Source organism: Mammaliicoccus sp. H-M34, assembly GCF_022386495.1.
Classification (GTDB): domain Bacteria; phylum Bacillota; class Bacilli; order Staphylococcales; family Staphylococcaceae; genus Mammaliicoccus; species Mammaliicoccus fleurettii.
This window is the reverse complement of the sequence record NZ_JAJNIK010000001.1, coordinates 114573-172243: the sequence shown is the minus strand read 5'-3', so window position 1 is coordinate 172243 and position 57671 is coordinate 114573. Positions and strand designations below refer to the sequence as shown.

At 31.2% G+C, this 57671-nt stretch carries 64 protein-coding genes (2 of these 64 cut by a window edge); 57 read left to right on the top strand and 7 right to left on the bottom strand.

The window, feature by feature from the left end; genetic code table 11:
* The 18 genes from pxpB to LQ608_RS00830 all read left to right on the top strand — a co-directional run.
* Nucleotides 1–106, top strand: partial view of a 5-oxoprolinase subunit PxpB gene (gene pxpB, locus LQ608_RS00915; protein ID WP_239734373.1) — the final stretch only. It extends 620 nt beyond the left edge of the window; 106 of the gene's 726 nt are visible here — the last part of the coding sequence; its start codon lies beyond the left edge, outside the window; its stop codon occupies nucleotides 104–106.
* A complete protein-coding gene (locus LQ608_RS00910) occupies nucleotides 103–1104 on the top strand; it encodes a 5-oxoprolinase subunit C family protein (RefSeq protein ID WP_239749203.1) in 1002 nt (333 codons plus the stop codon). The genes pxpB and LQ608_RS00910 overlap by 4 nt, the downstream gene beginning before the upstream one ends.
* Before the next feature lie 3 nt (nucleotides 1105–1107).
* A complete protein-coding gene (locus tag LQ608_RS00905; RefSeq protein ID WP_239749202.1) occupies nucleotides 1108–1533 on the top strand; it encodes an acetyl-CoA carboxylase biotin carboxyl carrier protein in 426 nt (141 codons plus the stop codon).
* 12 nt (nucleotides 1534–1545) lie between these two features.
* Complete coding sequence (locus tag LQ608_RS00900; protein ID WP_239749201.1) at nucleotides 1546–2886, top strand: acetyl-CoA carboxylase biotin carboxylase subunit; 1341 nt, start codon at nucleotides 1546–1548, stop codon at nucleotides 2884–2886.
* Between the two features lie 12 nt (nucleotides 2887–2898).
* Nucleotides 2899–3657, top strand: coding sequence for a 5-oxoprolinase subunit PxpA (gene pxpA, locus LQ608_RS00895; protein ID WP_239749200.1), 759 nt, complete (start codon nucleotides 2899–2901; stop codon nucleotides 3655–3657).
* A gap of 11 nt (nucleotides 3658–3668) precedes the next feature.
* Nucleotides 3669–4907, top strand: coding sequence for an NRAMP family divalent metal transporter (locus LQ608_RS00890; RefSeq protein WP_239749199.1), 1239 nt, complete (start codon nucleotides 3669–3671; stop codon nucleotides 4905–4907).
* A 66-nt stretch (nucleotides 4908–4973) separates the two neighbouring features.
* On the top strand, nucleotides 4974–5663 hold the full coding sequence (gene mtnN, locus LQ608_RS00885; RefSeq protein WP_078356491.1) for a 5'-methylthioadenosine/S-adenosylhomocysteine nucleosidase: 690 nt from the start codon (nucleotides 4974–4976) through the stop codon (nucleotides 5661–5663).
* Nucleotides 5664–5893: 230 nt separating this feature from the next.
* Nucleotides 5894–6418 carry a YqeG family HAD IIIA-type phosphatase gene (locus tag LQ608_RS00880; RefSeq protein WP_239749198.1) on the top strand — a complete coding sequence of 175 codons (525 nt, stop codon included), beginning with the start codon at nucleotides 5894–5896 and terminating at the stop codon, nucleotides 6416–6418.
* A 2-nt stretch (nucleotides 6419–6420) separates the two neighbouring features.
* The gene (gene yqeH / locus LQ608_RS00875) at nucleotides 6421–7521 is read left to right on the top strand and encodes a ribosome biogenesis GTPase YqeH (protein ID WP_078356493.1); all 1101 of its coding nucleotides are present in this window, start codon (nucleotides 6421–6423) and stop codon (nucleotides 7519–7521) included.
* Nucleotides 7522–7533: 12 nt separating this feature from the next.
* Entirely contained in the window at nucleotides 7534–8343 is an 810-nt protein-coding gene (gene aroE / locus LQ608_RS00870) for a shikimate dehydrogenase (RefSeq protein WP_239749197.1), read from the top strand.
* Between the two features lie 2 nt (nucleotides 8344–8345).
* A complete protein-coding gene (gene yhbY / locus LQ608_RS00865) occupies nucleotides 8346–8636 on the top strand; it encodes a ribosome assembly RNA-binding protein YhbY (protein WP_078356495.1) in 291 nt (96 codons plus the stop codon).
* Between the two features lie 5 nt (nucleotides 8637–8641).
* A complete protein-coding gene (nadD, locus tag LQ608_RS00860; RefSeq protein ID WP_239734376.1) occupies nucleotides 8642–9214 on the top strand; it encodes a nicotinate (nicotinamide) nucleotide adenylyltransferase in 573 nt (190 codons plus the stop codon).
* Nucleotides 9204–9776, top strand: a complete 573-nt coding sequence (gene yqeK / locus LQ608_RS00855; RefSeq protein ID WP_078356497.1) for a bis(5'-nucleosyl)-tetraphosphatase (symmetrical) YqeK — start codon at nucleotides 9204–9206, stop codon at nucleotides 9774–9776. Before nadD ends, yqeK begins: the two co-directional genes overlap by 11 nt.
* A 12-nt stretch (nucleotides 9777–9788) precedes the next feature.
* A complete protein-coding gene (rsfS, locus tag LQ608_RS00850) occupies nucleotides 9789–10145 on the top strand; it encodes a ribosome silencing factor (RefSeq protein ID WP_078356498.1) in 357 nt (118 codons plus the stop codon).
* Nucleotides 10145–10861, top strand: a complete 717-nt coding sequence (locus LQ608_RS00845) for a class I SAM-dependent DNA methyltransferase (protein WP_239749196.1) — start codon at nucleotides 10145–10147, stop codon at nucleotides 10859–10861. The genes rsfS and LQ608_RS00845 overlap by 1 nt, the downstream gene beginning before the upstream one ends.
* Before the next feature lie 46 nt (nucleotides 10862–10907).
* Nucleotides 10908–11555: a helix-hairpin-helix domain-containing protein gene (locus LQ608_RS00840; protein WP_239749195.1), complete on the top strand. Its 648-nt coding sequence runs from the start codon at nucleotides 10908–10910 to the stop codon at nucleotides 11553–11555.
* Between the two features lie 61 nt (nucleotides 11556–11616).
* Nucleotides 11617–12072 carry a ComE operon protein 2 gene (locus LQ608_RS00835; RefSeq protein ID WP_078356501.1) on the top strand — a complete coding sequence of 152 codons (456 nt, stop codon included), beginning with the start codon at nucleotides 11617–11619 and terminating at the stop codon, nucleotides 12070–12072.
* Between the two features lie 147 nt (nucleotides 12073–12219).
* Nucleotides 12220–14400, top strand: coding sequence for a DNA internalization-related competence protein ComEC/Rec2 (locus LQ608_RS00830; protein WP_239749194.1), 2181 nt, complete (start codon nucleotides 12220–12222; stop codon nucleotides 14398–14400).
* 41 nt (nucleotides 14401–14441) lie between these two features.
* On the opposite strand, the gene LQ608_RS00825 is transcribed toward LQ608_RS00830, so the two are convergent.
* On the bottom strand, nucleotides 14442–14579 hold the full coding sequence (locus LQ608_RS00825; RefSeq protein WP_078356503.1) for a YqzM family protein: 138 nt from the start codon (nucleotides 14577–14579) through the stop codon (nucleotides 14442–14444).
* Between the two features lie 91 nt (nucleotides 14580–14670).
* On the opposite strand from LQ608_RS00825, the gene holA reads away from it, so the two are divergent.
* The gene (gene holA / locus LQ608_RS00820) at nucleotides 14671–15645 is read left to right on the top strand and encodes a DNA polymerase III subunit delta (RefSeq protein WP_078356504.1); all 975 of its coding nucleotides are present in this window, start codon (nucleotides 14671–14673) and stop codon (nucleotides 15643–15645) included.
* A 38-nt stretch (nucleotides 15646–15683) separates the two neighbouring features.
* On the opposite strand, the gene rpsT is transcribed toward holA, so the two are convergent.
* The gene (rpsT, locus tag LQ608_RS00815) at nucleotides 15684–15935 is read right to left on the bottom strand and encodes a 30S ribosomal protein S20 (protein ID WP_078356505.1); all 252 of its coding nucleotides are present in this window, start codon (nucleotides 15933–15935) and stop codon (nucleotides 15684–15686) included.
* Between the two features lie 234 nt (nucleotides 15936–16169).
* On the opposite strand from rpsT, the gene lepA reads away from it, so the two are divergent.
* The 20 genes from lepA (at nucleotide 16170) to recO (ending at nucleotide 34531) form a co-directional block, all read left to right on the top strand.
* Nucleotides 16170–17993 carry a translation elongation factor 4 gene (lepA, locus tag LQ608_RS00810; protein ID WP_078356506.1) on the top strand — a complete coding sequence of 608 codons (1824 nt, stop codon included), beginning with the start codon at nucleotides 16170–16172 and terminating at the stop codon, nucleotides 17991–17993.
* A gap of 54 nt (nucleotides 17994–18047) precedes the next feature.
* Nucleotides 18048–19166 carry a radical SAM family heme chaperone HemW gene (gene hemW, locus LQ608_RS00805; protein ID WP_107509463.1) on the top strand — a complete coding sequence of 373 codons (1119 nt, stop codon included), beginning with the start codon at nucleotides 18048–18050 and terminating at the stop codon, nucleotides 19164–19166.
* Between the two features lie 116 nt (nucleotides 19167–19282).
* On the top strand, nucleotides 19283–20257 hold the full coding sequence (gene hrcA, locus LQ608_RS00800) for a heat-inducible transcriptional repressor HrcA (protein WP_239749193.1): 975 nt from the start codon (nucleotides 19283–19285) through the stop codon (nucleotides 20255–20257).
* 24 nt (nucleotides 20258–20281) lie between these two features.
* Nucleotides 20282–20875 (top strand): nucleotide exchange factor GrpE, encoded by a 594-nt coding sequence (gene grpE / locus LQ608_RS00795; protein ID WP_107509465.1) that lies wholly within the window; start codon nucleotides 20282–20284, stop codon nucleotides 20873–20875.
* A gap of 44 nt (nucleotides 20876–20919) precedes the next feature.
* Nucleotides 20920–22755 carry a molecular chaperone DnaK gene (gene dnaK, locus LQ608_RS00790; protein WP_239749192.1) on the top strand — a complete coding sequence of 612 codons (1836 nt, stop codon included), beginning with the start codon at nucleotides 20920–20922 and terminating at the stop codon, nucleotides 22753–22755.
* Between the two features lie 94 nt (nucleotides 22756–22849).
* Nucleotides 22850–23983: a molecular chaperone DnaJ gene (gene dnaJ, locus LQ608_RS00785; protein WP_239749191.1), complete on the top strand. Its 1134-nt coding sequence runs from the start codon at nucleotides 22850–22852 to the stop codon at nucleotides 23981–23983.
* Between the two features lie 3 nt (nucleotides 23984–23986).
* A complete protein-coding gene (gene prmA, locus LQ608_RS00780; protein ID WP_107509466.1) occupies nucleotides 23987–24919 on the top strand; it encodes a 50S ribosomal protein L11 methyltransferase in 933 nt (310 codons plus the stop codon).
* Nucleotides 24920–24927: 8 nt separating this feature from the next.
* Nucleotides 24928–25677 (top strand): 16S rRNA (uracil(1498)-N(3))-methyltransferase, encoded by a 750-nt coding sequence (locus LQ608_RS00775; protein ID WP_203153328.1) that lies wholly within the window; start codon nucleotides 24928–24930, stop codon nucleotides 25675–25677.
* Between the two features lie 6 nt (nucleotides 25678–25683).
* Complete coding sequence (gene mtaB / locus LQ608_RS00770; protein WP_239749190.1) at nucleotides 25684–27030, top strand: tRNA (N(6)-L-threonylcarbamoyladenosine(37)-C(2))-methylthiotransferase MtaB; 1347 nt, start codon at nucleotides 25684–25686, stop codon at nucleotides 27028–27030.
* Between the two features lie 126 nt (nucleotides 27031–27156).
* Nucleotides 27157–27333: a 30S ribosomal protein S21 gene (gene rpsU, locus LQ608_RS00765; RefSeq protein ID WP_016910862.1), complete on the top strand. Its 177-nt coding sequence runs from the start codon at nucleotides 27157–27159 to the stop codon at nucleotides 27331–27333.
* Nucleotides 27334–27543: 210 nt separating this feature from the next.
* Nucleotides 27544–28260 (top strand): NfeD family protein, encoded by a 717-nt coding sequence (locus LQ608_RS00760; RefSeq protein WP_404932018.1) that lies wholly within the window; start codon nucleotides 27544–27546, stop codon nucleotides 28258–28260.
* A gap of 23 nt (nucleotides 28261–28283) precedes the next feature.
* Entirely contained in the window at nucleotides 28284–29279 is a 996-nt protein-coding gene (gene floA, locus LQ608_RS00755; RefSeq protein ID WP_078356515.1) for a flotillin-like protein FloA, read from the top strand.
* Nucleotides 29280–29294: 15 nt separating this feature from the next.
* Entirely contained in the window at nucleotides 29295–29996 is a 702-nt protein-coding gene (locus tag LQ608_RS00750; RefSeq protein WP_239749189.1) for a hypothetical protein, read from the top strand.
* Between the two features lie 150 nt (nucleotides 29997–30146).
* Nucleotides 30147–30644: a PH domain-containing protein gene (locus tag LQ608_RS00745; RefSeq protein WP_345773092.1), complete on the top strand. Its 498-nt coding sequence runs from the start codon at nucleotides 30147–30149 to the stop codon at nucleotides 30642–30644.
* A gap of 35 nt (nucleotides 30645–30679) precedes the next feature.
* Nucleotides 30680–31627: a PhoH family protein gene (locus LQ608_RS00740; RefSeq protein ID WP_078356518.1), complete on the top strand. Its 948-nt coding sequence runs from the start codon at nucleotides 30680–30682 to the stop codon at nucleotides 31625–31627.
* Nucleotide 31628: 1 nt separating this feature from the next.
* Nucleotides 31629–32090, top strand: a complete 462-nt coding sequence (ybeY, locus tag LQ608_RS00735; protein WP_239749188.1) for an rRNA maturation RNase YbeY — start codon at nucleotides 31629–31631, stop codon at nucleotides 32088–32090.
* Complete coding sequence (locus LQ608_RS00730) at nucleotides 32083–32430, top strand: diacylglycerol kinase family protein (RefSeq protein ID WP_239749187.1); 348 nt, start codon at nucleotides 32083–32085, stop codon at nucleotides 32428–32430. The genes ybeY and LQ608_RS00730 overlap by 8 nt, the downstream gene beginning before the upstream one ends.
* Nucleotides 32431–32451: 21 nt before the next feature.
* On the top strand, nucleotides 32452–32856 hold the full coding sequence (cdd, locus tag LQ608_RS00725; protein ID WP_078356521.1) for a cytidine deaminase: 405 nt from the start codon (nucleotides 32452–32454) through the stop codon (nucleotides 32854–32856).
* On the top strand, nucleotides 32857–33753 hold the full coding sequence (era, locus tag LQ608_RS00720; RefSeq protein WP_078356522.1) for a GTPase Era: 897 nt from the start codon (nucleotides 32857–32859) through the stop codon (nucleotides 33751–33753).
* Between the two features lie 25 nt (nucleotides 33754–33778).
* Nucleotides 33779–34531, top strand: a complete 753-nt coding sequence (gene recO / locus LQ608_RS00715) for a DNA repair protein RecO (protein ID WP_239749186.1) — start codon at nucleotides 33779–33781, stop codon at nucleotides 34529–34531.
* A 45-nt stretch (nucleotides 34532–34576) separates the two neighbouring features.
* Here the strand turns inward: recO and LQ608_RS00710 are convergent, their stop codons facing one another.
* Nucleotides 34577–35965: a glycine--tRNA ligase gene (locus tag LQ608_RS00710; protein WP_239749185.1), complete on the bottom strand. Its 1389-nt coding sequence runs from the start codon at nucleotides 35963–35965 to the stop codon at nucleotides 34577–34579.
* Nucleotides 35966–36262: 297 nt separating this feature from the next.
* On the opposite strand from LQ608_RS00710, the gene ccpN reads away from it, so the two are divergent.
* From ccpN to LQ608_RS00675, 7 genes are all read left to right on the top strand, one after another.
* The gene (gene ccpN, locus LQ608_RS00705; RefSeq protein WP_078356525.1) at nucleotides 36263–36898 is read left to right on the top strand and encodes a transcriptional regulator CcpN; all 636 of its coding nucleotides are present in this window, start codon (nucleotides 36263–36265) and stop codon (nucleotides 36896–36898) included.
* A 15-nt stretch (nucleotides 36899–36913) separates the two neighbouring features.
* Entirely contained in the window at nucleotides 36914–37729 is an 816-nt protein-coding gene (locus LQ608_RS00700; protein ID WP_239749184.1) for a pyruvate, water dikinase regulatory protein, read from the top strand.
* An 11-nt stretch (nucleotides 37730–37740) separates the two neighbouring features.
* Nucleotides 37741–39513, top strand: coding sequence for a DNA primase (dnaG, locus tag LQ608_RS00695; protein WP_239749372.1), 1773 nt, complete (start codon nucleotides 37741–37743; stop codon nucleotides 39511–39513).
* Between the two features lie 26 nt (nucleotides 39514–39539).
* The gene (gene rpoD / locus LQ608_RS00690; protein ID WP_078356528.1) at nucleotides 39540–40649 is read left to right on the top strand and encodes an RNA polymerase sigma factor RpoD; all 1110 of its coding nucleotides are present in this window, start codon (nucleotides 39540–39542) and stop codon (nucleotides 40647–40649) included.
* 100 nt (nucleotides 40650–40749) lie between these two features.
* Entirely contained in the window at nucleotides 40750–41103 is a 354-nt protein-coding gene (locus LQ608_RS00685; RefSeq protein WP_078356529.1) for a c-type cytochrome, read from the top strand.
* A 54-nt stretch (nucleotides 41104–41157) separates the two neighbouring features.
* A complete protein-coding gene (locus tag LQ608_RS00680) occupies nucleotides 41158–41826 on the top strand; it encodes a tRNA (adenine(22)-N(1))-methyltransferase (protein WP_239749371.1) in 669 nt (222 codons plus the stop codon).
* Entirely contained in the window at nucleotides 41823–42914 is a 1092-nt protein-coding gene (locus tag LQ608_RS00675; protein ID WP_239749183.1) for a Nif3-like dinuclear metal center hexameric protein, read from the top strand. Before LQ608_RS00680 ends, LQ608_RS00675 begins: the two co-directional genes overlap by 4 nt.
* Before the next feature lie 28 nt (nucleotides 42915–42942).
* Here the strand turns inward: LQ608_RS00675 and LQ608_RS00670 are convergent, their stop codons facing one another.
* Entirely contained in the window at nucleotides 42943–43911 is a 969-nt protein-coding gene (locus LQ608_RS00670) for a 4-hydroxy-3-methylbut-2-enyl diphosphate reductase (protein WP_107509475.1), read from the bottom strand.
* A 148-nt stretch (nucleotides 43912–44059) separates the two neighbouring features.
* Between LQ608_RS00670 and LQ608_RS00665 the strand changes: the two genes are divergently transcribed.
* The 5 genes from LQ608_RS00665 (at nucleotide 44060) to LQ608_RS00645 (ending at nucleotide 48575) form a co-directional block, all read left to right on the top strand.
* Nucleotides 44060–45394, top strand: a complete 1335-nt coding sequence (locus LQ608_RS00665; RefSeq protein WP_078356533.1) for a DEAD/DEAH box helicase — start codon at nucleotides 44060–44062, stop codon at nucleotides 45392–45394.
* Between the two features lie 9 nt (nucleotides 45395–45403).
* Nucleotides 45404–46294 (top strand): deoxyribonuclease IV, encoded by an 891-nt coding sequence (locus LQ608_RS00660; protein ID WP_239749182.1) that lies wholly within the window; start codon nucleotides 45404–45406, stop codon nucleotides 46292–46294.
* A 111-nt stretch (nucleotides 46295–46405) separates the two neighbouring features.
* Nucleotides 46406–47209, top strand: a complete 804-nt coding sequence (locus LQ608_RS00655; RefSeq protein ID WP_239700818.1) for a metal ABC transporter ATP-binding protein — start codon at nucleotides 46406–46408, stop codon at nucleotides 47207–47209.
* A gap of 108 nt (nucleotides 47210–47317) precedes the next feature.
* Complete coding sequence (locus LQ608_RS00650; RefSeq protein WP_078356536.1) at nucleotides 47318–48199, top strand: metal ABC transporter permease; 882 nt, start codon at nucleotides 47318–47320, stop codon at nucleotides 48197–48199.
* Nucleotides 48162–48575 (top strand): Fur family transcriptional regulator, encoded by a 414-nt coding sequence (locus LQ608_RS00645; protein WP_239749181.1) that lies wholly within the window; start codon nucleotides 48162–48164, stop codon nucleotides 48573–48575. The genes LQ608_RS00650 and LQ608_RS00645 overlap by 38 nt, the downstream gene beginning before the upstream one ends.
* Nucleotides 48576–49032: 457 nt before the next feature.
* On the opposite strand, the gene LQ608_RS00640 is transcribed toward LQ608_RS00645, so the two are convergent.
* The 3 genes from LQ608_RS00640 to LQ608_RS00630 all read right to left on the bottom strand — a co-directional run bounded on the left by LQ608_RS00640 (nucleotide 49033) and on the right by LQ608_RS00630 (nucleotide 51556).
* On the bottom strand, nucleotides 49033–49596 hold the full coding sequence (locus LQ608_RS00640) for a 5' nucleotidase, NT5C type (RefSeq protein ID WP_239734386.1): 564 nt from the start codon (nucleotides 49594–49596) through the stop codon (nucleotides 49033–49035).
* A gap of 71 nt (nucleotides 49597–49667) precedes the next feature.
* Nucleotides 49668–50768 (bottom strand): flavodoxin-dependent (E)-4-hydroxy-3-methylbut-2-enyl-diphosphate synthase, encoded by a 1101-nt coding sequence (gene ispG / locus LQ608_RS00635; RefSeq protein ID WP_078356539.1) that lies wholly within the window; start codon nucleotides 50766–50768, stop codon nucleotides 49668–49670.
* Nucleotides 50769–50797: 29 nt separating this feature from the next.
* Nucleotides 50798–51556, bottom strand: a complete 759-nt coding sequence (locus tag LQ608_RS00630) for a DUF1189 family protein (protein WP_239749180.1) — start codon at nucleotides 51554–51556, stop codon at nucleotides 50798–50800.
* Nucleotides 51557–51720: 164 nt separating this feature from the next.
* On the opposite strand from LQ608_RS00630, the gene LQ608_RS00625 reads away from it, so the two are divergent.
* The 6 genes from LQ608_RS00625 to pstB form a co-directional block, all read left to right on the top strand.
* Nucleotides 51721–52323 (top strand): superoxide dismutase, encoded by a 603-nt coding sequence (locus LQ608_RS00625; RefSeq protein ID WP_078356541.1) that lies wholly within the window; start codon nucleotides 51721–51723, stop codon nucleotides 52321–52323.
* A gap of 136 nt (nucleotides 52324–52459) precedes the next feature.
* Entirely contained in the window at nucleotides 52460–54505 is a 2046-nt protein-coding gene (locus LQ608_RS00620) for a peptidoglycan D,D-transpeptidase FtsI family protein (protein WP_239749179.1), read from the top strand.
* Between the two features lie 179 nt (nucleotides 54506–54684).
* Complete coding sequence (locus LQ608_RS00615; protein ID WP_239749178.1) at nucleotides 54685–55638, top strand: PstS family phosphate ABC transporter substrate-binding protein; 954 nt, start codon at nucleotides 54685–54687, stop codon at nucleotides 55636–55638.
* A 66-nt stretch (nucleotides 55639–55704) separates the two neighbouring features.
* On the top strand, nucleotides 55705–56634 hold the full coding sequence (gene pstC / locus LQ608_RS00610; protein WP_078356544.1) for a phosphate ABC transporter permease subunit PstC: 930 nt from the start codon (nucleotides 55705–55707) through the stop codon (nucleotides 56632–56634).
* Between the two features lies 1 nt (nucleotide 56635).
* Nucleotides 56636–57538, top strand: a complete 903-nt coding sequence (gene pstA / locus LQ608_RS00605) for a phosphate ABC transporter permease PstA (RefSeq protein ID WP_239749177.1) — start codon at nucleotides 56636–56638, stop codon at nucleotides 57536–57538.
* Nucleotides 57539–57615: 77 nt separating this feature from the next.
* Nucleotides 57616–57671, top strand: the 5' portion of a protein-coding gene (pstB, locus tag LQ608_RS00600; RefSeq protein ID WP_239749370.1) for a phosphate ABC transporter ATP-binding protein PstB. 733 nt of this gene lie beyond the right edge of the window; only the first 56 of its 789 coding nucleotides appear in the window; the start codon lies at nucleotides 57616–57618; the stop codon falls past the right edge of the window.

The window sequence follows — 57671 nt, the reverse complement described above, 5'->3', positions numbered from 1 at the left end:
TTATATTTCATTTAAATCTATAGATGAAGAAGAATTTAACAAAATTGATTTAGAAATTAAAAGAGGACGATTTGATTATAGTCAGTTGGTAGGTGAAATGAAATGAAATGTATAAAGCCAGGTCTATTTACAACTGTACAAGATATTGGAAGAACAAAATATGAAAAAGATGGCTTCTCTGTAGCAGGAGTTATGAGTCAATATTTATATAATATTGCTAATGCATTAGTTGATAATGATGATGGGGCAGTTCTAGAAATTACGATGAATGGACCTGTATTACAATTTAATGCTTCAAATATAATTGCTTTTGTAGCTCAAGATGCAGAGATATTTTTAGATGAACAACAAATTCCTGTGAATACTGCTGTATATGTTGAGAAGGGACAAATTCTTAAAATACAAACGATTAAATCAGGTGCACGAGGTTATTTGGCATTTCATAAATCATTAAAAATTAAACACATTTTAGAAAGCGCTTCCACACATACGAGAAGTGGAATAGGTGGATATAAAGGTAGAACTTTAAAACGAAATGATGTATTTTATTTCAATGAAAAAGCGCTAAATCATGACATTATAGGCAATACTTTTAACATTAAAAATATAGAAGAACCTCATACAATTCCGATCGTTAAAGGACTTCAATTTGATCAATTTGATACTGCATCTCATCAGTTACTAGTAAATCAAACATATAGTATTTCTGAAATGTCAGACAGAATGGGGTATAGATTAAATGGTAACAAAAATTTAGTTCATTTAGAAAATGCTGATATTATATCTGAACCAATCGCACCAGGGAGTGTTCAAGTACCTAATAATGGGCAACCTATTATACTTTTAAATGATCGCCAAACAATAGGGGGATATACCAAAATTGCTACAGTTAGTTTTGCAGGTCGAGAAAAACTTGCTCAATTAAAAGCACATGACCATATTGAATTTAAGTGGGTTTCTGTAGAAGAAGCTACAAAAGATTACAAAGATTATATTCATCAAATGAATCAAGACATAAAATCTATTAAATTAAACAAATATAAAGATTTAAGTAATATCAGACCAAAATCTAAAAAAATTGCAAAACTTATAAAAGGGGAATAAAGCGTGAATATCAAAAAAATAGAAGAAGTAATCAAATTAATGAAAAGAAATGACGTTTCTTATATGAATTATAAAGACAAATCTATTGAATTAGAATTAGATTTAAAAAATAAGGCATCTGAAGTAACGAGTCCTGAAACTGTAGTAAGTGAAGAGGATAACAATATCTCGGAAAATAAACAACAACAAAATCATGCAACTATTGATGCAGAAATCTTAGGAACATTTTATTTACAAGATGAAGAACAATTAAGCAATCCACTCGTTAAAGTTGGAGATGAAGTTAAAAAAGGTCAAACAGTAGGGTACATAGAATCTATGAAAGTATTGAATGAAGTTATGAGTGAATATGACGGAGTTGTTGAAGATATTCATATTAGTCATGGAGATCCAGTAGAATATGGACAAATAATCATCACATTAAAGTAAAGGGGGATTGAAATGATTAAACGTTTATTAATAGCAAACAGAGGAGAAATCGCTGTTAGAATTATAAGAACATGTAGAATGATGAACATTACAACAATTGCAATATATTCTGAAGTCGATAAAAATAGTTTGCATGTTCAACTAGCTGACGAAGCTATTTGTATTGGACCAAATCAATCTGCCGAAAGTTATTTAGACATTGATCGAATATTAGAAGCTTGTAAAATGAGCAAAGCTGACGCTATTCATCCAGGATATGGTTTTTTATCTGAATCGACTACTTTTAGAAAAAGAGTAGAAGAAGAGAATATTATTTTCGTTGGCCCAAGCTATAATACAATGGATTTAATGGGAGATAAAATCAAAGCACGAGAAACAATGTATCATGCTGATGTTCCTATTATTCCTGGTTCGATTGGTGAAGTTAAAACGATAGAAGAAGCACGTAATGTTGCATTAGAAGTTGATTATCCATTTGTTATAAAAGCTGCTAGTGGTGGCGGAGGTAAAGGTATAAGAATTGTTAATGACGAATCTGAATTAGAAAAATGCTTTAAAGAGGCACAATCAGAAGGCGAGAAATATTTTAGCGACAAACGTGTATATATTGAGACATTTATTGATAAGGCAAGACATGTTGAAGTACAAGTGTTAGGGAGTAGTCATGGTGAAGTCATTCATTTAGGTGAAAGAGATTGTTCCATTCAAAGAAAAAACCAAAAACTAATTGAAGAAGCACCTTGCGCAGCACTTGATGAACATACACGCACTTCACTTCATGATGATGCAGTTAAAGCTGCTAAAGCCTGTAATTATGAAAGTGCAGGAACAATTGAATTTCTACTAACGGATGATGGATATTACTTTTTAGAGATGAATACGCGTATCCAAGTAGAACATACTGTAACGGAATTATTAACTGGTGTAGATTTAATAAAACAGCAAATATTAATGGCAAACGGCGAGCACTTAACAATTGGTCAAGAAGATATTCGATTTGATGGTCATGTGATCGAGTGTAGAATAAATGCTGAGAATCCTGAAAAAGAATTTAGACCTGCAGCTGGAAAAGTAAAAGCATTACATTTACCAAATGGATTTAATACGAGAGTGGATAGTATGCTTTATGATAATTATTTAATACCACCGTATTATGATTCTTTAGTTGCTAAAATATTGGTTAAAGGGACAGATAGACTGGAAGCAATTGAGAAGATGAAAGGTACTTTAGAAGAAACTGTAATAGATGGTTTTCCAACTACGTTAGATTTTCTATATCGCGTATTAAGCTATGAACCATATATAAAAAATGACATTACGATTAAATTTTTACATGAACATAAAATTGTTTAAGGAGAATGCTACATGGTACAAGTTGATTTGAATTGCGATTTAGGAGAAAGTTTTGGAAATTATAAACTAGGTAATGATGAACTTATTTTACCGTTGATTACTTCTGCAAATATAGCTTGTGGATTTCATGCAGGTGACCAACATGTTATGAATGAAACGGTTAAAAAGGCTGTTGAATATAATATACACATTGGTGCCCATCCAGGATTTCAAGATTTAAATGGATTTGGTCGTAGAAATATGGATGTTACACCAAAAGAAGTATACGACTTAGTGATTTACCAACTAGGTGCGTTGTCAGGATTTTGTAAAATTCATAATACTAAGATTTATCATGTTAAACCACATGGTGCGCTTTACCAAATGGGTGCAAAAAATCCTAAGATAGCTGATGCAATTGTTAAAGCAGTAAAAGACTTCGATGATCAGTTATTGTTTGTAGGTTTGTCAAATAGTGAATTAATCGAATCTTGTAAAAGACACAAATTAACTTATAAAAGTGAAGTTTTTGCTGATAGGGCTTATGAAGATAATGGACAACTTGTCTCTCGTAAAAAAGAAGGCGCACTCATTAAAGATACTGAAAAAGCTGTTGCACAAGTGATTAAAATGGTTAAAGAATCTAAAGTTAAAACGATAAATGGCAATGAAATATCGATTGAAGCGGACACTATTTGTGTACATGGCGATGGCCAACATGCACTAGACTTTGTTAAAGAAATTGTGAATCAATTTAAATCTGAAAGTATACAAATTAGTGCAATGAACTAGGAGGTTAATTTATGAAACAGAATAAAGGGTATGAGGATTTAAACAAACCGTTTGAATACACAAATAAACATAGAAGAATTTTATGGGGTGCTGTTTTCTTAATGGCTACTTCTTCTATCGGTCCAGCATTTTTAACGCAGACTGCAGTATTCACTGAACAATTTATGGCGAGTTTCGCTTTCGCTATTCTCGCATCAATATTAATTGACATTGGTGCTCAAATTAATATATGGCGCGTGATCACGGTTGCTGGTAAAGGTGGGCAAGATATAGCGAATGACGTGTTTAAGGGGTTAGGAACAGTTATTGCTATTTTAATTGCTATAGGTGGCTTAGCTTTTAATATTGGTAATGTAGCTGGTGCAGGACTCGGTTTAAATGCTATATTTGGGATAGACGTTAGAATAGGTGCCGGAATTACCGGTGTATTAGCAATTCTAATATTTATAGTTAGAAACGCACAAAAAGTTGTAGATATTATTACACAAATTTTAGGTGTACTGATGATCGCAATAGTTGCATATGTAATGGTTTTAACAAAACCACCTGTAGTTGAAGCAGCACAAAAAATGGTTGCACCAGACGATATAAATAAGCTGATTGTACCAATTATTACACTTGTGGGTGGAACAGTTGGTGGTTATATCACATTTGCAGGTGCACACAGATTACTTGAAGCAGGTATCACTGGAAAACATTACATACCATTTGTTAATAGAGCAGCAATATCAGGAATCTTAACAACAGGTGTTATGCGCGTATTTTTATTCTTAGCTGTTCTTGGTGTAGTAATAACTGGTTTTACTTTAAATCCAGATAATCCGCCTGCATCAGTATTTGAACATGTGCTTGGTCCAGTCGGTAAACAAGTGTTTGGAGTTGTTTTGTTTGCAGCAGCACTGTCGTCAGTAATTGGTTGTGCATATACAAGTACAACCTTTATCCAATCATTACATCCATCTATTAAAAATCATAGAAATTTAGTTATAATTATATTTATTGTCGTTTCATCTATTGTCTTCTTAACAATAGGTAAACCAGTAAAATTACTTATCATTGCCGGAGCATTAAATGGACTAATATTACCAATCACTTTAGGAACAATTCTTATAGCATCTAGAAAGAAAAGTATTGTTGGTGATTATAAACATCCAGCTTGGATGATTATAATTGGTATCATTGCCGTCTTAACTACATTAATTGCTGGCCTATTATCATTACAAGGATTACAAGATTTATGGAATAACTAAAAACATGTTTCAAAGTATGCTAATTATGTTAATATAAATAAGAATGAAAATGATGGAGTGATAAGCATGATTGGTATAATTGGAGCAATGGAAGAAGAAGTTGAAATTTTAAAGTCATCTATTGAAAATATAGAAACAATCCAAAAAGCACATGTTATTTTTTATAGAGGCCAATTAGAGGGCAAAGAAATTATACTTGCACAAAGTGGAATTGGTAAAGTCAATGCTGCTATTACAGCTACATTATTAATTGATGAATTCAATCCAGAACTTGTTATTAATACGGGGTCAGCTGGATCAGTAGACAATCAATTAAATATTGGAGATATAATCATCAGTAATAAAGTTTATTATCATGATGTTAATGCGACTGCATTTGGTTATAAATTTGGACAAGTTCCAAGTATGCCAGAATATTATGAAACAAAAGAAGAATTGATATCTCTTGCGAAGTCATCTATAGAGAATCTGAACTTAAATGGTATTGTTGGAGAAGTTGCAACTGGTGATAGTTTTATTGGATCGTTTGAACAGCGTAAAGAAATCAAATCTAACTTTCCTACATCAAGCGTCGTTGAAATGGAAGCTGGCGCTATAGCACAAACGTGTCACCAATTTAACGTACCTATCATTGTTACAAGAGCAGTTTCAGACTTAGCAGATAAAGAATCAGATGTTACTTTTGAAGAATTCTTAAAAGTAGCTTGCGTGAATTCCAGTAAAATTGTAAAATTATTATTAAATAGAGTGGCATAAGGAGGCAGTATCATGTTAATATTAATGGCTATCGCTGTCATTGCTACAGCACTTGTTGGTTTTGTGATTTTTGCGAATACAGATGTTGAAAAAGAATCTGACCGTGAAATTACTGAATAATATTTAGTGTTGCGAATCTAATTCGATTTGCAACACTTTTATTTTGTATTCAACTAAAAGGAATGTACTTTTAATTTATGTTAAAATAAGAATAATATTGAGGTGTAATAATGGGAATTTTTACTAAATACTTTTTGCCAAATGAATATGTTCAGTCTATTTTTGATATTAAGCCTGAACATTTAAAATCAAAAAATATAAAAGCAATCATTACAGATTTAGATAATACTTTAGTTGGTTGGGATGTTAAAGATCCAACTGATGAAGTGCGAACATGGTTTGAAGATATGAAAGAACAAAATATTACCGTAACGATTGTATCAAATAATAATCAAGAACGTGTCGCATCATTTTCATCGACGTTAAACATTGATTATATTTTCAAAGCACGCAAGCCAAGAGGTAAAGCATTTAGACAAGCTTCGAATTTAATGGACGTTAATAAATCTGAAGTCGTTGTGATAGGTGATCAAATGTTAACTGACGTCTTTGGTGGTAATAGAAATGGACTTTATACAATAATGGTAGTACCAGTGAAAAAAACAGATGGTTTAGTTACAAAATTCAATCGTTTAATTGAGAGAAGATTCCTAAACTATTTCAAGAGAAAAGGTTTAATTAATTGGGAGGAATAAATTTGACAGAAATAGCTAAATGTATTGGTTGTGGTGCAACACTTCAATCTGATAATCCGAAAGAAGCAGGTTATGTTCCACAATCTAGTTTGAGTAAAGAAGATGTCATTTGTAAAAGATGTTTTAGACTTAAAAACTATAATGAAGTTCAAGATGTTGATTTAACAAGTGAAGACTTTTTAAATATGCTGAAATCACTACATAACGAAGATGGTTTGATTGTTAATGTAGTTGATGTATTTGATTTAGAAGGATCAATGATACATCGCTTAAAAGATATAGTAGGTAAGAAAAAAGTTGTCCTAGTAGCAAATAAAATGGATATTTTACCTAAAGCAATTAATAAAAGAAGAGTTGAAATATGGCTTAGAAGTAGAGCAAAAGATTACGGCTTAAATCCTGATGAAGTAGTTTTAATATCTGCATATAAAAATCAAGGAATTGATGACTTACTAGATATAATTGAAAAAGTTCGTGACGGAAAAGATGTGTACGTTGTAGGTACAACCAATGTCGGGAAATCAACATTAATTAATAAATTAATTGAGAAAAGTGTTGGTGAGAAAGAAGTCATTACAACAAGTCATTTCCCTGGAACAACTTTAGATATGATAGATATCCCTCTAGATGATGATTCTTATATGTTTGATACACCAGGTATTATTCAAAGTCATCAAATGACACATTATGTAACGGACAAAGAGTTAAAAGTTGTAATGCCTAAAAAAGAAATAAAACCAAAAGTTTATCAATTAAATGAAGAACAAAGTTTATTCTTAGGCGGATTAGTTAGAGTGGATTATGTAAGTGGTGGCAGACGTTCTTTAACATGTTTCGTTTCTAATGATTTAAATATTCATAGAACAAAGTTAGCAAATGCTGATGATTTATGGAATCGTCAAATTGGTGAAATTCTAAAGCCACCATATGATCCTACGAACTTTGATTTTGACCGTTTAAAGAAAACTGAAGTTACAACTGAATTTGAAAGACAAGATATTATGATTTCTGGTTTAGGATTTGTGACTGTTGATGCTGGTGCTGAAGTACATGTAATTGCACCTGAAGAAGTGGAAGTTACATTGAGAACATCAATTTTATAAGAGGTGATTTAAATGAAATTTGGAGTTATTGGTCATCCTATAAGCCATTCTCTTTCACCTATTATGCATGTAGCTAATTTTAATGCTTTAGGTAGAAATGATCAATATAGCGCTTTGGACGTATCACCTCAAGACTTTCAGTACATTAAAGAAATTATTAAAGAAAATGAATTAAATGGCTTTAATATTACGATTCCACATAAAGAATCTATCATTCCGTATTTAGATGAAATATCTCCAAGTGCAGAGCATATAGGAGCAGTAAATACAGTTTTAGTGAAAGATGATAAGTGGATAGGTTATAATACTGATGGTATTGGCTTTGTTAAAGGCTTAATAGACAAGCATGGGCCAATAGATAAAGATAATATTTTAGTGCTCGGTGCTGGTGGTGCTAGTAAAGGCATTGTGTCAGAAATGATGAAATTTACCAATAATAAAATTACTGTAGCAAATCGTAGTATAAATAGGTTTGATAACTGGAAACTAGATGTAGAAGCTATGAGCTTAACAGACGTTAAGGATATATTAAATACATTTGATATTATTATAAATACGACACCTGTTGGGATGAATGAAAGTAGCAGTGAACTCATTATTCCAATAGAAAATATAAATAAAAATACTTTAGTATGTGATATTATTTATATCCCAAATAAAACACCTTTTTTACAAGCTTGTGAAAATAGAGGCTTAGCAATATACAATGGGTTGGATATGTTTGTATATCAAGGTGCTGAAAGCTTTAAAATATGGACTGGCAAAGAAGCAGTTATTGAAGAAATGAAAAATAAAGTAAAAAACGAATTAAAAAGGAGATAATTATGTTAACTGGTAAACAAAAGAGATATTTAAGAAAAGAAGCACATCATTTAGACCCGATTTTTCAAATAGGTAAGGGTGGATTAAATGAAAATATGATAGAACAAGTGAAAGAAGCATTAGAAAAAAGAGAATTAATTAAAGTGCATATTTTACAAAATAATATGGATGATCATAAAGAAATAGCGGCGACTCTTGCAAAACAGACTAATGGTGAACTCGTACAACTTATTGGAAATATCATTGTTATATATAAAGAATCTAACGAAAACAAAAAAATAGAACTGCCTTAATTTTTATGAAAAAATTAGTGATATATGGTGGCCAATTTAACCCTATTCACATTGGTCATATGTTAGTCGCGAGTGAATCATATCATTTTATTCAACCAGATGAATTTATATTTTTACCTAGTTATCAGTCTCCACTTAAAGAACATAATGATGCTTATCTTATAGAATCTGAACGTGTAAATATGTTAGAATTAGCGATTGAAGATTTACAATTTGGTGTAGTTGATAAAAGGGAACTTGATAGAAAAGGAACAAGTTATACATTTGATACAATAAAAGAATTTCAAAGTGAATATCCTAATTATCAAATTTATTTTGTTATTGGTTCCGATCAATATGAAAATTTGAATAAATGGAAAAACATAGAGGAATTGAAAAATATGTTAACTTTTGTAGTTGTTAATAGAGAAGTCGATACCCAAGATGTTCATGAAGGTATGTTAGCTTTACACATACCTAGAATAGATGTAAGTTCAACAGACATTCGTAATCGATCTAAAAATCGTCAATCTATAAAGATGTTGGTTACACCAAGAATTGAAACGTATATCAAAAGGGGACGATTGTATGAAAATTAAAAAAGCAGTAAAGTTAGTAGAAGAAACTTTGCCTTCAAAAAGATATAATCATTCAATTAGAGTAGCAGAAACAGGAAAAAAAATAGCAGAAATTTTTGATGGTGACTCTAAAAAAGTTGAATTAGCAGGTATTTTGCATGATTTATGTAAATATGAAGAGCTTTCAGATTTATATCAAAGTGTGACTCAATATGATTTAGGGCACGATTTATTAAGCTATGGATCAGAGATATTACATGGACCAGTTGCTGCAGCTCGTCTTAAAGATCTATATGATATAGATGATGAAGAAATTTATTATGCTATATATAGTCATACAACAGGTAGAGCTCAAATGAACAAGACTGAAAAAATTATTTTTATCGCTGATTATATCGAGCCTAAAAGAACTACACCGGGTGTTGAAGAAATTAGAGATATCGTATTCAAAGAACGTAGCTTAGATAAAGCTGTTTATGAAATTTCAAAACGTACTGTCTTACATTTAATTAATAAAGACAAAACAGTACACTTAAAAACTATTGAATGTTTGAATTATTATAATTTGCATTCAGAACAATAAAGGAATGGTTAAATGAACTCGAATGAATTAATGAAACAAAGTATATTAGCATGTGATGATAAGCGTGCTGAAGATATTATAGCAATTAATATGCAAGGTATAAGTGACATTTCGGATTATTTTGTTATTTGTCATGGTAATAGTGATAAGCAAGTTCAAGCTATCGCTAGAAATGTTAAAGATGAAGCTGAAATTAATGACATAAATGTAAAAAGATTAGAAGGTTTTAACGAAGCAAGATGGATATTAATCGACCTAGGTGATGTAGTTGTTCATGTTTTCCATAGAGAAGAACGTGATTATTATAATTTAGAAAGATTATATAAAGATGCACCACCATTCATTACTTTAGATGAGGTTGCTAATTAATGGCATACAATCGTATGAGCAATTATTATGACTTATTAACTGATGATCAGCCATATGACAAATGGAAAGAAATAGTCGGTCATTTTTTAAAAAGTAATGATAATGAAATTTTAGATATTGGTTGTGGCACTGGGAGGCTAACTACTAAACTTTTAGACTTTGGTAATGTTAGTGGCCTTGATTTAAGTGCTGAAATGTTAGAAATAGCTGAAAGTCGAAATCCAAATATTGATTGGTATTGCCAAGATATGAGAGATTTAGATTTACCAAAAAATTATGATGTCATTACGATATTTTGTGATAGTTTAAACTATGTTACTGATCCGGAAGATGTTCTTCAAGTATTTAACTATATAAACAATTACTTAAATAAAGATGGTTTACTTATTTTTGATGTTCATTCAATTCATAAAATGAATCACCAGTTTAATAATTGTAACTATATTGATGAATCAGAACATTTAACTTTAACTTGGCAAGCAATTTCAGGCGAAGAACCGAATAGTGTATATCATCAAATGTCATTTTTTGCTGAAAGAGAAGATGGTTTATACGAAAGATTTGATGAAGAACATTATCAAATAACATTTGAAATACCGTTATATAAACAACTTTTAGAATTTGCTGGTTTTGAAGTGAAGAACGTTTTTACAGATTTTAATATCGATGATTACAATGAAGATGGCGATAGACATTTTATTGTTGCGCAAAAATAAGTAATCATTTACACCTCTTACGTTTAATAAAGTAGGAGGTGTTTTTTTGAATAATGTTATAAAAATAAAAGATTGGATACGTAACAATTATCATTTCGTTTTAATAGGCGTAATTTTATTATTTGTTGTATTTAAATTTTTATTTATTGAGCCAGACTCAGAACAAATGAATATGGAAGATCGTTCAATTAATCGTGAGACGATTGAAACGTCCATTGAGAACAAAGATAAACAAGAGTTAGCAAAGTCATCACCAGAAGAAAAAGTAAATAAAAATGTCATTGTAGATGTGAAAGGTGCAGTCAATTTTCCGAATACATATAACATGAAAACATCAGATAGAGTGGATGATGTATTAAAGAAAGCACAAATAAAAGGCAACGCAGATATTACAAAAATAAACTTATCTGAGAAATTAAAGGACCAAATGTATATTTATGTGCCATCACAAGGAGAACATGTTTCTAGTGCAATGTTAAATCAGCCCACAGAAAACAAGATAGAAGTTAATATAAATACTGGTGATAAAGCAGAAATAGAAAAATTGCCAGGTATTGGTCCTAATAAAGCAGAAGCAATCGTACAATATAGAGAAACAAAAGGCGAGTTTAAGACTATTGAAGATTTAAAAAAAGTTAAAGGTTTTGGAGAAAAAACAGTTGAATCATTAAAGGAATATATTGTATTAGATTGAAATTGCAATTACACTTTTAAATAATTACAATAAGGTTATACGAAAGGTAGGTCGATATGGAATGGAAAGAATACAATGGAAAGAATACTTTATGGCTCAAAGTCATCTCTTATCATTAAGATCAACATGTGAAAGACTATCGGTTGGCGCTACAATCGTGAAAGATAATAGAGTAATTGCTGGTGGCTATAATGGATCAGTTTCTGGAGAAGAACATTGTATCGATAATGGTTGTCTAGTGGTAGATGGTCACTGTATTAGAACAATACATGCTGAAATGAATGCTATTATTCAATGTGCTAAACTCGGTGTTTCTACGGAAGGCGCAACAATATATGTTACACACTTTCCATGTTTAAATTGTACTAAGACAATAATTCAAGCAGGTATTAAACAAATTTATTATGCTGAAGATTATCATAATCATACATATGCAATTCAGTTATTAGAACAGTCAGGTGTACATTATGAAAAAATTGATTTTCATCCACAAGATATTATTAAATATTTGAATTAATGGTTGAATAAATATATGTGGTTTTATTTTGCACTTTATTTATTATGTGGCTATATTTTTCATCTAAATTTATATGTAGGATTATCCATACTCATTATCATTTCGTTAAGCTGTTTTATTAAGCTTCACTCGTTTAAAATAATGATAATGAGTTTATCGTTTATCTTCATGGGCTATTTAACATATCCAAAGTTATTATTACCTCAAATTGATTCTTTTAATCTTCCTATTGATCATAAAAGTTACACTAACATAATAGAATTTGGAGATAAAGTGCTTATAGATGGAGATTTATTTCAAGCTAATGGCGATATAAATGGTAAATCATATAAAGCGTTTTACAAATTGAAAAATGAACATGAAAAAAATAAGCTTTTAAACACAATGCCATTTATGAAGAATTGCATCATTACTTATAACAAAACAATCACGTTGCCTAACACTAACAATTTAAAGTTTAATTATAACGAATATTTGCTAGAGCATGAAATAGACGGAGTATTAAAACTGAAAAATTTTTCAGTAGGAAGTTGTAAAAAGCGTTATTTAAATGTTATTGAGAAGGGACAACTTTACAGAGAGAGGTTAATACAAAATCTTAAAAAACTAGACGTAAAAAATATAGATGATATTATCGCCTTAACTTTAGGTGAAACACGTTATTTATCATCTGAAAGAATAGAGCAATTAAAAAAATTAGGGATTTATCATTTGTATGCTGTTAGTGGTTCTCATGTTGCATTAGTCAATGTATTTTTATTTCGATTTTTACTAAGAATTAATGTGAAATACAACCATGCGGAGTTGATTATTTTTATAGCATTGCCGTTATACGCCATTTTGACAGGTTTAAGTCCGAGCGTTTTAAGAGCTGTTGGTGTCGTTATGGTATATATGGTTATTAAAAGAATTACGAATATTGATTCATTGCAAATTTTATCTATTACATTCATTTTATATACTCTTTATAACCCTTATGTCATTTTTGACATTGGCTTCCAATTATCTTATATTATCTCCACATTTATCCTATTATGTATTCCAATTATTAAAACATTTACAACCTTCTATAAGATATTCACCATAAATATAATATCGCAATTATCCTCATTTATTATTTTGATTCTCCACTTTAATACTTTTCAATGGCTCGGTTTTATAAGTAATTTTATTTTCATTCCACTTTTTGAGCTAATAGTATTTCCTCTCGTAATGACATTTTTAATCATATTTATCATATTTAAAAAAGTACCATTTTTATTGAGTGATGTTATTGAAACCTTACTAAGTAAAACAATTGAGTTAATTGAGAAAATAAATAATATGCCAATCAATGATTTAGTTGTTAGAAATCTAGATGGATTTTTATATTTTTTAATATTTATAGTTGTGGTATCAATTTCAATTTTAGTGCTTAAAAAACGTATCGTTAAATCAATAACTATATTTTCAATATTAATTTTAGCTATATCCATAAGACCAAATTATGATAGGGTGATTTTGAAGTTTTTAGATATTGGCCAAGGAGACGCAATGATTGCTTATCATCAAGATGTAGATAAAGTAGTTATGATTGATACAGGAGGTAAAGATAAGAAAAATAAGAAAAAATGGCAAATTAGGAATAAAGAATTTACTTATACTGATTCAGTGCTAGTCCCTGAATTACATGAGAATGGCTATAATCGAATTGATTATTTAATCATTTCGCATCCTCATGCTGACCATATGGGTGAATTGAGCAATTTGATAAAGAAAGTTGAAATTAAAAATTTAGTTATCAATCAAAAGACGTGGGATAGTCCATATTTAAAGTTATTAATAAGTGAAGTTGCTAATACTAGCACAAATATAATAGATAGTAGAAATATTAATAAATTAAAAATTGGTGAATCTATTTATCAATTATATAATAATGATAGTGAAAATCATGAAGATAAAAATGATACTTCTATCGTTACAGAAATAAGAGCATACAATAAAAAAATACTAGCAACAGGAGATGCAACAGAAAGAGTAGAAGATATTATAATAAGTAATTTAAAACAAAACTATGATCTTTTAAAAGTTGGTCATCATGGTAGTTCAACTAGTACAAGTGATAAATTTTTATATAAAGTAAACCCTAAATTATGTGTCATTAGTTCAGGTCGTAACAATAGATATGGATTGCCAAGCCAGAAAATAGTAAAAAAGCTTGAAGGAAATAAATGTAAAGTCTTTAATACACAAGATAATGGAGTGATAAGCTTTGTAATCGAAGAAAATAGTATTAGAGTCAATAATGGATTAAATGATTATAATAAAAAAGCGTACAAAAATCATTGAATTTTTGTACGCTTTATAAAAATGGTCTTATTATGTAAATCTTAATTTGGAAGTAAACTAAATACTTGAGCAATTATATAAATTGCAGCCAAGAATAAGAATCCAACTAAAAATCCCATTCCAGAGTCTTTAACGTCATTGTTACGCCCTTGAGTATTTTCACCTTCAAATCTGTTCATATGACTCCCTCCTATACTTACATTCATTATATGATAATAAACTTAAAAATGCTATACTTAATTAGAACTTTATAAGAGAGGGAGACTTATTTTGGAAGATAATATTGTGTTGAATTATGGTGCAGTAGATGCACTAATAGAGAAAAAATCTGACGAAATTATCAATCAATATTTAGATGGAGAACGCGATGAGTTCAACTATGTAAAATATGATTTATATGAGACATCCATTTCGAGCGCAATTGAAGAAGCATTAACTTTACCATTCCTCTCAGATAAGAAAGTAGTACATATTAAGAATGCATACCTTTTTACAGGAGAAAAAGTAACAAATAATATTAATCAAAATGTTGATCAATTGATTGGTTTTATTGAGCAATATGACGGGGAAACATTAGTTGTTTTTGATGTATTCAATGAAAAGTTAGATGAAAGGAAAAAGTTAGTCAAATCTGTTAAGAAAAATGCTAGATTAAATAAAATTGATCAAATGACAGAGCAAGAAATAAAACAGTGGATTAAGTCTTATTTAAATGAACAATACAAAGATATTAAAGAAGATGCATTAGTAGCGTTCTTAGAGCTTACAGGTATACAGTTTAATATAATAAAAGCTGAACTTGATAAATTAGTATTATTTATAGGCGATGAAGCGGTAATAAATAAACAAGATGTAAAAGATATTGTGAGTCGTTCGTTAGAGCAAAACGTATTTTTACTTACAGAATATATACAAAAAGGGCAGAAAGAGAAGTCTATAAACTTATTGAAAGATTTAATTAATATGAAAGAAGAGCCTATTAAACTATTAGCATTGATAACAAGTAATTATAGATTATATTATCAATGTAAAATATTAGCTAGTAAACATTATAGTGAACAACAAATAGCTAAAACAATAGGCGTTCATCCATATAGAGTTAAACTTGCACTTCGTATAGTGAGGAAATTATCTTTGGAAAGATTGTTAGCAACAATTGATGTATGTGCAGAAACAGACTATGATTTAAAATCTTCATATATGGATAAAGTGCTTATTTTAGAATTATTCATCTTAAAAATATAAAAATAAAAAAGCTACAGAAAATTCTGTAGCTTTAATAATTAGTTAGCTTTTGACATTAAGCTTGATTTAATTCTATCAGCTTTATTTGAATGGATTAAGTTCTTTTTAGAAGCTTTATCAATTTTTTTAACAGCTAATGAAACTAATTCACCTTTGTTATCAGCATTATTTTCGATAGCAGTTCTAGCAGCTTTTACAGCTGAACGCATATCATTTTTTTGTGATATGTTTGCAGCGTCTTTCTTTTCTGTTACAGAAACACGTTTAATTGCAGATTTAATGTTTGGCATGAGAGTCACCTCCTAAGTATGTTGTCCGTGATCAAAAATTATTTGATTGCAACAAAAAATATTTTATCAAATGTAGGACATAAGTGCAATCATTATTTGCACATTCCTTATAAAGCATACCACTTTATTGTTAGTTTGGTAATACGTTTGCATTTATTTCATAAAGACGGTATCATATCAAAGATGCGACTTACATTTAAGAGATGTAAAATTAACGAGAAAGTTGGAGTTCAAATGGACAGAACTAAACGCCTAGAGCGCCAAAATAAAATTAGAAACTTTTCAATTATTGCTCACATTGACCATGGTAAATCAACGTTAGCAGATAGAATATTGGAAAATACTAAAACTGTAGAGACAAGAGACATGAAAGCACAATTGCTTGATTCTATGGATCTTGAAAGAGAACGTGGTATTACGATTAAACTTAATGCTGTTCGATTGAACTATACAGCAAAAGATGGGGAAACATATATTTTACACTTAATAGACACACCAGGACATGTCGACTTTACATATGAAGTTTCACGTTCTTTGGCAGCGTGTGAAGGTGCGATATTAGTAGTAGATGCTGCTCAAGGGATAGAAGCTCAAACTTTAGCTAATGTTTATTTAGCGTTAGATAACGATTTGGAATTAATACCAGTGGTTAATAAAATTGATTTGCCTGCTGCTGAGCCTGAACGTGTGAAACAAGAAATTGAAGACGTAATTGGTTTAGATGCAAGTGATGCCGTTTTAGCTAGTGCTAAAGCCAATATTGGAATTGAAGATATTTTAGAAAAAGTAGTAGAAATGGTTCCGCCTCCTGAAGGTGATCCTGAGAATCCATTACAAGCCTTAATATTTGATTCTTCATTTGATGCATACAGAGGCGTAATTTCTTCAATTAGAGTTGTTGAAGGTTCTGTTAAAGCAGGAGATAAAATTCAAATGATGTCTACTGGGAAGACATTTGAAGTTACAGAAGTAGGTATTAATACACCTAAACAACTTCCTGTTCAAAATTTATCAGTTGGTGATGTAGGTTATATTGTTGCATCTATTAAAAATGTTGGAGATTCAAACGTTGGTGATACTATAACATTAGCGAATAGACCTGCTGAAAAACCACTGCAAGGATATAAAAAAATGAACCCAATGGTATTCTGTGGATTATATCCGATTGATAATAGTAAATATAATGATTTAAGAGAAGCGTTAGAGAGATTACAACTTAATGATGCTTCATTAGAATTTGAAGCTGAGACTTCGCAAGCATTAGGATTTGGTTTTAGAACTGGATTTTTAGGATTATTGCATATGGAAATTATTCAAGAAAGAATTGAGAGAGAGTTTAATATTGAATTGATTGCTACTGCTCCATCAGTTGTATATGAATGTGAACTAACAGATGGAGAAAAAGTTCAAATAGATAATCCGTCACAATTTCCAGATCCACAAAAAATAAATACAATTTATGAACCATATGTTAAAGCAACAATGATGGTTCCTAATGATTATGTCGGTGCTGTTATGGAACTGTGTCAGAAAAAACGTGGTAACTTTAAAACAATGGATTATTTAGATGATATTAGAGTGAATATTATTTATGAAATTCCATTATCAGAAGTTGTGTTTGATTTCTTCGATCAGCTAAAATCTAATACAAAAGGTTATGCTTCGTTTGATTACGAACTAATTGGATATCAAGAAAGTACATTAGTTAAGATGGATATTCTTTTAAATAGTGAAAAAGTGGATGCATTAAGTTTTATCGTTCATAAAGATTTTGCATATGACAGAGGAAAAGTAATAGTTGAAAAATTGAAAAAATTAATCCCAAGACAACAATTTGAAGTGCCAGTTCAAGCAGCAATTGGTAATAAAATAGTCGCACGAACAAATATTAAATCGATGGGTAAAAATGTATTAGCAAAATGTTATGGTGGAGATATTAGCCGTAAACGTAAATTACTTGAAAAACAAAAAGCAGGTAAAGCTAAAATGAAATCAGTAGGTAATGTTGAAATACCTCAAGATGCATTCTTAGCTGTACTTAAAATGGATGAAGACTAATTTTGAAACAGCTGCATAATATGTAGCTGTTTCTATTTTTAAAGGAGAGTTTATATGGCTAAAAGTGTATATATTCATATACCTTTCTGTGTGAGAATTTGTACTTATTGTGATTTTAATAAGTTTTATATAGCCAATCAACCAGTTGATGAATATTTAGATTGTTTGATTAAAGAAATGGCAACTAGGGAAGATAAAATAGTTGAAACAATGTTCGTAGGTGGTGGTACACCTACAGCTTTATCAGAACTACAATTAGAAAAATTGCTTCAAGCGATTAATGACTTGTTCGTAATTACAAAAGAATATACTTTTGAAGCTAATCCAGATGAATTGACTGAAGCTAAAATAAAATTATTAAAACAATATGGCGTAAATAGATTGTCGTTAGGTGTTCAAACATTTGACGATGAATTGCTTAAAGTGTTAGGAAGAACACATCATAGTGGAGATATTGAAAAAGCAGTCAACTTATCTAGAAAGCATCAAATTGATTCTGTTAGTCTAGACTTAATGTTTCATTTGCCAGGACAAACATTAAAACAATTTGATGACTCACTAAACAAAGCATTAGCGCTAGATGTTGATCATATCTCAAGCTATGCACTAATACTTGAACCAAAAACTCAATTTTATAATTTATATAGAAAAGGTAAATTAAAATTACCAAATGAAGATTTAGGGGAAGAAATGTATCAACATTTAAAGGAAAAAATGAAAAATTCAAATTTAAATCAATATGAAATTTCAAACTTTTCAAAGTCTGGACATGAATCCCTACATAATATGGTTTATTGGAAAAACGAAGAATATTACGGATTTGGTGCAGGTGCGCATGGATATATAAAAGGGGTTCGATATGGAAACATTAACCCCGTTAATCAATACATTAAGAAGATTAATCATAATGAAATGCCTAAATTACAAAGTAGTGATGTATCTATTAAAGAACAAATGGAAGAGGAAATGTTTCTTGGTCTTAGAATGACTGAGGGTGTTTCCAAGTCTAAATTTAAAAATAAATTCAAAAGATCAATAGAAGATGTGTTCGGTGATCATGTTAATGAATTAACTTCAAGAGAATTATTAATAGATGAAAATGATTATTTACGTTTGAGTAATAGAGGTCAAAACATTGGTAATGAAGTGTTTGAGAGATTTTTGTTAAGTTAAATAATATTTTGAAAAAAGTTTTGAAAAATCGAATGCTTTAACGTTGACTTTCTTTGACCAATTTGATAAATTGTAATTAGCACTTGATAAGAGAGAGTGCTAATCGAGGTGATGACATGATTACTGAGAGACAATTACAAATATTAAATGTGATTGTTGAGGATTATGTTGAGTTAGGACAACCAATAGGTTCTAAGTCGATTATCGAAAGGCATCAATTGCCTATAAGTCCAGCAACAGTTAGAAATGAAATGAAACAACTTGAAGATTTAGATTTGTTAGAAAAGACACATACATCATCTGGGCGTATTCCTTCTGAAAGTGGAATTAGACATTATGTAAATCAATTACTAAAGTCTAAGTCACAAAGTAAGAAAAGCGCAAATTGGTTTAATCAATTCCATGATGAAAACCAATACGATGTAAATGCTATGCTCAAATGGTTAGCTTTAGAAATATCAAATCGTTCACATTATACGACTGTTGTACTTGGACCAAATAAATTTTCAAGATATATATTTGAAATTCATTTTGTTAGAGTCAACCCTACTCATCTAATGAGTGTCATTGTATTTACTGATGGATATGTTGAGAAAATTCATGTTCAAGTATTAGAATCTTTGAATCAGCAACAAATAGAGAAACTAATGAACTATTTAAATCAACATTTTAAGCAAAATACTTTATCTACAATGATAAACACGTTAGAATCATTAACGTTGTCATTCATAGATCGCAACTTTATCAAGAAGTTTAAACATGCATTATTAACTCAAATTAATAATCAAAGTGAAGAAATGTTTCTAGGTGGAAAGATGCACCTGATTGAGGCAATGGATGTTACGAATATAACGATGATTCAATCTATATTAAAATATCTTGAATCAGAACGCATTGCTCAATTTTTAAATGAAACGACTAATGATTCAATAAGTGTCAATATTGGACAAGAAATTAATAAAGACTTACATGGTATATCGATTGTAAGTACAAATTATGAAATTTCTGGAGGTATAAGCGGTCATTTAGCCGTTATCGGTCCAACTGCTATGCATTATAACAAAGTGATTCAATTACTGAATCATTTTTAAATAAGAAAATATGGAGGGCATGAAATGACGGAAGAAAAGCAAAATGAACAATTCGACGAAACAAATGATCAAGCTCAATCTGTCGCTACTGAAGAAGCAGAAGCAAATACTCATGATTCAGTAGAAGATGTAGAAGAGGTTGAAGAAGAAAAGTTAGTCGAAATTCCGGAAGCTGAACTCGAACAATTAAAACAAAAAGCTGATGAAGAAGAAGAAAAATACTTACGTTTATATGCGGAATTTGAAAATTATAAACGTAGAATGAAACAAGAATCTAGTATCATGAAAGACTATCAAGCACAAAGAGTGCTTACTGATGTATTACCTGCTTTAGATAACATGGATCGCGCTTTACAACAAGAAGGCGAATCTGAAGACTTTTTAACATTCAAAAAGGGTGTTGATATGGTTTATAACGATTTACTAAGATCATTGAAAGATAATGGATTAGAAGAAATAGAATCGTATAATAAACAATTCGATCCAAATATACATCAAGCAGTAATGCAAGATAGTAATCCTGATTTCGAATCAGGTGTCGTAACTGAAGAACTACAAAGAGGTTATAAATTAAAAGACCGCGTTCTACGACCAGCAATGGTTAAAGTGAACGAATAAATAATTTAATTCAAACGTAACTATAAATTGGAGGAATAATTATTATGAGTAAAGTAATAGGTATAGACTTAGGTACAACAAATTCAGTAGTATCAGTATTAGAAGGTGGAGAACCTAAAGTAATTCAAAACCCAGAAGGTAACAGAACAACACCATCAGTAGTAGCATTTAAAGATGGAGAAACACAAGTTGGTGAAGTTGCTAAACGTCAAGCAGTAACAAACCCTAACACAATTCAATCAGTTAAACGTCATATGGGTACTGATTATAAAGAAAAAGTAGAAGATAAAGAGTATACACCACAAGAAATTTCAGCAATGATTTTACAAAACTTAAAATCAACTGCAGAAAGTTATTTAGGAGAAAGTGTTTCTAAAGCAGTAATCACTGTTCCTGCATATTTCAATGACTCTGAACGTCAAGCTACTAAAGATGCTGGTAAAATTGCTGGTTTAGAAGTAGAACGTATCATTAACGAACCTACTGCAGCTGCATTAGCATACGGTTTAGATAAAACTGAAACTGATCAAAAAGTATTAGTATTTGACCTTGGTGGCGGTACTTTCGACGTATCTATCCTTGAATTAGGTGACGGCGTATTTGAAGTATTAGCTACAGCGGGTGACAATAAACTAGGTGGGGACGACTTTGATGATGTTGTCATTAAACACTTAGTTGAAGAATTTAAAAAAGAAAATGGTATAGATTTATCACAAGATAAAATGGCAGTACAACGTCTTAAAGACGCAGCTGAAAAAGCTAAAAAAGATTTATCAGGTGTATCTTCAACACAAATTTCATTACCATTCATTTCAGGTGGAGCAAATGGACCATTACACTTAGAAACTACTTTATCAAGAGCTAAATTTGAATCATTAACAAGTGAATTAGTTGAAAGAACTATGGGTCCAACTAAACAAGCTATGAAAGATGCTGGTTTATCTAATTCTGAAATTGACGAAGTAATTTTAGTTGGTGGATCAACTCGTATCCCAGCTGTACAAGAAGCAATCAAAAAAGAAATTGGTAAAGAACCAAACAAAGGTGTTAACCCTGATGAAGTTGTAGCAATGGGTGCAGCTATTCAAGGTGGCGTTATCACTGGTGATGTTAAAGATGTAGTATTACTTGATGTTACACCATTATCTTTAGGTATTGAAACTATGGGTGGCGTATCTACAGTATTAATTGAAAGAAATACAACAATTCCAACATCTAAATCACAAGTGTTCTCTACAGCAGCTGATAATCAACCAGCAGTAGATATTCACGTGTTACAAGGTGAACGTCAATTAGCAGCAGATAACAAAACTCTTGGTAGATTCCAATTAACTGATATTCCACCAGCACCACGTGGCGTACCTCAAATTGAAGTATCATTTGATATCGATAAAAATGGTATCGTAAATGTTACAGCTAAAGATTTAGGAACAAACAAAGAACAAAAAATTACAATCGAATCAAGTTCATCATTATCTGATGAAGAAATCGATCGTATGGTACAAGACGCAGAAAAAAATGCTGAAGAAGACAAAAAACGTCGTGAAGAAATAGATGTAAGAAACGAAGCAGACCAAATGGTATTTACTGTTGAAAAAACATTAACTGATCTTGGTGATAATGTTGATGAAAGCGAAAAAGCTAAAGCTGAAGATGCTAAAGAAGAATTGAAAAAAGCATTAGAAGGCACTGATATAGAAGACATCAGAACTAAAAAAGATGCGCTTCAAGAAATCGTTCAACAATTATCAGTAAAAATGTATGAACAAGCTGCTCAAGCACAACAAGGCGCTGAATCAGCTGAAGGCCAATCTACTTCAAACGATGACGATGTAGTTGATGCTGATTATACAGAAGTCAACGAAGACGATAAAAAATAATACTCATTATTAAAAAGTCAAAGTCAATGTGATTGGCTTTGACTTTTTTAATGCATATCCGTATTATAAATCAGTGTGTAAAGGAGAGATTATATTGGCAAAAAGAGATTATTATGAAGTGCTAGGTGTATCTAAAGATGCTTCTAAAGACGAAATAAAAAAAGCTTATAGAAAATTATCCAAAAAGTTCCATCCTGACATTAATCAGGAAGAAGGTGCTGACGCTAAATTCAAGGAAATATCTGAGGCTTATGAAATATTAAGTGATGAAAATAAGCGTGCTCAATATGACCGTTTTGGACATAATGGACCGCAACAAGGTTTCGGTGGTTCACAAGGATTTGGTGGACAAGACTTCTCTGGATTCGGTGGATTTGAAGATATATTTGGTTCATTCTTTGGTGGCGGTGGCGCTAGAAGAGATCCTAACGCTCCAAGACAAGGTGATGATTTACAATACAGTATGACTCTAACATTTGAAGAAGCTGTATTCGGTACTGAAAAAGATATTACAGTTCGCAAAGACGTTGAATGTGATACTTGTCATGGTAAAGGCGCTAAACCAGGAACTAAGAAAAAAACATGTACTTATTGTAATGGTCAAGGACATGTAACAGTAGAACAAAATACTATTCTTGGAAGAATGCAAACTCAAAAAGTTTGTCCTGAATGTGAAGGTTCTGGAGAAATATTCGAAGAAAAATGTTCAGATTGTCATGGTAAAGGTACACAAAACAAAAAAGTTACAATTAAAGTTAAAGTACCTGAAGGCGTTGATAATGACCAACAAATACGTCTTGCAGGCAAAGGTGGTCCAGGTATTAATGGTGGTCCAGCTGGTGATTTATATGTAGTATTTAGAGTTAAACCTCATAATAAATTCAGACGTGAAGGCGATGATATATTCTATGATTTAAACCTTTCATTCCCACAAGCAGCACTTGGTGATGAAATAACGGTCCCTACACTAACTGGTAATGTATCTCTATCTGTTCCTGCAGGTACTCAAACAGGCAAACAGTTTAGACTACGAGAAAAAGGTGTACAAAATGTTCATGGTTATGGAAAAGGTGATTATTTTGTAACTGTTAAAGTTGTAACTCCTGATAAAATGACAGAAAGACAAGAAGAACTTCTTCGTGAGTTTGCTGAAATTGGTGGAGAAGATTTAACAGAACAACCATCTAGTTTAAAAGATAGAGCCAAAAAGTTTTTTAAAGGAGAATAGCCTGTGAATTGGATTGAGTATTCTATAATGATTAATAAAGAAGCAGAACCAGTTGTTACTGCTCTTTTAAATGAATTAGGAGCAAATGGAGTAGTAATTGAAGATTCAGCTGAATTAGAAAAAGACCATGCAGATGTATATGGTGAAATATATGAGTTGAATCCTGACGACTATCCTGATAATGATATTAGGATAAAATGTTACTTTAATGAATTAGTCTTTACAGATGATTTAGAAAAAGAAATTAAAGTTTCAATTGCTGATGTCGAAGGAATAAATTCAGAAATTCTTTCTTTTTCTAAAACAATAATTAAAGAATCTGATTGGGAAAATGAGTGGAAAAATTATTTCCATCCATTTAAAGCTTCTGAGAGATTTGCTATAGTACCAAGTTGGGAAGAAGAAGAATATGATAACCAAGATGATGATTTATGTATAAAACTTGATCCTGGAATGGCATTTGGAACTGGTGACCATCCAACAACTAGCATGTGTCTAAAGCATATAGAAGAAGTTGTGAACCCAAACCATAAAGTTATTGATGTTGGTACTGGTTCAGGTATTTTAAGTATTGCTTGTCATTTGCTTGGTGTCAAATCAATAAAAGCTGTAGATTTAGATGATTTAGCTATTAAAGTTGCTAAGGAAAACTTCGAGAAAAATAATTGTGAGCAAGATATATTAGCTGATACAGGTAATTTATTGACTGAAGAAACTGAACAGTATGATGTGATTATTGCAAATATTTTAGCACATATCATTGATTTAATGATTGAGGATAGTTATACAAGGCTAAACGATAATGGTTACTTTATTACTTCTGGAATTATAGAAGAAAAATCTGATGAAATTATTGAAAAACTAAAAGAAACTGGTTATACTATCGAAAAAGTATTACGAGAAGATGGATGGGTTTCAATAAGAGCTAGAAAGTAGGAGAAATGATGCAAAGATATTTCTTACTCGAAAACGCTGAGTTAAATCAGCGTTTTTTTATACATAATACTGATGATATACATCATATTAAAAATGTGATGCGTATGAATGTGGAACAAAAAATTATTTTAACTTTTAAAGATAAAAAATCTCTAATTTCTGAAATAACTGCTTATCATGATGATTGTATTGAAGTACTTACACTTGAAGATACCACAAGACAAACTGAACTTCCTGTTGAAGTCACGATTGCTAGCGGACTCATTAAAGGTGACAAATACGAATGGATGATTCAAAAAGCAACAGAGATGGGTGCTCATCATTTTATTGCGGTTCAATCAGAAAGGTCAATTGTTAAATTAGAAGAAAAGAAACTTCATAAGAAACTCGAAAGATGGCAAAAAATTGTAAAAGAAGCAAGCGAGCAAAGTATGAGACTTACAATTCCAGATATTAAGTATAAGTCGAATTTTAAAGGTATTTATGATAATATGAATGAATATGATTATATATTAATAGCTTATGAAGAAGAGGCTAAACGTGGGGAAACAAGTAAATTACATCAAATTGGTTCTAATCTTAAACATGGACAGAAAATTTTAATCATTTTTGGTCCAGAAGGTGGCTTAACAGAAAGTGAAGTCCATCTTTTTAAAGATGCAGTAAAAATGAGTTTAGGACCTAGAATTTTAAGGGCTGAAACTGCTCCATTGTATGCTTTAGCTGCTTTAAGCTATCAATTAGAATTAATGAGGTGAATATATTTGGCTACAGTAGCGTTCCATACTTTAGGTTGTAAAGTTAATCACTATGAGACTGAAGCGATTTGGCAATTATTTAAGGAAAATGATTACGAAAGAGTAGAATTTGAAACAAATGCTGACGTGTTTATTATAAACACATGCACTGTTACAAACACTGGGGATAAAAAAAGTAGACAAGTAATCAGACGAGCTATTCGTAAAAATCCAGATGCAGTTGTTTGTGTAACGGGTTGTTACGCTCAGACTTCTCCAGCAGAAATCATGGCAATACCTGGTGTTGATATAGTTGTAGGTACTCAAGATAGACATAAATTACTTGCATATATTGAAGAATATAAGCAAAGTAGACAACCAATTAATGGTGTAGGTAATATTATGAAGAACAGAAAATATGAAGAATTAGAAGTACCATATTTTACTGACAGAACTCGCGCATCATTAAAAATCCAGGAAGGATGTAATAACTTCTGTACATTTTGCATCATTCCGTGGGCAAGAGGCTTAATGAGATCAAGAGATCCTGAACAAGTTGTGAGTCAAGCAACAACTTTAGTTAATTCAGGGTATAAAGAAATCGTTTTAACTGGTATTCACACAGGTGGCTACGGTGAAGATTTAAAAGACTATAACTTAGCACAGCTTCTTAGAGATTTGGAACAAGTTGAGAATCTTGAAAGAATTAGACTTTCTTCAATTGAAGCAAGTCAACTTACTGATGAGGTGATTGATGTAATCGATAAGTCTACTAAAGTAGTAAGACATTTACACATTCCATTACAATCAGGATCAGATACTGTGTTAAAACGTATGAGAAGAAAGTATACGATGGCACACTTCTCTGAAAGGTTGCAGAAACTTCATAAAGCATTACCTGGTTTAGCTGTAACAAGTGATGTTATTGTTGGTTTCCCTGGTGAAACTGAAGAAGAATTTCAAGAAACATATGATTTTATCGTGAAACACCAATTTTCAGAATTACATGTATTCCCTTATTCTATGAGAACAGGAACACCAGCTGCACGAATGACAGATCAAGTTGATGAAGATGTTAAGAATGATCGTGTGCATCGCCTTATTGAATTATCTAACCAATTAGCAAAAGACTATGCATCTAAATTTGATCAAACTGTTTTAGAAGTTATTCCCGAAGAGAGTGGTTCATCTGAAGAGAAATTAATTGGTTATGCTGATAATTACATGAAGATTGAATTTGATGGCGATGAAACATTAATTGGTGAAATAGTGAAAGTTAAAGTAATGAGACCAGGTTATCCTATAAATAAAGGAAAACTTGTAAAAGTAGTCAATCATGCAACTAATAAAGATGAAAGATTAGTTACATTTTAATATTCATAACAAATGATTATTGACTTAAAAAATGAGTTATTTTATAATGTTAAAGTACATAGTAATTTATTTGCTATGTAAATGACATATAAAGCTTTGTTGATATTTGGAGGGAGGGAAATACAGATGTCTAAAACAGTAGTTCGTAAAAACGAATCAATCGAAGATGCATTACGTCGCTTTAAACGTACAGTTTCAAAAAGCGGTACGATTCAAGAAGTGCGTAAACGTGAGTTCTATGAAAAACCAAGCGTTAAGCGTAAGAAGAAATCAGAAGCAGCTCGTAAACGTAAAGTTAAATAATTAATAGTTTATTGAACTCCCTCAATGAATATTAATTAATTATAATGAACAAATTTAACGTTTAAAATGTATGAAGAACACATAAACATCTTGTTTATGTGTTCTTTTGCTTATATTAAAAATATTTAAGTACATATATATAAAATAATACGTATATACGTTTTAGTTCGTAGTTGTTTTATTGTATAATATTAATGAGGGGTGAGATTATTGACATCAGCGTATGAATACATATTTGCTTTTATTCAACATAATTTGAATTTAGGTATTGTTTCAAGTCATAGTATTTCAACTATTGGCGACTTTATAACTTCGCCTCTAGTGACGTTAATTTTGACTTGTATTATTTTTCTTGGCGCTCTTTATCAATTATATTCTGAACATATTAATTTTGCTGGCATTTTAAGTTTCATTTGTACACTTATATTCTTTATAGGTTACGTTATAATTGATGAAATAAGTTTGATTTCTGTTTTACTTTTTAGTATTGGAGCGTTATTAGTAATAATTGAATTATTTGTTATTGGCGCAATTTTGGGTATCCTAGGCTTTGTAGCTATTATAGGTAGTTTTATATTAGTTGGAGAGAACATATTAGTTATGGGTATGATTATTGCTGTAGCATTAATTTTAACGACGATAGAGTGGGTGATATTAGTGAAAGGATTTAATCGTAAAATACCATTCTTTGATAAGGTCATTCTTAGAGATTCTACAAATAAAGAATCTGGCTATACATCTCACGAAGATAGAAGTCATTTGATTGGCAAAATATGTACAACATACACTGCATTAAGGCCCTCAGGCATTATCCTTGTTGATGATGAAAGAATAGATGCTGTTTCAGATGGTACATTTATTCAGAATGATAAACAAGTAAAGATTGTACAGGTTGAAGGTACAAGAGTTGTTGTAAGAGAAATTTAAGATAGTGAAGGAGAGAATTGCATATGTTATCAGGTTTAATTGCCTTTATAATTATTGCTGTCATTTTAATCGTACTGCTTATGATTTTATTCTCATTTGTTCCAGTAGGATTATGGATTTCAGCTGTAGCAGCAGGTGTCAAAGTAGGAATTGGTACTTTAGTCGGTATGCGTTTAAGACGTGTATCACCAAGACGTGTTATCAATCCATTAATTAAAGCACATAAAGCAGGTTTAGCATTAACAACAAATCAACTAGAGTCTCACTTTTTAGCTGGAGGTAATGTTGATAGAGTCGTAGATGCGATTATTGCGGCACAAAGAGCAGAAATTAATTTAGCATTTGAAAGAGGTGCAGCAATAGATTTAGCTGGCCGTGACGTTTTAGAAGCAGTTCAAATGTCAGTAAACCCTAAAGTTATTGAAACACCATTTATTTCAGGTGTTGCAATGAACGGTATTGAAGTGAAAGCGAAAGCCAGAATTACAGTTAGAGCTAACATTGAACGTTTAGTTGGTGGTGCTGGTGAAGATACAATCATCGCTCGTGTTGGTGAAGGTATTGTTTCTACAATTGGTTCAAGTCAACACCATACAAAAGTTTTAGAGAATCCAGATAGTATTTCTCAGACTGTATTAAGTAAAGGTCTTGATTCAGGTACAGCATTTGAAATCTTATCTATCGATATAGCTGATGTAGATATCGGTAAAAATATTGGTGCAGATCTTCAAACTGAACAAGCACTTGCAGATAAAAACATTGCACAAGCTAAAGCCGAAGAACGTCGTGCTATGGCTGTAGCAACTGAACAAGAAATGAAAGCAAGAGTACAAGAAATGCGTTCTAAAGTTGTTGAATCAGAAGCAGAAGTACCACTTGCAATGGCAGAAGCACTTAAATCAGGTAATTTAGGTGTTAAAGATTACTACAATTTAAAAAATGTAGAAGCTGATACTGGCATGAGAGAAGCAATTAACAAGAGTACAAAGCCACAAGATTCTAATTCACCGAACCAATAAGAGAGGTGATTTGAAATGGAAATAGGCATTATCGTCTTTGTTATTTGGGTGATTTTTAGTGTAGTTAGTGGAATTATTGAAGGTAGCTCTAAAAAGAAAAAGAATAAACAACCCCAAAATAACCAAAGACCAAATCCAGTAAATAAACAAGCAACAGAAAAAACAGATAAAGCTCAGCAACAATTACAAGATTTAGTTAATAAATATGAATCTTATAAACAAAAAGCTGAAACGAGTTCTACTGATCGTATGTCAGGTCACTATAAAAATTTAGCTGACCAACTTGCAACTCATCTTAAACAATATAATATTGATGTTGAACAACCTAAAGTAAGTGAAAGACCTAAAGAAAATACTGCTCAACACACATCTAATGAACATGAAAATGCGTATATAAATGAGAAAAAAGAGCAAATTCATAAAAATAGACCTAGAAAACAAGAGCAAGTAATAAAACAACTATTACAATTTAGTGAAGATGAAAAAAATTCTTTATCAAACTTACAAAGAGAAAACATTTCTCAAATTGAAGCTGAGGCAGAACAAATTATCAAGAATACTCAACTTTCTGAGAGAACAAGACGCTCAATGGTTAAACAACTTTATTTGAACAGTAAACATAAATTTAATGATGAAGCTATAAATGTTGATGAGAACCAAGTGGTTAACGGTATAATTTGGTCAGAAATACTTAAAAGACCAAATGAGTTGAAATAAGCTTAATATAATCATTTTTTCAATTCAGTCATCTACTGCTAATATATTGATACAGGCTGAGACAAATTAATTGTCTCAGCCTGTTTTTTTATTCACAAAAATACCATTTAGTCTTACAATATAAGTAGGAATCAAGAAGGTGTGATAAAAATGGTATTTAAGAAAAAGCTTAGTTTTTTATCTATATTGATTTCATTTATAGTGTTTTTAATTGCTTTTATACCTCTTTTTATAAGTAACAAGTATTTAATAATGATAACTTTCGTCTTGGTATTTCTTATTATTTTAAACATTCTTTTTGAAAGGTACACAATAAAAGAACATTTTTTGACGATTAGAAGAGGTCTTTTTAAAAACACATATAACATCTTTGAAATTGAGCAAATTAACATGACTAAATCTATAGAAGGTAACAGCATGTTAGAAATCGTATCAAGTGGTGAATTAGTTGAAAAGGTTAGTCCGCTTGAAGAAAGAGAATTTATCATTGCGCTTATGCGTATCAATCCTAAAATTAAATTAAATAACAGTAATAGATTACGTGAATTTGAAAAAGTAAGTCATTTGATAACTTCACAAGAAAAATTAAATAATATGCAAAATAAAGTGCATAAGATTGCACGTTATAGTAAGGTTTGGTACATTTAAAGTGTTAACAATTCAACTTATAAAGGAGATATTTAATGCCTACATTAATTCAAATCGAAAATATGGATCAAGCTCAAGCATTATTAGGTAATGGAGATGAGCATATAAAATATATTGAAAATGAACTCGAGGTGGATATTTTAACTCGAGGACAAGAAATTAGTGTTCGCGGAAAACGTTTAGAAAATGTTGAAAAAGCAGAAAAAGTCCTAATGAACTTACTAAAAGTGATTGAAAGTGGAGCAAGTATAACAATCAATGATGTTCAAGCTGCTGTTAAAATGGCTGAAAAAGGGACGATAGATCAGCTTATTAATTTATATGACGAAGAAATTACTAAAGATAGTAATGGTAAAATAATAAGAGCAAAAACAATGGGCCAAAGAGTTTATATTAATAATATTAAAAAAAATGACTTAGTTTTCGGTATTGGTCCTGCAGGGACAGGGAAGACGTTCTTAGCCGTTGTAATGGCAGCAAGAGCATTGCGTCTAGGACAAGTTAAACGCATCGTATTAACGCGCCCAGCAGTCGAAGCAGGTGAATCACTAGGATTCTTACCAGGTGACCTGAAAGAAAAGGTAGATCCTTATTTAAGACCACTATATGATGGGCTACATACAGTACTGGGTACAGAGCAAACGGCTCGATTAATTGAGAGAGGTACAATCGAAATTGCTCCTTTAGCTTATATGAGAGGTAGAACACTTGATGATGCCTTTGTTATTCTTGATGAAGCACAAAATACAACACATCCACAGATGAAGATGTTCTTAACAAGGTTAGGCTTTGGATCTAAGATGGTTGTTACTGGTGACAGAACACAAATCGACTTACCAAAAGGCGTTAAAAGTGGTCTGATTGAAGCTGACCAAAGATTAAGTGGAGTCAAAGGTATCTCAATGTCTTATTTAGAACAAACAGACGTTGTAAGACACCCATTAGTAGGTAAAATAATAAATGCATACGAAGAGGAGATTTAATATGCTAACAATGGATTTTATTGATGAACAACAAGTGATTGATGAAGATACAAAAAATCAAATTGAATCATTACTGACATTTGCTGCTAAAAAAGAAAATATAACTCAAGAAGCAGAGCTTTCTATTTCATTTGTCGATGAAGAAGAAATACAAGCTATTAATCGTGATTATAGAGATAAAGATAAAGTTACTGATGTCATTTCATTTTCACTTGAAGAGGATGAACCAGAAATTGAAGGGCTAGATATTCCTAGAGTATTAGGGGATATAATCATATGTTTAGAAGTCGCTAAGGAACAAGCTGATTCATATAATCATAGTTTAAGTAGGGAATTAGGTTTCTTAGCATTACATGGCTTCTTACATCTATTAGGTTATGACCATATGACTGAAGTTGATGAGAAAGAAATGTTTTCTCGACAAGATGAAATTTTAGATGAATTTGGTTTAACTCGTGATTAAATTTATTAATCGTTTTAAATTTCCTTTAGCTGGTTTAATAACGATACTGAAGAAAGACCGTAATTTTATTTTACATTTAGTATTTGCAATTATTGTCATCATTGTTAGTTTAATATTAAATTTAAATCAAAACGAATGGCTATGGATTATACTTGCGATATTTAGTGTTTTAATAACAGAAATTTTAAACACTTCTGTAGAATATGTTGTAGATATGTATACAGATAAATATCATGCACTTGCTAAACATGCTAAAGATACAGCTGCATTAGCTGTATTAATGTCATCAATTATGGCAGCAATAATCGGGATAATTATATTTTTACCAAAAATTATATAGTAAATATAAGGGGGAAGAATTATGGAATTTAAACAAGAGTGGTACGATGGCGCAAGAGAAGCACAGAAAAGGGCTTATACACCATATTCGAAATTTAATGTTGGTGCATATTTAATCACTAAAGATGGCAAAGCATATTATGGTGCAAATATTGAGAATGCTGCATATCCATCTACAATATGTGCAGAACGCTCAGCTTTAGTTGCTGCTATGTCAGATGGCTATAGACCTGGAGACTTCAAATGTATTACAATAACTGTTGATGCAGATAAACCTTCATCACCATGTGGCACTTGTAGACAAGTCTTAAAAGAGCTTTGTGATGATGATATGCCTGTTTATTTAACACATCAAACAGATGAAAGAATTGAAACTACTGTTAATGATTTATTACCTTTAGGTTTCTCAGGAAAGGATTTAGAATAAATGAATGAATTTAAATCAGGTTTTATATCTATTATAGGTAGACCTAATGTTGGAAAATCTACTTTTATGAATAAAGTTATAGGTCATAAAGTAGCAATTATGTCAGATAAAGCACAAACGACAAGAAATAAAGTGCAAGGTGTTTTAACTACTGATGATTCTCAAATGATATTTATTGATACACCAGGTATCCATAAGCCTAAACATGTGTTAGGTGATTACATGATGAAAATCGCCAAAAATACATTAAAAGAAGTAGACTTAATTATGTTTATGGTTAATGTAGATGAAAGTATCGGTAAAGGCGATGAATTTATCATTGATTTGTTAAAAGATACTAAGACGCCAGTATTTTTAGTATTAAATAAAATAGACTTAGTACATCCAGATCAGTTACTAGTTGAGATTGAAAAATATCAAAAAAGAATGGAATTTGCAGAAATAGTACCTATCTCTGCACTAGAAGGATTAAATATTGAGACGCTTTTAGCACAATTTAAGAAATATTTAGAAGAAGGTCCAATGTATTATCCTAAAGATCAAATTTCTGACCATCCTGAGCAATTTGTTGTATCAGAATTGATTAGAGAAAAAGCACTACATTTAACAAGCCAAGAAATACCACATTCAATTGGCGTTAGTGTTGATAAAATGACTAAAGTTGAAGGTGAAAAGGTGCATGTTGAAGCTACAATTTATGTAGAACGTGATTCTCAAAAAGGCATTGTTATCGGTAAAGGTGGTAAAATGCTTAAAGAAATAGGGAAGCGTGCACGTAGAGACATAGAAATGTTACTTGGTTCAAAAGTATATTTAGATCTATGGGTAAAAGTTCAAAAAGACTGGCGTAATAAACCCAATTTCATTAAGCAAATTGGTTACAGAGAAGACGAGTAATATTTAGAATGGAGGCGATGATAAAATGCTTTATAAACAAGAAGGATTTGTCATTCGCTCAGTAAATTATGGTGAGAACAATAAAATCATAACGATATTAAATGAACATGGACATAAAGTTCCATTAATGGCACGCGGTGCTAAAAAAACAAGTCATCCTTTACAAGGTGCTACACAGCCCTTTGTACATGGCTTGTTTATTTTTTCAAAGTTTAAAGGTATGGGAACGTTGTCGTCAGCTGATATTATAAATAGCCATAGAATGATGCAAAGCGATATTTTTAAAAGTGCTTATGGTGCATATTGTATAGAGATAGTTGATAAAGCGTTGGAAGAAGATGAGCATGATGTTTTTTTCTATGACTTGCTTTTAAGTGTATTTCAAGCTGTTGAAAAAGGCGTTGATGCCGATACAATGAGTATGATAGTCGCTTTGAAATGTATGCCTAAATATGGTTATGAACCTAGATTTAATGCATGTGTCATTACAGGTGATATGGATCAACAACAGTTAAATGCGTATAGCTTTAAATATAATGGCCCATTAAGTAACCAAGCACTCGTAAATGATGAACATGCTTACCGAATTTCAAACAGAGCATTATATTTTATGAATTTAATGTATCAGCTACCAATACAACATTTAAATAGCTTTACAATTAATGATCAAGTTAAGAAAGAAATCGTAACTTTGATTGATAATATGTATGATGAATATGTTGGAGTTGTATTCAGAACAAAAAAATTACTAAAACAACTAGAAAACTTAAATATATAAAAAAAGAGCAAAGACTTATAGAAAAGTCTTTGCTCTTTTTTTTATTTAGAATCTAACTTTTTCAGCTAAGAAGCTTTCAACTTCGTCAATTGGCATACGAATTTGTTCCATTGTGTCTCTATCACGAACTGTAACTTGATTGTCTTCTAAAGAATCAAAGTCGAAAGTAATACAGTATGGTGTACCAATTTCGTCTTGACGACGGTAACGTTTACCGATTGATTGTGATTCGTCAAAGTCAATTGCGAATTTTTCGCTTAATTTTTCATATACTTTAATTGCATCTGGTGAAAGCTTTTTACTTAATGGTAAAATAGCTGCTTTGTAAGGTGCTAATGCAGGGTGGAAGTGTAGAACTGTACGTTGGTCTTTTTCGCCTTCGTTTTCTTCCTCATAAGCATCACATAAGAACGCTAATGTAACACGGTCAGCACCTAATGATGGTTCGATACAATATGGTACGAATTTTTCATTCGTTTCTTGATCATGATAATTAAAGTCTTCACCACTAAATTCACTATGTTGTTTCAAGTCGAAATCAGTTCTTGAAGCGATACCCCATAGTTCACCCCAACCGAATGGGAATTTATATTCGATATCAGTAGTTGCATTAGAGTAGTGACTTAATTCATCGTCATCATGGTCACGTAACTTAGTGTTTTCTTCTTTAATTCCTAAATCTTTTAACCATTTTGCAGCAAATTCTTTCCAGTAATTTTGCCACTCAATTTCAGTGCCTGGTTTACAGAAGAATTCAAGTTCCATTTGTTCAAATTCTCTTGTTCTGAAAATAAAGTTACCTGGTGTAATTTCATTTCTGAAAGATTTACCAACTTGTGCGATACCAAATGGTAATTTTTTACGCATTGAACGTTGAACATTTTTATAGTTCACGAAAATACCTTGAGCAGTTTCAGGACGTAAGAAAATTTCATTTGTTGATGATTCTGTTACACCTTGGAAAGTTTTGAACATTAAGTTGAATTGACGAATGTCAGTCCAATTTGCTGTTCCACTTTCAGGACATGTAATACCTTTGTCATCGATAAGTTGTTTCATTTCGTCAAAGCTCATGCCATCAGCGATAAAGTTCTCGTCGCCTTCAACATTTTGCATGTAGTCTTCGATCAGTTTATCAGCTCTATAACGAATTTTAGAATCTTTGTTATCAATCATTGGATCATTAAAGTTAGATAAATGACCTGAAGCTTCCCAAGTTCTTGGGTTCATTAAAATTGCAGCATCTAATCCAACATTGTATGGAGATTGTTGAACGAATTTTTGCCACCATGCTTTTTTAATATTATTTTTTAATTCAACACCTAGAGGACCGTAATCCCAAGTGTTTGCTAAACCACCATAAATTTCACTACCAGGGAATACAAATCCTCTGTGTTTTGCTAACGTTACTACTTTGTCCATATCATTTGCCATAAATAATTCACTCCTTATTTAAATTAAAAAAGTCCCAAGACATCATTAAATAATGCCTTGGGACGAGTATATAACCCGCGGTTCCACCCAAATTAGTGTAGCCACTCTCTTTATATGAAATTTTATAAGCCAGAACTTTTAATGTTAAGCTTTCACCAACCTTAACTCGCTTTTAATTTCAAAGTTAATTAAAATATAGCATGGTATGTAAGACTTATCAAGTAAAAACAGATATTCAAATTGAGCAAAATTTGCGATACATGTTATAATTAATCTAACTGAGTTGTGTTTGAAGGGGTGAGAGCAATCGAATTAAATCAAAGACAAGAACATATTGTACAAATTGTTAAAAATAATGGTCCCATAACAGGTGAAAAAATTGCTGAAAGATTAAATTTAACTAGGGCAACTTTAAGACCTGATTTAGCTATTTTAACTATGGCTGGTTATTTAGATGCTAGACCAAGAGTTGGATATTTTTATACAGGAAAATCGAGCACACAGTTGTTAAGTGATTCTATTAAGAAGATGACAATTAAAGAATCTATGGCCATACCAGTTGTTATAGAAGAAAGTGTATCTGTATATGAAGCTATATGTAAAATGTTTTTAGAAGATGTCGGTACATTATTTGTAATTAATAAAGAAGGTTATTTGATAGGTGTTTGTTCCAGAAAAGATTTGCTAAGAGCAGCAATAGGTGGACAGAGTTTAAAAGAAACACCAGTAAGTATAAATATGAGTCGAATGCCTAACATAACGGTATGTTTGGAAGACGATTTACTAATTTACGCGGCAAAATTATTAATTGATAAACAAATAGATGCATTACCTGTAGTGAAAAAATTAAAAGGCGATAAGATGAAAGTAAAAGGTAGAATAACAAAAACTACTATAACAAGAGCATTTGTTTCATTAATTGAAGATGAGTAGGGGGATAAATTTAAAATGGAAGAAATAAGAATAATTATAGCGTCAGATTCAGTAGGCGAGACAGCCGAACTGGTTACTAAAGCATGTACATCTCAATATAAAACTGAAGGCAATGTATTAGATATTGTAAGATTACCTTATATAGAGAATGAAAGTAATATTAATGAAGTTGTTTCATTAGCATTAGAACAAAATTCTATAGTAGTTTATACATTAGTTAAACCTGAAATGAGATTATACTTAAAAGAAAAACTAGAAGAAAATAATATAAAAAATGTTGATATTATGGGTCCTTTAATGAGTATTTTAAGTAATGAATTAAATGAATCACCACTTAATGAACCAGGTAATATTCATAAACTTGATGAAGACTACTTTAAAAAGATTGAAGCAATAGAATTTGCAGTTAAATATGATGATGGAAGAGATCCTAGAGGTTTACCAAAAGCTGATATTGTACTTATTGGTGTATCTAGAACTTCAAAGACACCACTTTCTCAATATTTAGCGCATAAGCGTTATAAAGTAATGAATGTACCGTTAGTTCCAGAAGTTGCACCTCCAGAAGGGTTATTTGATATAGATCCTAAGAAATGTATAGCATTAAAAATCAATCAAAAAAACCTAAATGCAATTAGAAGAGCTAGACTAATTCAACTAGGTCTAAGTGATGATGCAGATTATGCTAAAGATGATAGAATTGAAGAGGAATTAAGATACTTTGAAGAAATTGTTGAAAAGATTGGTTGCCCTGTCTTAGACGTTTCGGATAAAGCAATTGAAGAAACAGCAAATGACATCATAAAAATTATTACTCAACAAAACCGATAAAGGGTGAAATGATGCGTATAGAACAAGATGTAATAAAAGAAATTCGTGAAAAAAACGATATTTTAGATGTGGTAAGCGAATATGTAAAGCTTGAAAAAAGAGGACGTAACTATATAGGGTTATGTCCTTTCCATGACGAAAAAACACCTTCATTTTCAGTATCAGAAGATAAACAAATATGCCATTGTTTTGGTTGTAAAAAAGGTGGTAATGTCTTTCAGTTTATTCAAGAAATTAAAGGTGTATCCTTTGTTGATGCTGTTAGAGAGTTAGGCGATAAAGTAGATATTCATATTGAAAAGCAAGAACCTTCTGCAACTGATTCAATGGTTGATGATCACATAAAGATGATAGAAATGCATGAGCTTATGGCAAATAATTATCATTATATATTGAAACATACTGAAGAAGGCGAAGCAGCCTTGAACTATTTAAAATCAAGAGGATTCACAGATGAACTTATAAATGATAGAAAGATAGGATATGCTCCAAACCATTCTAAATTTACACATGACTTTTTAGAAAAAAATGGTTACGATGCTGTGATTGCCTATGAAGCTGGATTATTAAGTCGTAATGATGAAACGTTTGACTATTTTGATAGATTTAGGGATAGGATTATTTTTCCGTTACTGAATTTTCAAGGTAAAACGGTTGGATTTTCCGGTCGTACATATACGGACCAATCGCCTAAGTACTTGAATAGTCCAGAGACGCCAATTTTCCAAAAAAGAAAAATGCTATATAACATTGATCGTGCTAGAAAATTTATTAGACAAAATGATGAAGTCATTCTCCTAGAAGGATTTATGGATGTTATTAAATCATCAGAAGCGGATATAAAACAAGTTGTTGCTACAATGGGAACTGCTCTTTCAAAAGAACATATTATTATGGTCAAAAAACTGGCGTCAAACGTAACATTACTGTATGATGGAGATTTCGCAGGTAAAGAAGCAGCGATGAATGTTGGTAAAGAATTATTAAATGAAGGTTTAAATGTCTTTGTTGTAAATTTACCTAAAAAAATGGACCCAGATGACTATATTTCTGAATATGGAAGTGAAGCGTTTAAATCATTTGTAGAAGGGCAAAAACAATCTTATGTAGGGTTTAAGGCTCAACAATTATATTATGCCAACGAAAACAATGATTTAAAGCATGGACAGCATTTAGAAGAGTTAGTTCATGATATCAATCTGATTCGTTCTGAATTTTTAAGAAAAAAAGTATTGCAACAAGTAGCTGATTTGTATAAAGTAGATGTTAACAGTCTTAAAAATCGACTATCGCCGAATATTGTTCAAAATAATGCTGATTATAATTATGTCGTTCCTGAATTAAAGGAAAAAAAACTAGATAAAATTGGTAGAGCTGAACAAGCGTTGTTAAAACATTTTATGAATCATAAACAGTTATTTTTAGAATATCATTCTAGGATTAATCAAGAAGACTTCACTTCATTGAATAATAGAGTGATTTTTTCACGTTTAAACGGGTATTATAAGAATAATGATGTTTTTAACATTAGTGATTTTTCTAGTTACATTGAAGAACATCAAATCATGGAGACAGTAATGTATTTAGATTCATTATCAATCAATGATGAACCAGAAACGGATGAAATGGAAGATTATATTAATGTCATTCATCCTAAAGAGCAAGTAGAAACATCAATAGAATATTTAAATGAACAATTGAATAAGGCAATGCAAGCAGGCGACATCGCACTACAAAGACAGTATTTAGAACAAATTGTACAATATAATCGGAATAGAATGTAAGAGTTAATAAACCGGGAGGCCTATTCATGTCTGATAAAGAATTAAACAAAATTAATAGCGCTAATAATGAAGCAGTACTTACTATTGATCAAGTAAAGCATCAATTAATTGAACAAGGTAAAAAAGCAGGACATTTAAGTCATGAAGAGATTGCAGATAAATTACAAAACTTCGAAATGGATCCAGATCAAATGGATGATTTCTTTGATTTAATCAATGAGAATGAAATTAATTTAATCAATGAAAAAGACTCAACTGATACAAATGATAAATTAAATTTAAATGATTTAAGTGCTCCTCCAGGCGTAAAAATAAATGACCCAGTTAGAATGTATTTAAAAGAAATTGGACGAGTTAATTTATTAACTGCACAAGAAGAAGTAGAATTGGCTAAACGTATCGAAAAAGGTGATGATATTGCTAAATCACGCCTTGCTGAAGCAAACTTACGACTTGTAGTTAGTATTGCTAAACGTTATGTAGGTAGAGGTATGTTATTCTTAGACCTTATTCAAGAAGGTAACATGGGTCTAATTAAAGCAGTTGAAAAATTCGATTTTAATAAAGGATTTAAATTCTCGACATATGCAACTTGGTGGATTCGTCAAGCGATAACTAGAGCTATCGCAGACCAAGCACGTACAATCCGTATTCCAGTTCATATGGTTGAAACAATCAATAAATTAATACGTGTTCAACGTCAATTGTTACAAGATTTAGGTAGAGATCCATCTCCTGAAGAAATTGGTGAAGAAATGGATTTACCTCCAGAAAAAGTGCGTGAAATTTTAAAAATAGCACAAGAACCAGTTTCATTAGAAACACCTATAGGCGAAGAAGATGATAGTCATTTAGGAGACTTCATTGAAGATCAAGATGCGCAAAGTCCATCTGATCACGCTGCATATGAATTGTTAAAAGAACAATTAGAAGATGTATTAGATACACTTACTGATAGAGAAGAAAATGTTTTAAGATTAAGATTCGGTCTTGATGATGGAAGAACAAGAACATTAGAAGAAGTTGGTAAAGTATTTGGCGTTACTAGAGAGCGTATTCGTCAAATTGAAGCTAAGGCTTTACGCAAATTAAGACATCCATCTAGAAGTAAGCGATTGAAAGATTTTATGGATTAATCACGAAAAGTTTATATTAATCCCAAAAAGCCTTTGACAATGCCTTGTTTTAATATAAAATATAATTGTATGAAGGTTTAACAAAAGGGAGGTTGTATGAATGAATCGTAATCCTGTTATCCCGTTTATTCTGATATTATTACTCGGTGTGGGATTAATATTCTTCATGTCAGCACATGGTGCTAACAAAGAGGAAGAAAAAGAAGGCGGTGGCGGTGAAAAAACTGAGAAGTTTGACGCAGCTACATTCGCAAAAGATAATTGTACAAGTTGTCATGGACAAAATCTTGAAGGTGGAATGGGACCTAAATTAGCTGGTTCTTCTAAAGAAGCTGGCGAAATGAAAAAAATCATCCGTGATGGTAAAGGTTCAATGCCTGCCCACGATGAAGCGACTATTTCAGATAAAGATTTAGACACACTTGTCAAATACTTAAAAGACGGCGCTAAATAACACAAAAAAATCTTTTGCTATTGCAAAAGATTTTTTTTATGAAAGGAAAAAATGATGATCCAGATAAACAAACGTTTAACGAAGGTGAGCGAATACCTCAATCATAATAAATTAGCTGACATTGGATCTGATCATGCTTATTTACCAATATATGCTATACAAAAAGGTTTAATTAACAAAGCGATAGCTGGAGAAGTAGTTAAAGGTCCTTTTTTGGCAGCACAACAGAACACTAAAACGTATGGTATGACAGATAGCATTGAAGTTAAACTTGGAAATGGTTTAGAAGTGATTGACGAAACAATTGATGTTATTACGATATGTGGTATGGGTGGACCATTAATTGCACAAATTATTGAAGAAGGTCAACATAAATTAAACGAATATCCTGATTTAATATTACAAGCAAATATACATGCGTTACCAATTAGACAAGTGTTACAAAAAATTGGATATAAAATTTATGACGAACAATTAATAAAAGATAAAAAACATATATATGAAATATTAGTCGCTAAAAAAGGAACAATGCTACTAGATGAAAAAGAAATGAGATTTGGACCAATATTATTAAAAAATAAAAGCGATTTGTTTTATGAAAAATGGCAGAGAGAACTTGAATCGTTAAATAAAATTAGTAAACAGTTAGAACATCATGATGATAAAGTTAGGTATAATGAAATTAATCAACAAATACTTCAAATTAAAGAGGTGCTTAAATGATTATTCAAGAATTACTAAATGTCATTAATAAACATGTTCCATTTTCAAGTAGTGAATCATGGGATAATGTTGGTTTATTAATTGGAACTGAAGATAGTGAAGTAACGGGCATATTAACAACACTAGATTGCACTATGGAAGTAGTAGATGAAGCAATAGAAAACGATTTAAATACAATTATTGCGCACCATCCACTTATTTTTAAAGGTGTTAAAAACATTACAGAAAAAGGTTATGGACCGATTCTAAAAAAACTGATTCAAAATGATATTAATTTAATCGCGCTTCACACAAACTTAGATGTGTATCCAAAAGGTGTAAGTTACATGATAGGAGACCAAATAGGTTTGAAAAACATGTCTGTTCTAGATGACCAAGAAGAAAGTTATTTCAAAGTACAAATATTTATACCAGATAAAGATGTGGAACTAATGAAGTCTGTATTTAACAAACATCATTTAGCACAAACAGGAGAGTATAGCGAAGTGTTTTTCCAATCGCAAGGAAAAGGTCAATTTAAACCAAGTGAGGATGCTAATCCGCATATTGGACAATCTCATAAGACTGAAACGGTTTATGAAACTAAATTAGAGCTTATGGTAGATGGAAAAGACAAGTCACTGGCTAAACAACTTATTTATGAAAATCATCCGTATGAAGAACCTGTTTTTGATTTTATAGAAATGAAGAAGACTTCAAGAATAGGATTAGGAATAGTTGGAGAATTAGATAAAACACAATCAATAAATGAATTTGTTGAACACTATAAAGAAAAACTACACATTCCAGCTGTTAGATTTATAGGGAATAAAGAGGCGAAAATAAATAGAGTTGCAATAGTAGGTGGTGCTGGAATAGAGTACGCACAACTTGCACAAAATAAACAAGCAGACTTATTTATAACTGGTGATGTTAAGCATCACGAAGCATTAGATGCCAAAATGGATGGTATTAATGTTCTAGATATAAATCATTATAGTGAATATGTAATGAGAGAAGGATTGAAGTCATTATTAGAAGAATGGACAAATCAATCAATAGAAATAAAAAGTTCTGAAATCAATACAGATCCTTATTGTTATATGTAAAAAACTGCCGACTTTGTCGGCAGTTTTTTTATTCCATTATTGTTACTGGTTGTGGCTTTTTAATCTTAGGTAATATTTTTTCAACAGGTACATTACTCTTAAGAGCTGAAGTTGGTACATGAGTTGGGTCATAGTTTTTAATATAGTCAATGACTTCTTTTACTATTGGAGTAGGTGTTGATGCTCCTGCAGTAACGGCTACACTTCCAATGTCTTGTAACCATTCTAATTTTAGTTCACTTAAATCAGAAATTCTATATGCATTTGTGTGTGCAATCTCTTTGGATACTTGTGCGAGTCTATTAGAGTTATTACTTTTTGGATCGCCTACAACTATTAATAAGTCAGCTTGATTTGCTTGATTAGCAACAGCTTCTTGTCTTACTTGTGTTGCTAAACATATTTCTTCATGAACTTCGATGTGCGGATATTTAGTTTGTAGTTTATCTATTAAATGTTTAACATCCCATTGTGACATCGTTGTTTGATTAGTTACGATGAGTTTTTTATCTTTAATATCTTCTGGCAAATCTTCTATATCATCTAATGTCTGGACGAGGTGAACTATATCTGGAGCAACACCAACTGCTCCCTCAGGCTCTGGATGACCTTTCTTGCCAATGTAAATGACATGGTATCCTTCTGATTTAACTTTTCTTATAAGTTGATGTGTGTTGTCTACATCGGGGCAAGTTGCGTCGATACAAACAAGTCCTTTTTCTTTAGCACGTTTTTTCACTTCAGGTGACACACCATGTGCAGTAAAGATTACAGTTCCTTCTTCAATTTGCTCTAAAATCTTTAATCTGTTTGGTCCATCTAAAGTAATAATTCCATCTGATTCAAACGCGTCTGTTACATGTTTATTATGAACAATCATGCCAAGTATATAAATTGGTCTAGGAAGTGATTTGTCTAGTGAAGCATTTCTTGCAATCACCATAGCATCTACAACGCCGTAACAATAGCCTCTAGGGGTAATTTTTATAATCTCCATTAATTGCCCTCCTTATTTATATCTATTATAACAACACTCAAGATTGAATGAAACTAAATAAAAATTCAAAATAAATCTTTAAGCCTATCATAAACTACGTATTTACTATATAATGTATGAAGTGAAAAAGAAACGAGGAGGGTCGCTTATGTCTAAGCATCCGTTTGAACATTTTCAGTTAGAAAATGAATTAGTAAAGGCAGTTGAAGATTTACACTTTGATCAGCCGACAGAAATACAACGTAGAGTTATACCTAAGATTAAAAAAGGATCTAATATTATAGGTCAATCTCAGACTGGTACTGGTAAGTCTCACGCCTTTTTATTACCATTATTTGATAAAATTGATGTTGATATAAAAGAACCACAAATAATTATTTTAGCTCCAACGAGAGAGTTGGCTAAACAATTATATGACGCTGCATCACATTTGGCACAATTTAAAACAGGTGTTAAAGTAAGCTTATATATTGGTGGAACTGATAAATCGAGAGATATTGATAAATCTAAAAACACACCACATGTAGTTGTAGGAACGCCAAACAGAATTGATGATATGGCTGTTGAAAGAGCTTTAGATTTACATTTAGCTAAGTCAGTTGTTATTGATGAAGCAGATTTAATGATTGATTTAGGATTTATGCCTAAGGTTGATAGTGTTGCGAGTAGATTAGATGGAAAAGCACAAATTTCCGTATTTAGTGCAACGATTCCTAAAGCATTACATCCTTTCTTAAATAAATATTTAAGCAATCCTGAATTTGTTGAAATTGAAACAGCATCTTCAAATAAAGATAATATTGATTTTTACTTAATTCCTACTAAAGGTGAAGAGAAAAAAACAAAAATCTTAAAAGTTATGAAAGTTATAAATCCTTATTTAGCAATTATATTTGCAAATAGTCGTGATAGAGCTGATGAATTAGTCGCTCATTTATCTGAAGAAGGATATAAAGTTGGTGTTATTCATGGTGGATTAACACCTAGAGAAAGAACACAACAAATGAAACGTATTAAACAATTAGATTTTGAATTTGTTGTAGCAAGTGATTTAGCTTCAAGAGGTATTGATATTGAAGGTGTTAGTCACGTTATTAATTATGATTTACCTAAAGAGATTGATTTCTTTACGCACAGAGTAGGTAGAACAGGTCGTGGTGACTATAAAGGTGTAGCAATCACTTTATATACACCAGACGAAGATGATCTAATAACTCAAATTGAGAAGAATAATTATAAACTTAAACATGTTGATATTAAAAATGACGAATTTGTAGAAATAAAAGATCGTCAAAATAGAACAAGACGTGTTAAAAAAGAAGATAATATTGAGAAATCGCTTAAACAAAAAATTAAAAGAAATAACAAAAATAAAGTTAAACCTGGTTATAAGAAGAAATTCAAACGTGAATTAGATGAATTGAAATTCAAAGAAAAGAAAGCACATTCTAAAAGAACTAAAAAACAAAGCAGAAAAGGATAGGTGTCATATATGTTAATCGGATCACACGTATCAATGAGTGGTAAGAAGATGTTGCTTCAAGCAGCGGAAGAAGCGGCAAGTTATAATGCTTCAACATTTATGATTTATACTGGCGCACCTCAAAACACCAGACGTAAAAAAATTGAAGATTTAAATATTGAGAATGGTCAAGCAGCAATGAAAGAATACGGTTTATCAAATATTGTTGTGCATGCACCATATATCATTAATATTGCGAATACTACAAAGCCTGAAGTATTTAATTTAGGTGTTGAATTCTTACAATCTGAAATTGAACGTACTGAAGCTTTAGGAGCTAAAGATATCGTACTTCATCCTGGAGCTCATGTAGGTGCTGGAGAAGAAAAAGGTATTAAAAAAATTATTGAAGGTTTAAATGAAGTTTTAACGAATAATAACGATGTTCGTATAGCATTAGAAACAATGGCGGGTAAAGGTTCAGAATGTGGTAAAACATTCGAAGAACTTGCACAAATTATTGATGGTGTAGATCATAATGAAAGATTATCAGTATGTTTTGACACTTGTCATACTAACGACGCTGGTTACAACGTTAAAGAAGACTTTGATGGTGTATTAAACGAATTCGACAAAATCGTCGGTATTGATAGAATAAAAGTCCTTCACGTAAACGACAGTAAAAACCCACAAGGTGCTAAAAAAGATAGACATGAAAACATTGGATTTGGTTCTTTAGGTTATGATGCATTGCATTATATTGTTAATCATGAAGCCTTTACTAATGTTCCAAAAATCTTAGAAACACCTTATGTAGGTGATGATAAAAAGAATAAAAAACCACCATATAAATACGAAATTGAAATGATTAAAAATGGTACTTTCGATCCAGATTTAAAAGATAAAATTTTTAATCAATAAATAATACTTAAGGAATGCTAAATTAATAGCATTCCTTTTTTTATTCGTAAACATTCCTATTTACATTAATCCATTTTCATTGTATAGTAATCTATTGACGAGGTGATGAATGTGGAAAAAGAAACACCAATTTTTGAATTAAAAGATATAAGTTATAGCTATCCAAATAAATTGGCGCTTAGCCATATCAATATACAAATTTATAAAGGTGATTTTCTAGCAATAGTAGGACCGAATGGTTCAGGGAAATCAACCTTACTTAAATTAATATTAGGACTTTTACCTTTACAAAAAGGTGATATATTCATAAGTGGTAAAAAAATAAATCAATATAAATCTTGGGAAAAAATTAGTTACGTTTCACAAAAATCTAATGCGTTTAGTTCAGGATTTCCTGCAACTGTTAAAGAAGTTGTCATGAGTGGATTAACTAAAAATAAAGGTTTGTTCAAATGGTTTAATAATGAAGATGCGAAAAAAGTCGATGAAATATTAGAAAGATTAAATATAATCGAACTTAAAAACGAGAATATCGCACAACTATCCGGTGGACAGCAACAGAGAACATTCATAGCGAGAGCTTTAATTTCTAAGCCTAGCATTTTAATATTAGATGAACCTACAGTTGGTATAGATGCAAGACACGTATCAGAATTTTACCAACTACTTACACAATTAAAACAAGAAGGCATAACAATTATACTCGTAACACATGATATTGGTGTCGTTGCTGATACAGCAAGTAAAGTTGCTTGTTTAAATCAACATATTCATTTCCATGGGACAAGTGAATCATTCAAATCACTTGATGAAGTTTCAATATCTAAAATTTATGGACATCCAGTACAATTTGTTGATCACCAACATGATCGTGATTGCTGTGCAGAAGAACAATTAGAAGAGCTCGTTAAATAAATAGAACTAGTAGATAAGTATCGGTAAGGAGATAGTATATGGAAAGTGAGATTGAGTACTTTAATAATATAAGTTCTTTAAACCTCCTATATGTGGGGTGTTTAAAGAATGATTGATGCGTTTTTAAATTTTGATTTTATAAGATATTCATTTATAAGTGGTGTCTTAGTTGGTTTAATTGCACCTCTAATCGGTGCATTTATTGTAGTTAGAAGATTATCGCTTATTGCAGATGCTTTAAGCCATGTTACTTTAGGTGGTATTTCAATGGGATTATTCTTAATGAGTATTAGTCCATTGTTTGCTTCCATTAACCCGATTTGGTTCGGTATTATATTTTCAATAGCTGGTGCTTTACTCATTGAACAATTAAGAACTGAATATAAACATTATCAAGAAATCGCTATACCGATTATTATGAGTGGTGGTATTGGTGTAAGTGTAATCTTCATTTCATTAGCTAATGGATTTAACCAAGATTTATTTGGATATTTATTTGGTTCTATTAGCGCAGTAAATATGAGTGATTTATTTACAATCATTATTATTACTTTAATCGTGTTAATTTTTGTCATGTTATTGTATAAATCACTTTTCGTACTATCTTTTGATGAAGAATATTCAAAAGTAATAGGGATGCCTAAATGGATTCAACTCTTATTTATAGTTATTGTTGCATTGGTTATCTCGGCTTCAATGAGAGTAGTAGGGATATTACTTGTAAGTAGTTTAATGACATTGCCAGTAGCTACTAGTATGAGACTTGCGAAAGGATTTAAACAATTAATTGCACTAAGTATTATATTTGGTGAATTATCTGTCATTGTTGGTCTGATACTTTCCTTCTATTTGAATATTTCACCTGGAGGTATTATAGTAGGATTGTTAATTATAGAATTACTTGCAAGTATTGCATATAGTAAAGTATTGATAAAAAAAGGAGGCTATCATCTTGAAAGTAGACGAAGCCATTCAAATATTGAAGAATGATGGTCATAAGTATACAAATAAACGACGTGATATCATTTCTTTATTCGTTAACGAAGATAAATATATAACAGCAAAATATATACAAGAAGCTTTAAAAGATGATTATGCAGGTTTGTCTTTCGATACAATTTATCGTAATTTATACTTATTTAAAGATTTAAATATAATTGAAAGTACTGAAATTGACGGTGAAATGAAGTTTCGTATTTCATGTCAAAGCCATCACCATCATCACTTTATATGTGAGTCGTGTGGAACAACAAAAGTCATCGATTTCTGTCCAATGGATTCAATAAAGCAACAACTACCAAACGTAGAAATTTCATCACATAAACTTGAGGTATATGGTAAATGTGAGAATTGTAAAACAGTATAAAATAAATAAGCATATCACTTAACTGATTTTTTAGTTTACAGTGATATGCTTATTTTTTAATATCTTACGATTTTGTACGTACATGCTTGCCTAGGGGTATGGTTCGAGCCTGTAGTCTCTCACACATACTATTCCCTCAGGCGTCCGCACTTACAAAATCGTTCTCAATATCTATTTTTTATATAGAAAAAAGGTGGATCTATATGCAACTACAGTTTGTTTTTTTAATAACTAGATTATTAAACATAGAATCAGTTCTTGAATGAATCCCAACTATATAATAAACATTTAATTAATGTTTGGCATTTTTTAGAGCTGACTCCTGCGGGAAAAGCATGATTCGAAGACTACAGGCTGAGAACATGCCCGCGGAAAGCATGCGCATAAAAAATGCCAACAAAGTCTAAGACTTTGTCGACATTCAAATGGTAGTTCTAAGAGTTAACTAAATGATTTATTATAATTTATTTAATAATGGAGATACTTCATGCCAACTGTTTATTCTATATATACCAGATTGAAGTTCTTTTTGATTATATGGTGTGTCGAATAAAAATACTGGAATATTTAATTGATGATTGATATCTTCAGCATTGTCTAATTTATCTTCAAAAAATACATCTATATTCTGATTTTTAGTTACTTCTAATTTGTTATGACTACCTGTTAATGTAATTTGATCAAATGGTATGTTATGCAAATTAAACCATTCTTTTGTTATGTCTTCTAAATAGTTATGCCTGGCACTTATATAATATAGTTCATATTGATATTGAAGTTGGCTTAAAATATCTTTAGCTCCTTCTGCAACAGGAGAGTTTTGGTAAATATATGATTCATTGTTTTTAAACCAGTTAAGCATTTCTTCTTCTTCACAATTTAAGACATTTGCTAAATTGTATTCTGTAATATCTTCATATTTCAATTGTTCATTAAAGTCTCTTTGTAAATAAGGGACAAATGTTTTTGGGCAAGTGACAGTCCCATCTATATCTATTCCTAGTCTTGGTTTTTGGTTCATAAAAATCACCTTTATATATTATTTAATGAAAGGCTGGGACAAATTAATTGTCTCAGCCTCAAACATTATATTTATGAGTTTTGAATTTCTTTATTTTGTTCCATTTCTAAAGCAAGTTTATCTATTTCTTTTTTTAATTCGTCTACCATTGTTTCTTCTGGTACTTTACGAACTGTTTTACCTTTCATAAATAAAAGGCCTTCACCTCGAGCACCAGCAATACCTATATCGGCTTCTCTTGCTTCTCCTGGACCGTTTACTGCACATCCAAGAACGGCTACTTTAAGAGGCACTTGAAGATTAGAGATATATTCTTCTACTTCATTAGCTATAGATATTAAATCTATTTCTATACGTCCACAAGTAGGGCAAGCAATCAATGTTGCAGCATTACTTGCTAAACCGAATGCTTTAAGTAGTGATTTTGCTACTTTAACTTCTTCTACTGGATCTGCTGATAAAGAAATACGACAAGTATTACCTATACCTAAACTTAAGATTGCACCTAAGCCTGCAGACGATTTAACTGTACCATTGAAAAGCGTACCACTTTCTGTAATGCCAAGATGTAATGGGTAATTAAAAGCTTGTGCAGCTTTCGTATATGCCTCTATGGCTAGATTAACATCACTGGCTTTCATTGAAACGATGATATCATGAAAATCTAGATCTTCTAGTATTTTTATATGATGCAAGGCACTTTCAACCATACCATCTGCGGTAGGGTAACCATATTTTTTAATAATATGCTTTTCTAATGATCCAGCATTGACACCAATTCTAATAGGAATCCCTTTTTCTTTACACGCTTTAACAACCGCTTCAACTTTTTCTCGTCTACCAATATTTCCAGGATTAATACGAATCTTATCTGCGCCATTTTCAATAGCAATCAAAGCAAGTTTATAGTTGAAATGAATATCAACAACTAATGGAATGTTTATTTGAGCTTTAATATCTTTAATTGCATATGCGTCTTCTTCGTTTGGACAAGCGACACGAACAATTTGGCAACCAGCTTCTTCTAAACGTTTAATTTCTGCTACTGTTGCTTCGACATCATATGTTTTTGTAGTAGTCATACTTTGAATAACGACTTCATCTGAACCGCCAATCGTTAAATCCCCAACTTTAACAGGCCTAGTTTTAGTACGATGAATGATTTCTGACATGATAAGACTCCTTTGTATATATTTGCTTATTATTTTACATTAGCATGTTTCTTTCCATTTGGTAAGTAAAATACTGTTATGAGAATACCAATCACAATTATACACCATGAAACAATCATTAATAAAGTATTCGACGCAACTATACCTAATAAGAGTACTAAAGTTGGAAGCGTTATTATAAATGTCATCATTTTAAACCATGTCATGTATCGTGTTTTCTTTCGAAGTAACATACCTAATAAATGACCTGCTAACGCTAGAATACCAATTTTAATTGATAGACTGATAAATTGAATTATTAATAAGAATACAATTATCATACTTAAATAGAAGTACTTGGAATCATTGATCGTATCTATGAACTTAATTAAATCGTCTTGATCAGTGACAACAGTTGATAAAGAACCGTAACTGATTTCGGTATAGTCATTGTAATTAGATATTTCAATATGGTCAGGTTTGAAAACGATAAGATGATTAGCTTCCATATTAAATTGATTAGAACTTGTGAAAATAATGGACTGTTTATCGTTCATTTTGATGTTTTTGTCAGAAGATAAAATCATTTTGTTATTTTCTATTTTAAAATTAGGTATTTCATCTACTTGTTCATTTGCTAGGGTGGATAAGTTTTGAGTGATTTGTATGTATTGAACTGTATTAGGTAATATTAATATAAAACTGAGTAATAGAATATGTAGAAATATGTATCTTAATTTAGTTATTCTGAACATAGGATATTTATTAGGGTGTTTAAATAACCTTTTTAGTTCTTTCATGTACTGCATAATTTCACCTCTTCTTGACTCAATAATAATGATAAAAAACAAGAGTTGCAACATGATAAGTTAGAAAACAAAATTTTTTAAATATTATATAAACAAATTGTTTGTTATAAAACTTTAATCTTGATAAGATAAGTATGTAAAACAAATGAGGAGGATGATTTTTTATGGCTTTTGAATTACCAAAATTACCATATGCATATGATGCATTAGAACCACACATCGACAAAGAAACTATGGAGATTCACCATACGAAACACCATAACACTTATGTAACAAAGCTAAATGATGCAGTTAAAGGTACAGATTTAGAAAGTAAATCTATCGAAGACATCGTTAAGAATTTAAATTCAGTTCCAGACGATATTCGTACTGCAGTTCAAAACAATGGTGGCGGACATTATAATCACTCATTATTCTGGGAACTATTAACTCCAAATGCTTCTGAACCTTCAGGAGAAGTTGTTGACGCAATTAGTTCTACATTCGGTTCATTAGACAAATTCAAAGAAGAATTTGCAGCTGCTGCAGCTGGCCGTTTCGGTTCAGGTTGGGCATGGTTAGTTGTAGATAACGGTGAATTAGCAATCGTTTCAACTCCAAACCAAGACAATCCTATTTCAGAAGGTAAACTTCCAGTATTAGGTTTAGATGTTTGGGAACATGCTTACTACTTAAACTATCAAAATAGACGTCCAGACTACATTAATGCATTCTGGAATGTTGTTAATTGGGATAAAGTTAACGAATTATATCAAGCAGCAAAATAATTCGACTATCTAATAGAGGCCGGGACAATTTTATTGTCTCGGCTTTTTTTATAAAATTTTAACTTTATCAATAGCAATGTACGTCATAATCATATATGATGAAATTATTAATATAGAGTTACAAAGGTAGGTTTAGTTGTTGAAACGAGTAAAAAAGAAATCTAAAGAAGAAGCATTTCGCCTTTTAATGAACAAACGAGTAAGTCTTATATTAGCAGTTGTAGTCATATTGTTTTCTGTACTCATAATGCGTTTAGGTTACTTGCAAATTGTTAAAGGTGGAGAATACAAAAGGACAATTGATAGTACGGAATCAATTACAGTTAATGAATCCGTACCTAGAGGACGTATCTATGATAGAAATGGCAAAGTTTTAGTAGATAACGAATCTAAAAAAGCAATTACATATACGAGAGATAGAAGAACAAGTCAGGATGATATTTTAGAAATCGCTGAAAAACTATCCCATTTAATGAAGATGGACACATCAAATATTACGGTTCGAGATAAACAAGACTTTTGGATTTTAAGAAATCAAGATGAAGTTCAAAAATTAATGAAGGATGAACAAGCTTTATTCTCAGATGGCAATATTAGCCAGGAAGAATATGATGAAGCACTATATAACAAAGTTACTTCTAAATATACAAATACTCTATCAAAAAAAGATTTGCAAATTCTGGCAATCTTTAGAGAAATGAATGGAGGCTCTCAACTTAGCCCTGTAGTTATAAAAAATGAAGGTGTGAAAAATGATGAATATGCAGCTGTATCACAACACTTATCAGAACTACCAGGAGTTAATACAACTATGGATTGGGAAAGACGATATCCATATGGAGAAACTTTAAGAACATTATTTGGTAATGTATCTAGTAAAGAAGAAGGATTACCAAAAGAGCTTGTTAATGATTATTTAGCTAAAGGTTATTCTAGAAATGATAGAGTAGGTAAATCATATTTAGAATATCAATACGAAGATATATTAAAGGGTTCTAAGAAAAAAATGAAATACGTTACAGATAAATCTGGAAAGATTACAAGTTCAGAAGTAATATCAGAAGGATCCAGAGGTAATGATTTAGTATTAACTATAGATATTGATTTACAGAAAAAAGTAGAAGAGTATGTAGATAAGCATATTGAGTCATTGCGTAGTGAAGGCGCAAAAGATATGGATAGAGTTATGGTAGTTGTACAAGATCCAAGAAATGGAGACGTCTTAGCGATGGCGGGTCGAGATATTGATGAAAACGGAGAAATTACTGATAATCATATCGGTAACTTTACTAGTCAATATACGGTAGGTTCATCAGTTAAAGGTGCAACGTTACTTACGGGTTACCAAAATGGCGTTTTAGATGTTGGAGATACAATGGTCGATGAACCATTGAAATTCAATGGTGGATTAACTAAACGTTCTTATTTCAACCAAGACGGTAAAAAGACAATAACTGATGCTGAAGCATTAATGCATTCTTCAAACGTATTCATGTATAAAACAGCACTTTTACTAGCAGATTCACCGTATAGAAACGGTATGTCTTTACCAACAGATGTTGAACAAGCTGGAATAAAATTACGTAAAGGACTTAATCAAGTTGGATTAGGCGTAAAAACAGGTATTGATTTACCAAACGAGTCAGCAGGTCAAATAGAACCTATTAAAGATAACCCAGGTAACTATATTGATTTAGCTATTGGACAATTTGATACTTATACACCAATACAACTGTCCCAATATGCAGCAACAATTGCTAATGATGGATATAGGTTAAAACCACACTTAGCTAAAGAAATAAGAAATTCTACAAATGAAGATTCACTTGGACCTATTAAAAAGTCTTTTAAAGGTGAAGTGATGAACAAAGTAAATAATAGTGATAAAGAAATCAAACAAGTACAAAAAGGTTTTGATATGGCATTTAATGAAGAAGAAGGAACTGGATATTCTAGTTTTAATGATACTGTTGTAAGATCTGCAGGTAAAACAGGTACAGCTGAAGTGTTTAAAGATGGAAAACCAAAAGTAAATTCTACTTATGTTGGTTATGCTCCAGCAAAAAATCCAGAACTATCATTCTCAATAACTTACACAAATCAACCAGTACCAGAACCATGGTTACCAGGTGGAGATTTAGGTAGAGATATTATAAATTACTATTTTAAAGATAAAAAATAATAACAGATATAATGATAAGGCTGAGACAATGTAATTGTCTCAGTTTTTTTGCGTTAAATTAAAACGTTTACATAAAATGTTAACACAAAATTTACATTCAATTTATTTGTACTTAATAAAGAAAATGTAAAGTAAAGGTGTAATAAAGATTAAGGTGTTATTAATTAGGAGGATTTAACATGAAAAAGTGGCAATTAATTGGATCAACAACGGCTTTGAGTTCTGCACTTCTATTAGGAGCTTGTGGTGGAGCAGCTGAAAAATCTGGTTCAGGGGATACTAAATCTTCAGATGATAAAAAATTAAGTGGTGAAGTTAAAGGTGACGGTTCATCTACTGTTGCACCAGTAATGGAAAAAATAAATGAAGATTTTTCTGCTGAGCAACCTGATGTTTCAGTTTCAATCGGTGTATCAGGAACAGGTGGAGGATTTGAGAAATTTATCGCGGGTGAGACAGATTTCTCAAATGCATCTAGAGATATTAAAGATGAAGAAAAAGAAAAATTAAAAAAAGAAAAAATTGATTATACTGAGTTTAAAGTTGCTCAAGATGGTTTAACTGTAGCAGTTAATAAAGACAATGACTTTGTAGAAGAACTAAGCATGGACGAACTTGCAAAAATTTATAGCGGGAAAGCTAAAACTTGGAAAGATGTTAATTCAAAATTCCCAGATAAAAAAATTAAAGCCTTTTCTCCTGACCAATCACACGGGACATACGACTTCTTTAGTGAAGAAGTATTAGATGAAAAAGATCTTCAATCAGAGAAAAATGCTGATACAAACGTAATTGTTAAATCTGTACAAGATAACAAAGATTCTATCGGATTCTTTGGATACAATTTCTATCAAGAAAATAAAGATTCACTTAAAGCAGTGAAAATTAAAGGTGATAAAGGTAAAGCAGTAGAACCTACTGATGAATCTGTTAATGACGGTTCTTACCCATTAAGTAGACCACTATTCGTATATGCGAAGAATAAATCATTAGAAGATAACGATGCATTCTACGGATTCATGGAATATGTTATTGATAACTCAGCTGATGCTGCTAAAGATGCAGGATACGTTCCATTGAAAGATGAAGAATACAAAAAAGACAAAGAAACTTTAGAAAAGTTTAAAAAATAATCATTAATAAATCAATACAAAGGGCGCTTAATTGTCGCCCTTTTTCAAAATGAAGGAGTTATTTTTATGAAAGAACAAAGTTCAGTACAGGAACTTATAAAACGAAATAATAATAACAAAGGGAAAGTTTTTGCTGACAAAGCTGTTCCAATTGTTTTATTACTAATAGCTTCAGTTTCTGTACTTACAACAATCGGGATATTGTTTACACTAGTTACTGAAACGGTAACATTTTTTACAAGAGTAAATCCATTTGAATTTTTATTTACTAAGGATTGGGCACCATTTTCTTCTGATCCTAAATATGGAATATTCGCTCTTATATTAGGTACTTTAAAAGTTACTGCTGTTGCTACTATATTTGCAGTACCAGTTGGATTAGGAGCAGCACTTTATTTAAGTGAGTATGCTTCAGACAGATCAAGAAGATTGATTAAACCTGTTTTAGAAATATTGGCAGGTATTCCTACAATTGTGTATGGTTTCTTTGCCTTAACATTTGTTACACCTATATTACGAGGGATATTCCCTGATTTAGGTAGCTTTAACTCAATTAGTCCTGGTTTAGTTGTGGGGGTCATGATTATACCAATGATTACAAGTATGAGTGAAGATGCTATGAGTTCAGTGCCAGAATCGATTAAAGAGGGTGCACTTGGTTTAGGTGCAACAAAATTTGAACTAGCTACAAAAATTGTATTTCCAGCAGCTTTATCAGGGATTATTGCATCTATTGTATTGGCAATCTCAAGAGCAATTGGAGAGACGATGATAGTATCATTAGCAGCTGGTAGTACACCAGATTCAAGCTTTAGCTTAATTGGTTCAATACAAACGATGACAGGATTTATCGTTCAAGTTGCTACTGGTGACGCAACATATGGTTCGGATATTTATTATAGTATTTATGCGGTTGGTTTCACATTGTTTATATTCACTTTCATTATGAATATTATTTCTCAGTGGATTACTAAGCGCTTTAGAGAGGAGTATTAATATGTCAGAAGTGAATTTAGTTGATCAAACCGTTGTTCAAAAAAAATTACCAACGAGATTATTGAAAAATAAAGTAATCAAATCGATATTTTTTGTATGTACCTTAATTGGATTAATCGTATTAGCTATACTGCTTTTTGACATATTTAAAAAAGGGATTCCTTATCTAAGTACTGATTTCTTCACTAACTTTTCTTCTACTTCACCTGAACGAGCTGGTATTAAAGGTGCTTTAATAGGAACACTTTGGCTAATGATGACGATTGCACCTATATCAATTATTTTAGGTGTGGGTACAGCAATTTATATGGTTGAATATGCAAAAGAAAATTGGTTTACGAAATTTATTAGAGTAAATATATCGAATCTAGCTGGTGTACCATCAGTTGTATTTGGTTTATTAGGATTAACGATATTTGTTCGTGGAGCAGGGATTGAGAATTTATCATTAGGCAAAACAGTTATTGCAGCTGCTTTAACAATGTCATTAATGATTCTTCCTATAATAATTGTAGCTAGTCAAGAAGCGATTAAATCAGTTCCTTCTTCGATTAGAGAAGCATCATTAGGTTTAGGAAGTACTAAATGGCAAACGATTAAAAATATTGTATTACCTGCGTCTATACCAGGTATTTTGACAGGAACAATCCTTGCGTTGTCAAGAGCTCTTGGTGAAACAGCACCATTGGTTGTAATAGGTATACCTGCAATATTAATGAAAACGCCAAATAGTATTTTTGAATCATTCCAAGCATTGCCGATGCAAATATACAATTGGGCTAAATTGCCACAAGCCGAATTCCAATTTGTATCATCAGCAGCAATTATTGTTCTACTCGTAATATTAATTCTTATGAACTCAGTTGCAATTTACATTAGAAATAAATATCAAAGAAAACTATAAAATCAAAATGAAGAGGGGTCATTAAAATGACAGACGTAAAAATTAGAGATTTATCTCAAAATATATCTTCAAATGAAATGACAAAGAATAAAGAAATAGCGGTTGAAGATAAAAATATTGTATATAAAACGAA

Coding starts and splice junctions, on each gene's coding strand:
- LQ608_RS00910 (WP_239749203.1), top strand. CDS start 103: ATGAAATGTATAAAGCCAGGTCTATTTACAACTGTACAAGATATTGGA.
- LQ608_RS00900 (WP_239749201.1), top strand. CDS start 1,546: ATGATTAAACGTTTATTAATAGCAAACAGAGGAGAAATCGCTGTTAGA.
- pxpA (WP_239749200.1), top strand. CDS start 2,899: ATGGTACAAGTTGATTTGAATTGCGATTTAGGAGAAAGTTTTGGAAAT.
- LQ608_RS00890 (WP_239749199.1), top strand. CDS start 3,669: ATGAAACAGAATAAAGGGTATGAGGATTTAAACAAACCGTTTGAATAC.
- mtnN (WP_078356491.1), top strand. CDS start 4,974: ATGATTGGTATAATTGGAGCAATGGAAGAAGAAGTTGAAATTTTAAAG.
- LQ608_RS00880 (WP_239749198.1), top strand. CDS start 5,894: ATGGGAATTTTTACTAAATACTTTTTGCCAAATGAATATGTTCAGTCT.
- aroE (WP_239749197.1), top strand. CDS start 7,534: ATGAAATTTGGAGTTATTGGTCATCCTATAAGCCATTCTCTTTCACCT.
- yhbY (WP_078356495.1), top strand. CDS start 8,346: ATGTTAACTGGTAAACAAAAGAGATATTTAAGAAAAGAAGCACATCAT.
- nadD (WP_239734376.1), top strand. CDS start 8,642: ATGAAAAAATTAGTGATATATGGTGGCCAATTTAACCCTATTCACATT.
- yqeK (WP_078356497.1), top strand. CDS start 9,204: ATGAAAATTAAAAAAGCAGTAAAGTTAGTAGAAGAAACTTTGCCTTCA.
- rsfS (WP_078356498.1), top strand. CDS start 9,789: ATGAACTCGAATGAATTAATGAAACAAAGTATATTAGCATGTGATGAT.
- LQ608_RS00845 (WP_239749196.1), top strand. CDS start 10,145: ATGGCATACAATCGTATGAGCAATTATTATGACTTATTAACTGATGAT.
- LQ608_RS00835 (WP_078356501.1), top strand. CDS start 11,617: ATGGAAAGAATACAATGGAAAGAATACTTTATGGCTCAAAGTCATCTC.
- LQ608_RS00830 (WP_239749194.1), top strand. CDS start 12,220: ATGAGTTTATCGTTTATCTTCATGGGCTATTTAACATATCCAAAGTTA.
- LQ608_RS00825 (WP_078356503.1), bottom strand. CDS start 14,579: ATGAACAGATTTGAAGGTGAAAATACTCAAGGGCGTAACAATGACGTT.
- rpsT (WP_078356505.1), bottom strand. CDS start 15,935: ATGCCAAACATTAAATCTGCAATTAAACGTGTTTCTGTAACAGAAAAG.
- lepA (WP_078356506.1), top strand. CDS start 16,170: ATGGACAGAACTAAACGCCTAGAGCGCCAAAATAAAATTAGAAACTTT.
- hemW (WP_107509463.1), top strand. CDS start 18,048: ATGGCTAAAAGTGTATATATTCATATACCTTTCTGTGTGAGAATTTGT.
- hrcA (WP_239749193.1), top strand. CDS start 19,283: ATGATTACTGAGAGACAATTACAAATATTAAATGTGATTGTTGAGGAT.
- grpE (WP_107509465.1), top strand. CDS start 20,282: ATGACGGAAGAAAAGCAAAATGAACAATTCGACGAAACAAATGATCAA.
- dnaK (WP_239749192.1), top strand. CDS start 20,920: ATGAGTAAAGTAATAGGTATAGACTTAGGTACAACAAATTCAGTAGTA.
- LQ608_RS00775 (WP_203153328.1), top strand. CDS start 24,928: ATGCAAAGATATTTCTTACTCGAAAACGCTGAGTTAAATCAGCGTTTT.
- rpsU (WP_016910862.1), top strand. CDS start 27,157: ATGTCTAAAACAGTAGTTCGTAAAAACGAATCAATCGAAGATGCATTA.
- floA (WP_078356515.1), top strand. CDS start 28,284: ATGTTATCAGGTTTAATTGCCTTTATAATTATTGCTGTCATTTTAATC.
- LQ608_RS00750 (WP_239749189.1), top strand. CDS start 29,295: ATGGAAATAGGCATTATCGTCTTTGTTATTTGGGTGATTTTTAGTGTA.
- LQ608_RS00745 (WP_345773092.1), top strand. CDS start 30,147: ATGGTATTTAAGAAAAAGCTTAGTTTTTTATCTATATTGATTTCATTT.
- LQ608_RS00740 (WP_078356518.1), top strand. CDS start 30,680: ATGCCTACATTAATTCAAATCGAAAATATGGATCAAGCTCAAGCATTA.
- ybeY (WP_239749188.1), top strand. CDS start 31,629: ATGCTAACAATGGATTTTATTGATGAACAACAAGTGATTGATGAAGAT.
- cdd (WP_078356521.1), top strand. CDS start 32,452: ATGGAATTTAAACAAGAGTGGTACGATGGCGCAAGAGAAGCACAGAAA.
- era (WP_078356522.1), top strand. CDS start 32,857: ATGAATGAATTTAAATCAGGTTTTATATCTATTATAGGTAGACCTAAT.
- recO (WP_239749186.1), top strand. CDS start 33,779: ATGCTTTATAAACAAGAAGGATTTGTCATTCGCTCAGTAAATTATGGT.
- LQ608_RS00710 (WP_239749185.1), bottom strand. CDS start 35,965: ATGGCAAATGATATGGACAAAGTAGTAACGTTAGCAAAACACAGAGGA.
- LQ608_RS00700 (WP_239749184.1), top strand. CDS start 36,914: ATGGAAGAAATAAGAATAATTATAGCGTCAGATTCAGTAGGCGAGACA.
- dnaG (WP_239749372.1), top strand. CDS start 37,741: ATGCGTATAGAACAAGATGTAATAAAAGAAATTCGTGAAAAAAACGAT.
- rpoD (WP_078356528.1), top strand. CDS start 39,540: ATGTCTGATAAAGAATTAAACAAAATTAATAGCGCTAATAATGAAGCA.
- LQ608_RS00685 (WP_078356529.1), top strand. CDS start 40,750: ATGAATCGTAATCCTGTTATCCCGTTTATTCTGATATTATTACTCGGT.
- LQ608_RS00680 (WP_239749371.1), top strand. CDS start 41,158: ATGATCCAGATAAACAAACGTTTAACGAAGGTGAGCGAATACCTCAAT.
- LQ608_RS00675 (WP_239749183.1), top strand. CDS start 41,823: ATGATTATTCAAGAATTACTAAATGTCATTAATAAACATGTTCCATTT.
- LQ608_RS00670 (WP_107509475.1), bottom strand. CDS start 43,911: ATGGAGATTATAAAAATTACCCCTAGAGGCTATTGTTACGGCGTTGTA.
- LQ608_RS00665 (WP_078356533.1), top strand. CDS start 44,060: ATGTCTAAGCATCCGTTTGAACATTTTCAGTTAGAAAATGAATTAGTA.
- LQ608_RS00660 (WP_239749182.1), top strand. CDS start 45,404: ATGTTAATCGGATCACACGTATCAATGAGTGGTAAGAAGATGTTGCTT.
- LQ608_RS00650 (WP_078356536.1), top strand. CDS start 47,318: ATGATTGATGCGTTTTTAAATTTTGATTTTATAAGATATTCATTTATA.
- LQ608_RS00640 (WP_239734386.1), bottom strand. CDS start 49,596: ATGAACCAAAAACCAAGACTAGGAATAGATATAGATGGGACTGTCACT.
- ispG (WP_078356539.1), bottom strand. CDS start 50,768: ATGTCAGAAATCATTCATCGTACTAAAACTAGGCCTGTTAAAGTTGGG.
- LQ608_RS00630 (WP_239749180.1), bottom strand. CDS start 51,556: ATGCAGTACATGAAAGAACTAAAAAGGTTATTTAAACACCCTAATAAA.
- LQ608_RS00625 (WP_078356541.1), top strand. CDS start 51,721: ATGGCTTTTGAATTACCAAAATTACCATATGCATATGATGCATTAGAA.
- LQ608_RS00615 (WP_239749178.1), top strand. CDS start 54,685: ATGAAAAAGTGGCAATTAATTGGATCAACAACGGCTTTGAGTTCTGCA.
- pstC (WP_078356544.1), top strand. CDS start 55,705: ATGAAAGAACAAAGTTCAGTACAGGAACTTATAAAACGAAATAATAAT.
- pstA (WP_239749177.1), top strand. CDS start 56,636: ATGTCAGAAGTGAATTTAGTTGATCAAACCGTTGTTCAAAAAAAATTA.